Genomic DNA, 57,671 nt, shown 5'->3' with positions numbered 1-57,671 from the left:
GTACTCGCTCTGGTCGTACGCGCGCACCCGCCAGGTGTACGTGCCCGAGGGCAGCTGGGCGTCCGGTACCACCAGCGTCGACACCCGGTCGCGCAGACCGGGGATCCAGGAGTCGACGACCGTGGCGCCGTCCTTGTAGACCTGGAACTGGGCGGACAGATTGCCCGCGTTGGGGTCCGTGACGAAGGCGTACAGGCTGACGGTCGTGTTGCCGATCACGCCGCCGGTCGCGCAGTCCGTCCGCGGGTTGGTGCCGAGGCCGGTCGGGGTCTGCGGCGGGTTGTTGTAGACGGTCTCCAGGACCGCCGTCTTCGGGTCGAACTTCTTCCAGCCGAAGGTGTCGTGCTCGTTCGCCGCGTACAGGCCGAGGGTGATGCTGTTCTCGCCCGCGGCCGCGACGCGCTGCATCTTCCAGGTGAGGTCGAACTCCAGGTTGCCGCCGGGGCAGCTGGAGGACCAGCCCTTCGACTGGTTCACGTCGGCCAGCCAGTCGACCTTCGCGGGCTGGTTGTCCCAGGTGGTCTTGTCGCTGATCCCCTTGGTGTGCCACAGCTGTACGGGCCGGGCCTGGCAGGACCAGGACCACACGTTCTTGATGCGGAAGGTCGAGGAGGTGACCTTGGCGCCCCGCAGGTTCGAGGTGTCCATCTCGAAGAACGAACGCGACAGGCCGCCGGTCTCGTTCTCGTACCCGACGCGGGCCACCTCGTTGGCGTTCCAGTAGCTGTTGCGCGGGTACTTCTGGTAGACGCGGGTCCAGTTGTTGCGCCCGCCCCAGGCCCACGAGGGGTCGATGTAGACCGGGTAGGTCGTGTCGGGCGCCTTCAGCAGGGCCTGGTCGGGGGTGATCTGGAGGCTGTTGCCGCTGACCGTGGTCGGCATCACGGCCTCCTTCGCGCCGGCGGGCTGCTCGAAGGAGCTGTCCGGCTCGGCGGCCGAGGCCGCGGCGGCGGCCGGGGCCGGATCCGAGCTCGCCGCGAAGGCGGCCGTACGCGGGGGCGCGGCGGTCTTGGCGAGGCTGGCCGGAGCGGTGGCCGTGGTGGAGTCCCACATGACGGGCGACGGGCTGGTGAAGACGGTCTGGCCGGCCGGGTCGGTCGCCGTCACGGCCCCGGTCCCGGCGTCGGTGGAGACCGTCACGCCGACCGTGGACATCGTGTACTTCAGCGTGGCCAGCTGGGGGTTGGCCGCCGCCTGCGGCGTCTTCACGACGATCAGCTGGGAGAAGCCCTCGACCTCCGCCTTCAGCTGGAGGTCCACCCCGGGCAGGATCTCGGCGTAGGTCGCGACGTTGCCGTCGAGGGTGGGCTTGGGCAGGGCCGTGGGCCAGGACAGCGACAGCGTACGGCCGTCCTTGACCCCGGTGAGGATGGGGCCGGTGCCTCCGCCGGAGAACGAGACCAGGACCGAGGTGGCCCGGGGGCGCACCGATCCGTCGGCGGCGAACTCCAGGGTGGGGTCGGTGGCGACCCAGGCACCCGCGCGCAGGATCCGCACCGGGGTCCCGTACCGCTTCACGGAGAACGTTCCGTCCGGGTTCACCCAGGTGTCGGAGAGCTCGGTGCGGGCGGTGGTCAGCTCGACCGGCCGCCCCGTGGCCTTCGCGTCCCGCAGCGCCTTGTCCTCGGGACTGACCCGGCCGTCGTCGCCGGGGTCGGTGACCACGGACGGGACGGCGGACGCCACGGGTACGAGTGCTCCGGCGCAGCCGATGCCGAGGACTGCGGCGAGGACCGTGGTGCCACGGAGGACCCGTCTCCAACGGCTCTTGCTCGGTATGACGGACATGCTTCTCACTTCGTTCGGTTCACGGTGTTCGTTGGACAGGTGGACAGGTGGACAGGTGGAGAGAGGTGGGTGGAGGGAGGAGGGGAGGCGGTTCGCCGGGACCGGGCGACGGCCGGGATACTGCCTCCATGAGCAGATACACCGAGGTCATCGTCCTGGCGCGCCGTGCCGAGGAGGTGATGGAGCCGCTGACCCGGCCCGACGAGGGCCGGGAGTGGCACCAGAGCTTCACCCGGGTCGGCGACAACGTCTTCGCGGGCTCGGGCTCGCCGTCGGACGAGTGCTACGCCTGGGTCGTCCAGTTCATCCGGAGCAACTGGCGCGGCCTGTTCGCGCACCTGGAGTCCTTGCCGTGGCCGGACCCCTGGTCGGTGCAGGTCCTCCTGCGGGACGAGGACGACGACTGCTTCGGGCTGTGGATGCTGTTCGACGGACGCCTGGTGGAGGTGCCGCTGCCGCGCACACGGCGCGAGCCGTTCTCCGACACCGTCACCGGCGTCCTCTCCCGGACCGACCGGCCCGGGCGCTGACCGGACCGACCGGCCCGGGCGCTGACCGGACCGGCGGCGGTGCGCCCTCGCGGACGCACCGCCTGTACGGTGCCGGGTGCGGCGCCTCCTACGCGCAGTTCGGCCCCGAGGGGTCGCACATGGTGGACGGCGGTTCGGGGAAGAACGGATCCGGTTGGCTGTCCGTGAAGCCGAACGGGTCGACCGAGTCCTTGAACATCTCCCAGCCGCCGCGCGTCCAGCCGTAGTCCCGGATGTAGATGGGCGCCTGGATGCCGCTGATGATCGCCCCGATGCCGGGGAACTTCACCTTGACCTTGGGACCCTTGGGCCGCTTCATCGGGCCGGGCTTCGGCACCGTCTTCGGCGTCGGGGGCACGAGCCGCCGGGAGTCGAAGTCACCCGGCGGGTAGATCACCCGGACGTTCGGGTTGTTCTGGTAGTGGGCGGCGTACTCCTCCGCCTGGGCCATGTCCTTGGCGACGAACACGACCGTGCCGGTCTGGTTCTTGAGCTTCTTGTCGATCGTCCCGTGGTTGTCGGCGACGCCCCGGGTGGACTCGGTGGCGTCCGCGGTCTCGACGTCGACGATCTGCCCGTTCTTCCAGGTGACCTTCACGAAGTCGGCGGTCGTCTCGGCGTTGACGGCGTTGCCGTCGATGTCCTTGATCGGCGCGTCCTTCCGCACCGTGGTCTTGCCCGCCTGTGAGTCGTCCTGGAGCAGGTACTGCACGCCGTTGCCCGTCTTCGGGTCGTAGTACATCCCGGCCCGCTTCAGGTCGTCGTTCAGGGTGTCGAACGCCTTCGCGCCGGACGCGTCCGGCTTGTCGGTCATGTGGTGCGGGACGCCCTGCTTGTCGTAGACCGTGGTGATCTTGCCCTTGCCGTCCACGTCGGCGGTGAGCGGCCTGCTCTCGTCGACGTGCCTGAGCCGCCCGCCCTGGCACTCGCCGGGGTTCGCCTGGCAGTACGCCATCAGGTCCGGGTCGTAGAGCCCCGACGGGTCGCTGCGCGTGACCGGGTTGTTGTGGCTGTACCCGTAGCCGTCGAGCTGCAGCGGATCGTTCAGGTCCATGACCGGGTCGACCGAGACGAACCGGCCGATGGCCGGGTCGTACTCGCGCGCCCCGAGATGGGTGAGCCCGGTGTCCGCGTCCTTGGTACCGCCGACGAAACCACGGTCGCCGGTCCAGGCGGTGGGCTGCGCGCCGCGCGGTCCGCCGAAGATGCCCGTCTTGCGGCGCACGATCGTCTGCGTGGCGGCGTCGACCTGGGTCGTGCCGGTGCCGTGGTGGTCGGCGAGCAGGAAGGTCAGCTTCCCGCCCGTCCGCAGCGCGATCGTGGTGCCGCCGGCGGAGTAGTAGCGGGTGCCGGTGACGTTGCCGTCGCCGCCCGTCCTGAGCTCGTTGCCGCCGGGCAGGTAGAGGGTGGTGCCGGTGGAGTCGGTGCGGAACAGCCGGGAGCCGGCCGCGTCGTACCGGTAGCTCGTCACCACGGAGCCCTGGGTGGTCCTGGCCAGATGGCCCTCGACGTCCCACTCCAGCTTCTGCTCGGCGGCCGTGCCGGTCTTGCGGCTGACCGTGCGCCCGCCGGCGTCGTAGCCGTACGCCTCCGTGACGTTCCCGCCGGGCCCCGTCTGGCTGACGGACGGCAGACTGTGCTTGCCGGTGGGCGGCGCCCCGTAGGTCCGGGTGATGTCACCCGTCGGACCGGACGCCGTCGTGTGCTGGACCTCGCTCGTCCGGTTGCCCGTGACCCCGTAGGCGTACGTGGTCCAGTACGCGTCCGGTCCGCCCACCGTCGAGGCCGACGGGCCGGCGGTGCAGCCGCCCGGGGCGGTCGACGCCGCCGTCCACGCCTCGGTGATCTGGCGCAGCGCGTCGAGGGTGAAGCACTGGGTGTCCGTCACCTGCTGCGCGTCCTGGCCCGACACGGTGTTCACCGAGGTGATGTTGCCGGTCGGGTCGTAGGTGTAGCGGGTGTCGTCGATGCGCTGCGGCGCCAGCTCCCGGTCGGTGACCGCCCGGGTCAGGTCGCCGGTGTGCTCGTCGTACTCGAACGAGGACCACAGGTGCTTCGCGAACTCGCCGTACTCGGTCCGCGTCGCCCGGCCGTAGTGGTCGTACGTCATCGCGGAGATCAGCGGGTCGGTGCCCGCGCCGATGGTGTTCGGCAGGCCGCCGGCCGCGGTGTAGGTGTTGACCAGCTTCTCCGACGGGAGTCCGCCCATGGCGGGCTGCTGGACCCACATCACCTGGTTGGTGTTGATGTTGTAGCTGGTGGTCCACTTGTAGGTGCCGGCCAGCGCGCCGTTCTCCGTGGACGCCGGGACGGTGACCTGGGTGCCGACCGGGCTGTAGGCCCCGTTGTAGTTGACGACGGATTCCTCGTACGCCAGGCCGTCGATCCATCGGGTGGACTTGGCCGGCTTGCCCTTGCCGCCGGTGGCGGTGTCGTACGTCCACGTCGCCAGGGTGGTGGTGCCCCGCTTGAGCGCGGTCTGACGGCCCAGGTCGTCGAAGTCGCTGTGCAGCGTGACGCCGCCGGCCTTGGTGACGTCGGTGGCCCGGTCGCCCCGGTCGAAGGTGGTGTCGGTGATGCCCTTGTCCGGGTCGTCGACGTGGACCTGCCGGCCGCGGACGTCGTAGCCGTAGCTCCACGCGGCCCCCGAGGGGTCGGTGACCCGGGCGAGGAAGCCGCGCTTGTCGTAGGCGTACCGGGTGGTCCGGAACGCCGTCCGGGCCGCGTCGGTGTACGTCCGGATCTCGCTGGTGCGGCCCTTGGCGTCGGTCACCGTCGTCGCGGCGGTGCCGCCGCGCGGCGGCACCACCGTGGTGGTGTCACCGGTGTAGACGGTGCTGGTCCGCTTGGTCTCGTCGCCGAACCTGCGGGAGACGACGTCGGTGACCCGGCCCGCCCCGTCGTACAGGGTGTCGGTGGAGGACGGGTAGTTCAGCTCCTCGCCGGTGACCAGGACGGGTCCGGCCGTTCCGGTGGCGAAGTAGGTGCCGGAGTCGCGCCAGACCAGGCCGCGGGTGTCGTAGAAGCTCTCCTGGATCAGCCGCCCGGCTCCGTCGGGGGACGGGGTCTGGGTCTGCCGCGCACGCAGCAGGCCGTCGAAGAAGGAGTAGGCCGTGCGGTAGACCGAGTTGTGGTCGAGGGTGCTCGTCGCGACGACGTTGGGGCCGTCGTTGCGGACGGTGTAGCCGAAGGTGTACGTCGGCGACGTCGGGTAGGTGGCTGCCGGCCGGGTCGGGGTCCAGATCTTCACGACCCGACCGAAGGGGTCGTACGCCGTCGTGGTGACCCGGTTGTTGGCGTCGGTGACGGTGAGCGGCTGGGAGCGCAGCGGGTCGGAGACCGTGGTGATCTGGTGGCCCAGCGCGTTGGTGGCCACCGTGGTGGTGGGCACCTCGCCGACGGCCGGGGTGAAGACTGTCGTGCTCTTCTTGCCGTACACGTCCGTCGTGCTCAGCGGGCGGCCGTAGACGTCGAAGTCGCCCACCGGGGTGGTGCTGGTGACCTCGTACCCGGTGCCGCTGCCGTTGATGGACTCGAGGCGGGTGACATCGCCCTTGGTGGGGGCGGTGGCGGGATCGGTCGCGCCGTCGAAGTAGCTGCGGTTGTCGGAGATGACGTCGGCGGGCCGGCTGATCGCGCCGTCGCACGCCCCGGCGACCACCTCCGTGCGGTACACCCGGTCGACCATCCACGCGGCCGTGTTCCGGGCGTAGGACGCCGTCGTGCAGGACTCGTCGCCCGCCTTGTCCACGTCACCGAGGTCGGACGTCTGGTCGACCATGCCGTAGGAGTCGAAGTGGCGGGTCAGCGCGGTCTCGCGGGTGCCGCCGGAGACGGTCGTGCGCGACTCCTCCTTCTCGACACCCGTCCGGTACGCCTGGAGGTCCGGCAGACCGGTCCGGGCGCGGGTGGCCGTCGGCGCCGAGCGCCACGGGGTCGTGGCGGTCGCGGAGACCAGCTTGCTCGTGTCGTCGCCGTCGAACGAGGCGGACGCCCGCGGCATCCCCGCGAACTGCTCGCGGTCGGTGGCTGTCCGGCCGGCGTAGTCGGCGACCTGGGCCCCGTCGATCCCGCGGAAGTACCGGGTCTCGGTGAGGGTCTTCGGGTCGAAGGCCGCGCCGGTGCGGGTCTGCACCCGGCCGTAGCCGCGCGGGACGGAGTAGGTGCGGTCCTCCGCCTTGGTGAACTCGTCGGTGCTCTTCGCCCAGGCGGCGCCGTCCAGATAGGCGTACGAGGTCACCTTGTCCGGCGTCTCGACGAGGTTGTCGCCCTCCACGACCTGGGTGACCACATAGCTGTTGAACCAGTCCTGCTTCGCCGTCTCACCCTCGTACGCCCACTTCACCGGGAAGCAGCGCGTGGTGTTGGAGGCGTCCGCCGGGGGCAGGGAGCTCGCGGTGCAGTCCGGCTGCGAGTAGTACGCGCCGATGGTGCCGCCGGTCTCGGTGGTGATCTGGTACATCCGCAGCCGGACGAACGGCGCGAGACCGTCGCCCGTCCTGTCGACCCGGTTGGCGCGCTGCTCGCCCGCGAACGTCACCGGGGGCAGCGTGAGATCGGCGCCGACCTTGCCGGTGTGCGTGATGGACTTCAGCCACATCGGGGTGGAGATGCCGTCACCCGAGGGGGGGAAGTCCTGGTCCAGGGTCCAGACGTCGACGTCCTTGTGGACGCCGCCGGTGAGGACCTTGGTGGTGATCGTCGTCAGGCGCTTGCGGGACCAGTACGTCGGGGCGAACCGGTCCTTGCAGTCGTCCCCGTCCTTGCAGTACTGGTCGAACGGGGTGTCGGGCCAGTTCTTGGCGTTGGTCTCGTCGAAGGTGCCGCACCCGGTGAGGCAGCGCTCGGAGACGCCGAAGTCGACCCGGCCCATCGGCTTGCCGGTGTAGACGGCGTCGCCGCGCAGACCGTAGTCGATGTGGTCGAGCCAGCCGCCGCGCACGTACGGGGTCGGCGACCCCTTGCCCGTGGTCGAGTCGTAGGCGCGGGCGTAGTTGTTCTTCTCGGTGTTCCAGTAGTACGCCATCGCGTTGCCGTGGGGGTCCACGACGTAGTCGAGCTGCCAGCGCCAGGCCTGCTGGCACCAGCCCGCGGGGAAGCTGGCGTTGTAGCAGGGCTCACCCGGCTGGTTGCCGAAGACGGGCGTCGTCCAGGCGGAGTCGGTGACGGGGTCGTCCGCCGCCGCGCCGTGGTCGCTCCAGCCCGGGAGGCGGTTCAGACCGAAGAAGTACTGGGTGCCGTCGGGCGTCGTGACCTTCCAGTGCTCACCGTCGTTGTCGCCGTTCGCCGCCCCGGTCAGGCGCTCGACCTTCTCGCCCGAGTCCGCCTCCGGGTGCCAGCCCTTGCCGGACTCGTACACGAGCTCGGTGGACTTGCCGCCCAGCGTCAGAGTGGCGTTGTCGCCGAACCAGCACTCGTCGAAGCGCTTGGTGGTGTTGGTGCCGCCGGTCTTGTCGTCCTCGCAGCCGATGTAGCGGCGCTCGATGAAGCCGGGTTCGTAGGACCACCCGTCACCGAGCCAGCCGGGCTGGTTGTTGGAGGCCGCCGTACGCCCGTCCACCGACTGCGAGTTGTAGCCGAGCGCGATGCCCGGGACGAGACCGCCCGGCACGGACGGGACCTTGACCGGGTAGTTCCAGCTGAGGGCTCCGGTGGAACCGCCGGCGCTCCAGGCGCCCGACGCCTGCAGGGGGCTGGCCTTGTAGTCGCCGGAGGAGCCGCCCGCGCCCGCGGTCAGGGCGAGCACGGTCGCGCCGCCCGAGGAGAACGCGGCCGTGCGGGCCGACGCCGCTCCGGTGGGGGCGCCCGCGCCGGACGCGGCGGGGAGCTCGGCCGAGACCCGCAGCTTCTCCGTGTCGTTGCGGCCGGCGAGCGGCCGACGGCGCTGGCACTCCGCGCGTTCGGGCGTGGTCAGCGCACAGCCGGGCAGCTCGACGAGGCGCAGCCGCGCCGCCCAGTCGCCGCCGTAGGCGCCCTTGAACGCCGCGTAGTCGACGGAGACTTCTGACCGGCCGGAGGCGGCGGAGCCGGTGGTGCCCGCCGCGGGGCGCACCGAGAGCAGGACGCCGTCCACTCCGGCCCTGCGCGTGGCCGCCCGGTCGGCGACGGTCACGTCGACCCGGGTCGTTGCGGGCTTCGTCGCCCCGGGCTTCGCCGCGAGGGCGCTCCGGGACCGGGCGCCGGGCGCGGCGGCGGTGCTCGTCACCGTGACGGGCAGCGAACCCGCCTTGCCGGCGGCCGAGCGGCGCGCTCCGGCCGGGACGGCGCCGAGGTCGAGCGTGGTGCGTCCCGGGAGGGGCCAGGTGACGGGGCGCGCGCCCTTCCAGGGGTGCGCGGCGGCGTCGTCCTTGCGCTTGGTGCCTCCCGCTGTCATGGGGGCGACCGGAACGGGCTTCGGTTGGTGGAGTTCGGGCAGGGAGGGCCCGCCGGGTCTGTTCGCGTCGGCTATGGAGGACGCCGGGAGCATCCCCACGAGCACGATCGCGGTGAGCGAGGCTGCCAGCCCTCGCCCGATGGTTCGTCTCACCATGTACCTTTCAAAGATCTTGGAATGATCGGGGTACCGTAACAGGCGCCGTGGAACGGAGATTGACCGTTCACAGGGGGCGGGGGAGAGGGACCGTCAGGAGCCGGGAACGGCGGGTGAACGGCCTGGACCATCGCGCTGACCTGGGTAGAGTCCCGCCTCGGTAACGAACCGAGGAGCACGCATGCACCATCACGGATCCCGCCGGTCCCACCGGCACAGACGGGCGCTCGAACGGGCGTTGGCGCTCGTCCTCGCCGTCGGCGTGAGCGCCGGCGCCCTGACGGCGGTCACGGCTGCACCCGCCGCGGCCGCCTGGGTCGAGCCCGACCCCGTCGCCGACGGCTCGATGAGCGAGGAGGACTTCGCCCTGAAGCGGGCGAAGGAGACGGGCCAGCCGTACGAACTCGTCTCGGCCCGCACGGAGTCCTCGGACACCTGGGCCCAGCCGGCCGGCTCGTGGACGGTGAAGCGCTACGGCACGCCGGTCCGGGTGCTGCGCGACGGCCGCTGGGTGCCGACGGACCCGACCCTGGAGTTCACCGCGGACGGGGCGGTGGCCGCCAAGGCCACGACGGTCTCGGTGAGGTTCTCCGGCGGCGGCACCATGCCGCTGCTCAGCGGCGTCAAGGACGGGCGCACCCTGTCCCTGTCGTGGCCGGCCGCCCTGCCGCGCCCGGCCCTGGACGCCAACGTCGCCACGTACGCGGACGTACTGCCGGGCGTGGACCTCCAGTTGAAGGCGGAGGTGGAGGGCTTCTCCCAGCTCCTCGTCGTGAAGACCGCGGAGGCCGCGCGGAATCCGGCCCTCGCCACCCTGAAGTTCAAGCTGGACACGGTCGGCCTGACGGTGTCGGCGGACGCCGCGACCGGCGCCCTGACCGCCGTCAACCCGGCCGGCCAGACGGTGTTCACCAGCCCGTCGCCGCTGATGTGGGACTCGACGACCGTCTCCTCGGAGAGCGGGACCGGGGCGCTCGCCGCGCGGTCGCTCGCGTCCGGTCCGGCCGCCGGCTCCGCGTCCGGTCCGGCCGCCGGCTCCGCCTCCGCGGCGAGCTCCGAGGCCGAACCGGCGGCACCGGGTGACCTGTTCACCCCGCCGGCGGGCGCGCGGGACGCGCACATGGACACCACGGTCGCGGGCGGCTCGCTCCAGATCACGCCCGACCAGGAACTCCTGACCGGCGGCTCGACGCGCTACCCGGTGTTCATCGACCCGTCATGGGCGTGGGGCAACCGCCAGAACTGGACCCGGGCGTACAAGAAGTACCCCACCACCTCGTACTGGAACAGCAAGGACGACGTCCGGGTCGGGTACGAGGCCCAGACCAACGGCCTGTCCCGCTCGTTCTTCCAGATGGACACGTCCGACATCAGGGGCGCGCAGGTACAGAAGTCGACGTTCCGTATCCGCAACACCTGGTCCTGGTCCTGCCAGGACCGCCCGGTGGAGCTGTGGAGCACCGGCTCGATATCCTCCGCCACCACCTGGAACAACCAGCCCGCCCGCGGTTCCCGGCTCGACACGGTCAACGACTCCAAGGGCTGGAGCTCGACATGCGCGGCCGGCAATCTGGAGTTCGACGCGACCGCCCTCGCGCGCCAGGCGGCGGCGGGCAACTGGGCGAGCGTGAACCTGGGCCTGTACGCCTCCAACGAGAGCGACACCTTCGGCTGGAAGCGCTTCGACCCCAAGACGGCGACGCTGGAGACCGCGTACAACAATCCGCCTCGCACCCCCTCCGGCCTGGGCACGAACCCCGCCACCAGTTGCGCGAACGGCGGTCTGGTCGGCAACACCCGGGTCTCGGTGTACGCCCTGGTGGACGACCCCGACGCCGGCAACCTGAACGCCGAGTTCCAGGTGTTCCCGGCCGGTTCCGGCACTCCGTCCGCCACGACCACCATCTCCGCGAACCGCGGCCGGGTGGCGACCTGGTCCGTGCCCGACACCGCGCTGCCCACGGGCGACTACCGCTGGCGGGTCCGGGCCGTGGACGGCGACGGGCTGCCCTCCGGCTGGTCGGAGACCTGCGCGTTCTCCGTGGACCGCACCCGGCCCGACCGGCAGCCCGTGATCGACTCCACCACCTTCCCGAACGGCGACAAGGGCTGGCCCGCCGGCACGGGCCGGGCGCGCACGGCGGGCACCTTCACCTTCGGCGCCAACGGCGTGCCGGACGTCAAGGAGATCCGCTGGTCCACGGACTTCGATCCGCGCACCCGCTCGGTGGCTCCCGGCGGCGGGGTGTCGATCACCCCGCCCGGATACGGCCCCCACTACGTGTACGCGTACAGCGTCGACGCGGCGGGCAACCGCTCCGACCTCGCCACGTACCTCTACTACGCGACCCGTTCGCAGGACCGGGACGGCCCCGGTGACCTGAACGGGGACGGCAACCGGGACATCTGGAGCGCGGACGGCGAGGGCCGCCTCGTCACCTACGCCGGTCAGGGCGGCGGCACCTTCTCCCCGGCCGGCAACGGCGGCATGACCTTCGACGGCGCGCAGGTGACGGCGTCCGGGGACTGGGGACAGGACGGCTACAACGACCTCGTCTCCCTCCAGTACGTCGCCAACGACAAGCGCAAGAAGCTGTTCGTCTACCCGAACAACGGGCAGGGCACCGTCAGCGACAACAGTGTCGAGCTGACCGTCGCCTGCCCGGCGAAGGACCCCGACCTCGGCTGCGACTACGGCGACGACTGGAGCGGCGACGACCACTGGTCCGACGCCGAGCAGATCGTGGCCCCGGGGGACATGAACGGGGACGGCGTCCCCGACCTGCTGGTCAAGCAGGGCCGGCAGCTGTGGGCCTACTACGGCAACCGTGCCGCCAAGACGCTCGACAACGACGGCGGCCCGGTGCTGGTCGGCAACGGGGACTGGGACCGGTTCACCGTCATCGCCCCCGGCGACGTGAACGGCGACGGCGTCCCCGACCTGTGGCTGCGCGAGGACACCACCGGCGACCTCTACCGGAGCTACGGCAGCAAGGGCGGCAACGGGCGCCTCGACCCCGCGACCTGGGGCACCGCCGGCCGCGTCAGGATCGGCTACGGCATCACCCGGGCCGAGTACCCCACCGTCGGGTCGGTCGGCGACCTCACCGGCGACGGGCTGCCCGACCTCTGGGCGCGCAAGGCCGACAACACCGTCATCGGCTGGCCGGGCATCGCGCCCGGCGCGGACGGGCGCGCCTTCGGCGCCGACTTCGCCATCGACGGGAAGCGCGCGCGGACTCCCGTCGCGGCCAACGAGGTGGGCAACAGCGGCGACCGGGTGCGATGGGCCGACTTCGACGGCGACGGCAAGCTGGACTACCTCACCGTCGCGGACAACGGGAACGTCGCCGCCTGGCTCAACCACGGCGGCGACACCGGTGGCGGGTGGCAGTACCTCGGCCGCGTCGCGACCGGTCTGACCACCGACCGGTCCCGGGTCCGGTTCGCCGACTTCGACGGCGACGGCAAGGCCGACTACCTGATGATCAACCCCAACGGGTCGGTCGTGGTCTACCTGAACCACGGCGGTGACCCGGGCGGCGGCTGGCAGAACCTGGGACAGGTGGCCACGGGCATCACCAATGACCCGTCCAAGGTCCGGTTCGCGGACTTCGACGGGGACGGCCGCACCGACTACCTCAACTTTGATGACGGCGGGCAGGTCTTCGCCCACCTCAACCGCGGTGGGGACATCGGCGGCGGCTGGCAGTGGCTGGGCCGGATCGCGACCGGGGTGAGCGCGGACCGGTCCCGGGTCCGGTTCGCCGACTTCGACGGCGACGGCAAGGCCGACTACCAGATCGTCTGGCCCGACGGCCATGTCGACGCCCACCTCAACCGGGGCGGCGACCCCGGGCACGGCTGGGAGCCCCTCGGCCAGGTCGCCACCGGCGCGACGAACGACCACACGCGCGTCCAGCTCGGCGACTTCACCGGGGACGGTCACGCGGACTACATCCTGGCGGGCGCCGGGAACAGCGCCGAGGTCTACGCCTGGAACGGCGGCGACACGGCCAGCACCCATGGCTGGATCTGGCTCGGACGCGTGGCGACGGGCACCTGACCGTACGGGCGACGAAGCCCGGCACCGATGCCTAGACAGCGGTGCCTAGACAGCGGTGTCTCGGCACCGATGCCCGGCGGTTCGCCCGCCGAGGCATCGGTGCCGGGGCTCCCGCCCTGGGGTCTGCTCCTTCCGGTGGCCGGAAGGAGCGGACCCCAGGGCACGGGCAGCTCGCTCAGGGCGTCAGGAGCCGAGGATCTTGCTCTTCTGGGCCGCGAACTCCGCCTCGGTCAGCACGCCTTGTTCCTTCAACTCGCCGAGTTCCTTGAGCTGAGCGATCTTGCTGCTCATGTCGTCGGCCGGGGCGGTGGCCGCGGCCGACGGCGGTGGCGGCGGTGGTGCGTACTGTTGCGCCGGCGCCGGTTCCTGCTGGGCCCAGCGGCCCGCCTGGCGACGCGAGACCCTGTTGGAGACGGCGGTCGCCGTCCCGGCCACTACCGCGGTGCGCGCCACGCCGCGAAGAAGTCCTGGCATGTCGATCCTCCTTCGATTGTCGTCCGCCGGCGTCAGGCGGCGCTGCCGCCCGATTCCTCCAGGGCGTCCAGCGAGGCCAGCAGGGCCTGCACGGGGACACGCCCGCCGGCCACGAGCTGCGCGCCGCCGCGCCGCAGTTCCCGCGCGAGGGGCGCGGCCCAGAGATTCTCGTAGACGAGGATGCCGGCCGAGTTGCCCGCCTCCAGGGCCGTCCCCGCCTCGTCGAGGTCGTCCTGACCGAGGAGTCCTGATGCGGAGCCCTCGAACACGGTCAGGTCCAGTTCGCCGTCGGCGTCGATATCCCGTAGCTCCACGCCGACGACACTGCCGTCGGCGTCCTTCCGGACGAACGAGAGGTCGAGAATGCGGATGATTCCTCTGTCGACCAGATCGAGGAGAAGGGGCAGTCCCTTGCCCGTCATACGGTTGCCGGGAAACTCGATGACCAGGTAGTCCACCGGCCCCATGTCCTCGAATTCATCGCTCATGACCACTCCACACACAGTTGGGAAGGACGCGACGGACCCCACCCCGTCGGTGCCGCGTCTCGACGGACGAGCCGGACGCAGTCCTGTCCCCATTGCAGCATCGGCCGGTGCCCCCCGCACGTCCACGCCGAGCCCGTGGAGACGACGAGCCCGCCCTGGACGTGGTCGGAAGGCAGCGGCTAAAGGGGCCCGTCAGCCGGCCGGGGTCCGCCGCTGAAAGGGGTGGCGTGGGTGGCCGGCTGGAGGGCGGTTTCGGGGAGCAGGCCGAGTTGCTGGAGGACGGCGGCACGGTCGTACGCGTCGACGCCCCGGGTGATCCGGCCGTCCTCGGCGAATTCGAGCAGGGCCATCAGGTAGAGCGAGAACTCCCGTCCCCGGGCCGATTCCGGCAGGCAGAGGAACGGCTTCCGGATCGTCGCGGTGTACCGCACGTGGGCCACCGCGTGGGTGCGACCGACGAGCACGCCCGTGCAGACGGACCGAATGTTGGCGAAGAGCTCCATGGCATTGCTGAAGTACTGCCGTAGTTCGTGGTGGCCCCGGTATGTGTGACCGAACGCCTTGTCCACGATCTCGGCGTCCTCGGTGTAGTAGGCCATGGCGTCGTCGGCCGCCGTGGGCGACTCCCACATGCCGACCCAGCGCTCCACGAACTCCCTCCGTTCGTTCTCGTCGAACTCTGACACGAGGATCAGTCCTTTCGGCGGGCGGCGGTGGTCGAGCCGGGCCGCCAGTGCCGGAGCACGGCGGCGACGACGTGGGGGCGGGCCAGGCCGGCGGGTGAGCCGGTCAGGCTGACGGCGTTCCAGACGGCGGCGGCGACCCGGGCGTCGGTGGCGGCGGCGCGCATGGTGGCCTGGAAGGAGCGGGCGAGCAGACCGGCCAGCGTGGGGTGGGTGCCGGGGACCTGTGGCATGGACCGGTCGGCCATGGTGGAGAACAGCCAGGGCAGCCGGACGGCCCGGGCGGCCTCCCGATGGAAGCGCCGGGGCAGGCCGGCCGTGCCCTTGGCGAGGCACCTGCGCAGGGCCTTCGCCTCCAGGGCGGCGACCGTCATGCCGGCGCCGTAGATCGGGTTGAGGCTGCAGACCGCGTCACCGACCGAGACCAGCCCCTCGGGCGCGCTGCGCAGCCGGTGGAAGTCTCGGCGGAGGGCGGCGGGGTAGGCGAAGGAGGAGATGCCGGTGATCGGCTCGGCGCTCTGGAGCCCGCGCCAGGTGTCGGGGGCGAGCAGGTCCCTGGCGAAGGCGAGGAAGTCCTGCTGCTGGTGTGGCGGGTGGTGGCCCTTGCCGAAGCCGTAGAGGGAGAGCACCCAGGCGTCGTTCTCCTGCTGGGTGAGGACGGCGCCGCGTGGGCGGGTCTGGGTGGCGCCGATCAGGACGCCCTTGGCCGGCCCGAGGGCACCCGGGGCCACCTGGTAGCGGCAGCTGGCATAGGCGACGTCCACGTGCAGGCGCCGCACCCGGGGCTCCGGATAGCCCAGCGCCCGGTACCAGGCCGCGCCACGGCCGGCACGGCCCATCGCGTCCACCACCAGGTCGGCAGCCACCTCCTCGGCGGACCCGGGCTCGCCCGGGCGGGCCAGCCGGACGCCGCTCACCCCGGCGGAGCCGTCGGTGATCGGCTCGATGGCCTCCAGTCCGGACCGCACGGTGACGTCGGGCAGGGCGCCGACCCGCTCGCGCAGACGGTCTTCCAGGAAGGGCCGACTCACCTGAAGCACCCGGCCGAGCGGCACCTGCCGCAGACGGGAGCCGAAGAACACGATCTCCAGCTCGTCGAGCGCCCCGGCGAGCGTGCCGCCGTCGGCCGCCAGCTCCTCGACGAACCCGGGGAAGAGCTCCTCCAGGACCACTGCTCCCCCGGGCGTCAGCGAGTGCACGTGCGCCCCCTGCGGGACGCCACGCCGGACCGCGGGGGCCGCCGCGAAGGTGTCCCGCTCGACCAGGGTGACGTGATCGAAGACCCCGGAGAGCGCCCGGGCGGCGCACAGCCCGCTGATGCCCGCACCGACCACGACCGCATGGCCCATGCCCGGCCGGCTACGGCTTCGCTCTGCTACCACGGTCGGCTCCGATCGCCTGCGCCCCGCCGGACCGTCGGGACGGCGACGCCACCTTCCCACCCGCCCACGGGTCCGCATCACCCCCTGGGCCGAACGGTCACTCGTTCGAGTGGCCTGCCAGGACGGTTCTCACCCGCACGGCCCCAGCCACCGGCGTTCACCACCACAGCCGGCGCCCGTCCGATCGACCTCGGAGTCGACACCCGTCATACGGTCCGACACGTCCGCAGACGCCAGTGCCTGCCTTACGAGCTCGTGCGTGGTAGGCGGTGAGACGTCGATCCTTGGATGGTCGATCATGGTCGAGTGATGGGGAACGCGTCTCGTGCCGTGATCATCAGCAACCGCAGGATCACGGGCCTGTCGGCGGAGGTGATTTCTGAACTCGTCGCCGAGGTAGGCCCGTTGTGGCATGAACGTCATCAGGTCAGGCTTTCCGCTCGACCACGGAAGCGGTCCGTGGAGGCCGGTGCGAAGCACCGGCTGGTGTTCGTCGACCGGCTCCTGGCCACCCTCGTCCATCTCCGTCACGGGGCCACTCACGATGTGCTGGCCTGCTGGTTCGGTGTGGACCGCTCCACCATCACCCGGGCCATCGGCGAGGTGCGGCCCCTGCTTGCCGGGCGGGGGTGCACCGTCAGTCCTGGCGTGCGGTTGCGGACCCTGGCCGAGGTCGTCGAGCACCTTGGTGCCAGCGGGAAGACCGGCATCATCGACGGCGCTGAGGTCCGGGTCCGGCGGCCCGCCGCCGGACGCAAGGACCGGGACAAATTCACCTCCGGCAAGAACAAGCAGAACGCCGTCAAATCCATGGTGGTCACGGACGGCAAGGGCCGCGTGCTGTGGTGCAGCCCGACCGAGCCCGGTAGCTGCGCGGACATCACTCATGCCCGCCAGTTGGGGCTGCTCAAGCTCCTGGCGGATGGCCCACCGGTGGAGGTCCTTGCTGATGCCGGCTACCAGGGCCTCGGTGCCCAGAGCGGCGGCCAGGTGGTGACACCACCGCACCGCAGGTTCAAGAAGGACGCTCCCGCCTGGTACGAGGAGATGTACGAGCGACAGCGCAAGGCGCACTCCTCACGCCGCATCCGGGTCGAGCACGGGATCGCCCACCTGAAGAACTGGCGGTCCCTGGCCCGGCATCTCGGCCGCCGCGAGCACATCAGCGACACCGTCCAGGCTGTCGCCGGCCTGCTCTCCCATCAGCAAACCGCGGACCTTATCCCCGCACGGCAGAGGTGAACAGCGAGCCCCGCCGGGATCCTCGACGTCTCACCGCCTACCACGCACGAGCTCGTAAAGGCTGTCCCGTAACTGCTGAACAGGTCTGACTTGGGGGGATGGTCGGTGGCTATCCGCCCATTGCGAGTGCCTAGGGGATGTTGCAGACGACGCACATGCCTGGGTAGCGGGCAGGTGAGCCCGTGGCCCGGGTGAAGGTCGGGCCGGGGCCGTGTCACAGGGCCCCGGCCCGCGCTCGAGGTCAGGCGTCCGCGCCGACCCGTTTGCGCATCAGCAGCGACGACACCAGCACACACCCGGTGAGCACAGCCGCGACGGTGAAAGCGGTGGTGACGCCATCGGTCAGCACCTGGTGTGCAGTCCCCTGTGCGTCACGCGTGGCGGTGCCGAAGGCGGTGATGAGGATCGCCAGGCCGAGCGCGCCGCCGAGTTGCTGCATGACGTTGAGCAGACCGGAGGCCGCCCCGGCGTCCTCGGTGCGGACTCCCGTCATGAGCACGGTGGTGATGCCGACCAGCAGGACCCCCATGGCCGCACCGATGATGACCATCGGCCCGAGGAGCGCGAACACGTACGTTGAACCCGGCGTCAGCTGTGCGAGCCAGAGCAGGCAGACCGTCATCACCGCGCCCCCGGCCGCGATCAAGGGCTTGGGGCCCGTGCGCGGCACGAACCGGGCGGCCACGTGGGATGAGGCCAGGATCAGTGCGGTGAGCGGCAGGAAGGCGAGTCCGGCGGTGAGCGGGCGGTAGCCACGTACCTCCTGGAGGAACTGGGTGAGGAAGAAGAACATGCCGTTGCCCGCCGCCATCTGGAACAGGAGTGCCAGGTAGCCGACGGCGCGGTCGCGGTCGGCGAACAGCCGCAGCGGCGTGATCGGCTGGGCGCTGCGCGCTTCGATCACCAGGAACAGGACGAGCAGGACCACGCCCGCGCCCAGGACGGCCAGTGCGCGGGCGTCACTGAAGCCTTCTTCGGCGGCGCGGATGAGTCCGAACACCAGGGCGGTCATTCCGGCGGTCGAGGTCAGCGAGCCGGCGACGTCCAGTCGGACTGTACGCCGTTCCGCCCCGTCGACGTACATCACTGCCAGGACCAGCAGGGCGGCGCCGATCGGCACGTTGACGTACAGCACCCAGCGCCAGGACAGCCAGTCGGTCAGCACGCCGCCGGCGATCAGTCCGAGTGCGGCACCGGATCCGGACACGGCGGCGTAGGCGCCCAGCGCCCGGGCCCGCGCGGCCGGCTCCGGGAAGTGGGTGGTGATGAGGGCCAGTACCGTCGGCGCGGCGAGCGCCGCACCCACACCCTGCCCCGCCCTGGCCGCCAGCAGCAGCCCTCCCGAGGTGGCCAGGCCGCCGGCGAGTGAGGCGGCGGTGAACACCGCGACCCCGGTGATGAGTGCCCGCCGCGGCCCGAGCAGGTCGCCGGCCCGCCCGCCGAGCAGCAGCAGGCCGCCGAACGCGAGCAGGTAGGCGTTCAGGACCCAGGACAGTCCCGCGGCGGAAAACCCGAGGTCGCGCTGAATCGCGGGCAGGGCGATGTTCACGACGCTGGTGTCGAGGATGAACATCGTCTGGCACAGCAGCACGGTCAGCAGCACCATGCCGGGTCTGCGGTCCTTCTTTGCAGTTCCCTCTTCCTTCCGCACCTCTGACCTCGGCGCGTTCCGCAGAGTTCCGGCCATGACGTCCTCCCCGATCGACAGCAACCCGACAGCAGCTCGACAGCAAAACGAGGAAGCTCCTCGCTTTGTTGTCGGGTAACATACGAGGAGGTTCCTCGTTTCGCAAGTGAAGGGGTTCTCCCATGGCCGCCGGACCCGGGACACAACAACCGACAGGCCGCAAGGACGCGCGGCGGAATCGTGAGCGGCTGCTCACCGCCGCGGAGGCGGCGTTCGCCCGCGAGGGGGTCAGCGCGTCACTGAACGACATCGCGCGTACGGCCGGGGTGGGAAACGTGACCCTCTACCGGCACTTCCCCACCCGCCAGGCGCTCCTTGAAGCCCTGCTGGGGGAGAGTCTGCGCAGCCTGCGGGCGCAGTCCGATGAACTGCTGGCGGCGGGAGATCCGTGGGAGGGGCTGGAGCTGTGGCTACACAAAGCCGTCGACCACGCCGCGACCTACCGCGGACTGGTGGAGACCTTGATGGACGCCGTCACCGACCCGGCGTCGGATCTGTACGCCACCTGCCGGGACGTCAGGGACGGCGGAGCGCAGTTGCTCGCCCGTGCCCAGCAGGCGGGCGCCGCCGGGACCGGCGTCGACCCGACCACCCTGTACTCCCTGATCGCCGCCACCGCCTGGGCGATCGAGCGGACACCCGAGCGCCGGGAGCAGCTGCTGGCGGTGACGGTCAACGGGCTGCGGGCCCGGGGTGTCGGCGGACCGGGCCCCGCGTGATCGGTTTCGTCGGTTCAGCGACGAGCGACTGTCGGTGACTCCGGCGAGACCCGGCTGTTTCAATCGGTTGAGGTTGCGCCGGTCTCGTCGAGGCTGGGTGTAGTTCCTTCTGAGTGAGCACACCCATGAGGTGAAGGTTTTCCCGCAACTGCTGAACAGGTCTGACCTGCAGGGATCTTGGGTGGCTATCCGCTCATTGCGAGGTTGTGCATGTGTGCGATTCGCGCTGGCTGCCAGAACACACCGTCACCCTTGCGGCGGCAGTCGCGCAGGACCTTCGAGTTCTTCATCCGGGAAGGGACGTGCTCGACCCGGGCCCGGACCTTGCGGTGACTGCGGTTGTGGTCGGCTCTCCAGCCAGTCACCTCCGCCTGTCCGGGCTGCCGCCGGTGTGGGATCAGGCATCCGGTGCCCCGATAGGCCCCGTCGGCCAGGACGAAAGCGTTGCCGCACGCCCGGTCGATCCCCGACGCGGCGAACGCCGTGCAGTCGTTGCGGTGCCGTCCACGATCACCACCTCGTCCGCCCGCGGCCGGGCCCGCGGCAGATCCAGGGCCGGCAGCGGAATGTGACGGTCGACGATCCAGCACGTGACCGCCGCGACGGCGGACCACACGCACCAGCTTCCGGAACGGTCCAACGGTCAACCCCGTGAAGAAGGGCACCAGTTCGTCGTCGATCGCAGACACAACACCCATGTCCCGACCAGCGCCTTCACGCCATTCGAGTTACGGGACAACCTTTAGTCTCCTTACGTTGGTAAAGCCCGTTGCCTCCTGACGCCTGAAGCGGCCAGGGGGCAACGGGTTCGTCACGTCGGCCCACGGCGACGAGGACATGGCTCGCCCACAACGCCGCCGTCGCCGCCATGCACCGCTTCACCGACAAGCAAGTTCGGCTCCTTCTAGGGCTAGGCCGTGTTTTAAGTCGGGTTCCAGTTCGCTCCTCGCGCCGTAATGATCACGGTGTGGGGCGCGGGGATCTTTGTGATGAGCAGTGGTCGGTGCTGGAGTCGTTGCTGCCTGAGGCGGGTGTGAGTCGTAGGTCGCCGGGTCGGCGGCGGCTGGTGGACGGTGTGCGGTGGCGGGTGTGGACGGGGGTCCCGTGGCGTGATCTGCCGGATGAGTACGGGCCCTGGCAGACCGTGTACGGGCTGTTCCAGCGCTGGCAGCGGCAGGGTGTGTGGGCCCGGCTGCTGACGTTGTTGCAGGCGAGGGCGGACGCGGCCGGGTTGATCACCTGGGAGGTCAACGTCGACTCCACGGTCTGCCGGGGCTCACCAGCACGCAGCCGGTGCCCGCCGGGACGGCGCCGGGCAGAAGGAACCGCCTGGCGGGGTTGTCACCGAGCCGGACGACCATGGGCTGGGCAGGTCGCGGGGCGGGTTCACCACGAAGATCCATGTGGTGTGTGAGCAGGGCCAGAAGCCGTTGTCTTTGCTGGTCACCGCCGGGCAGCGGGGTGACAGCCCGCAGTTCGAGCCGGTCCTGAACGCGATCCGAGTGCCCAGGACTGGTCCGGGCCGGCCACGAAACCGACCGCTGAGGGTGCGGGGCGACAAGGCGTACTCCTCCCGCGCGAACCGTGCCTACCTGCGCAGACGCGGGATCAGGTGCACGATCCCCGAGCCGGCCGACCAGGTCCGCAACCGCGAGCGCCGTGGTGGGGCCGGTGGCCGCCCGCCCGCCTTCGACTCTCAGGACTACAAGGCCCGCCACGCGGTCGAGTGCGGGATCAGCCGCCTCAAGCAGCACCGGGCGGTCGCCACGAGGTACGACAAGCTCTCCGTGCGCTACGAGGCAACCGTGCTGATCGCGGCCATCAACGAGTGGCTGTGATCGTTACTGCTTGCGGGCCAGCAACTGCACCGCCTGCGACCGGTGGCCGTTCATCGTGGCGACCTCGATCCGGTGCTCGTCCACCAGGTCAAAGCCCGACAGCAGGGCGCGCAGCTCGGCGATGTCGTGATGACGACACACCGCACCGTCGTCAGTGGCGAAGACCCCGTACGGCGTGCCGAATTGCCGGGCGTAGGCGGCATAGCGGCTGTGGTTTCGTTCGTCGTCCTGGAGGGCCACGTCGCTGACGTAGAGCAGCCCGCCGGGCGCCAGAACGCGGTTCAACTCGTCGACCAGCGCCCGTTGAGCATTGCCGTCGGGGACGCACGTCAACACTGCGAACAGCAGGACCACGTCGAGGCTCCCCGACGCGTATGTCAGGTCCGGCGGAGAGTCCAGGACGGCGAAGCGCAGGTCGGGCCGCAACTGACGGCCCCGCTCGATCAGCGCGGGAGACAGGTCCACGCCGGAAACGTCACGGAAGCCGTGCTCGCTCAGCTCGGCCATGACACGGCCGTATCCACAGCCGTAGTCCAGGACCCGAGCATCCGGACCCACCCCCGCCAGCCAGCTGAGATTCACCGGATGGGTGAACGTCTTCGTTGCGCCGACGCTGTCCCAGTACGCGATCTGACTACCAAGATCCTTCATGCGAGTGCAGCATACGGCTCTCATCGGCTCCGGACGTCACCACTTGATCCACTTCTAAAACACGCCCTAGACGCCGTCGGCGGGCGTGATGAACGCGGAGCCCCTCGACTCGTTGAACCACTTCACCGGGTCTTTGAGCTTCGACATGCGTACTTCTTCGGTCGTGCTGACGAGTAGGTGGCCGGGGTCAGGGGAGGGTGGGGCCGGTGGTGCCGTCGAGGGCGGTGACGTCGCCGGTGAGGGTTCCGTTGTTGGCCAGGCCGGCGGCGCCGCCGGGGCGGCCGGGGCCGCCGTTGCCTCCCAGGAGGGTGCCGGCGGGGTGGGTGGGGCCGGTGACGACGAGCTGGTCGTTGTTGCCGTGGCCGCCGTTGCCGCCTTCCTCGCCCTGGTGACCGGCCCTGCCTCCCCTGCCGCCGCGGATGTCCACGGTTCCGGTGACCTGGGTGACCCCGTCGGTGCCGTGGCCGCCGTTGCCGCCTTCGCCGGCGGCGCTGCCGTTCCCGCCGGGCCCGCCGCTGATCACTGCCCGGTTGTCCGGGTTGCCGAGCAGGTAGATCTCGCTGTTGCTGCCGTCACCGCCCGCTCCGCCGTCGGCGTCCCAGTTGGCGGGCGACATCGCGCTGCCGCCGGGGCCGCCTCCGGCGATGACGGTGCCCTGGGCGGTGATGCTGCCGTCGTTGCCGATGCCGCCGGTGCCGCCGTCTCCCCTCTTGGTTCCTCCCTCGCCTCCGCTGCCGCCGATGACGGTGATGTGGTCGGTGCCGCCTCCGCCGAGGATGGTCCGGTTGTTGCCGTCCCCGCCGTTCCCGCCGCGATCGGTCACATATCCGCTGTCGGCGTCGCCGCCCCTGACGAAGATGGTGTCGTTGCCGGGGCCGCCGTCGATGGTCCCGTCGTTGCCGATCTGGCCGTTGCCGCTCGGGGTGCCCGACGAGGTCTCGCCCAGGACGATGATCGTGTCGTTCCCGGCCCCGGCTTCGACGGACGTACCGCGTACGACGCCTTCCCCGCAGCGGATCGTGTCGTCACCGCTGGTGCCGTGGATCGTCGTCCCCGACACCTCGACGAAGTTGACGGTGCAGGTGATTGACGGTGCGGCCGACGCCTGGCCGGGTATCGCTATGACCAGGCCGCATGCGCAAGCCAGGGCGGCGGTGGCGGAGAGCGCGGCTCTCCGCGACGCGGAGTAGACGAACGGACCGTGTACAGACATCGGATCTCCCCAAGACGGTGGCTCTGCGGGCAGGATCAACAGAGAACCGCCCGCGCGACCGGGTGCCCCCCATCGCGTGATCATCTCTCCCCTGCAAGCGTCCGCCCACTCCGGCGGCTGGGACTTTGGCTGAAGAAGATCGACTCACCGATCTCATGGCCCGGTGACGGACCAGGGCGAGTGCGGCGCTGACCGTCGAGATGGGTCGCGGTATCGGCCTTGGTGATCACAGCCAGAACCGACGCCATGGGCTCGAACGCCCGGTCAGAGTTGACGGTGAGGTTCCAGCTGGCGTCTAAGCCGTTTCCTTCGGATCGCCTCGCTGACCAGATGAAGATGGCGGCGAGGTGGAGTCCGGCGAGGTAGATGGTGGCGGTCTTGTCGTAGCGGGTGGCCAGGCCGCGGCATTGGCTTGTTGATGCAGCGCTCGACGGTGTTCCGCTGCTTGTAGGCCTCGCGGTCGAAGGCCGGTGGGCGGCCACCACGGCGGCCGAGCCGTTTGCGGTTGGCGGCCTGGTCGGCGGGTTGCGGGATCACCGCCCGGATCCCGCGCCGCCGCAGATACCGTCGGATCGCCCGCGACGATTAGGCCTTGTCGGCAAGAACCGCATCCGGGGTGATCCTGGGACGGCCGATCCGCCTGGGTACCCGTAGCCGGTCCATGACCTGCGTGAACGCTGGTGCGTCGCCGGCCTGGCCGGGCGTGATGACGAACGCCAGCGGTCGGCAACGGCTGTCTGCGGCGAGGTGGATCTTCGTGGTCAGTCCGCCGCGGGAGCGTCCAAAGGCAAGGTCCGGCAGGTCGATCTTCGGGAGCATCTTCTCGACCCGCTTGCGCAGCCAGGTCAGGGACTTCGACTCGCCGAGGGCGCCGAGCTTGTCGACGTGCAGCTTCACCCGCCCGTCGTCCTGCACCTCGCTGGAGAGCTTCGCCGCCGGTCCCGCCTCCTCCAGCCGCTTGACGAGCTGCTTCCACCCGGCGTCCAGTCCCCGCACCAGCTCCGCCAAGTGCTCCTTGAGGGGCATGTCCAGACTCGGGGCCGCCAGGACGTCCTCGCACACCGCGTCCCACTCGGGGCCCTCCAGCAGGCGGGCCCGGGGGTTGGACCAGCGGTGCGAGGGCGAGGCGAACACGTCACGGTTGTTCAGCGCGCGGTGCAGCGGCTCCAGCGGCGTGGCGCCGGGCCACCGGCTCGGGCCTGGTCCCGCCTGCCGACGCCGGACCCCGCCTGTGGTCCCGGGCGGTCGTCCTCGACCGTCGGCAGCAAGACCCGCGGCTACGACGCAGGGAAGAAAATCAACGGCCGCAAGAGACACATCGCCGTCGACACCCTCGGTCTGCCCGTGATCATCACGGTGACGCCCGCCAGCATGACCGACCGCGACGCAGCCCGCGAACTCCTCTGGGACCTGCGTCTCACCCAGCCGCAGATCACACAGGTCTGGGCCGACTCCGCCTACGCTGGCCAGCTCGTGAACTGGCCCGACGACCGTCCCCGCCGCCTCATCCGTAGAGGCCGTACCGGTCACTGGGCAAGGAAGCCACCAGCAGCCCGTTGACGGAGGGGTCTACCCAGCCGGTTCGGGTCGTAGCCGCAGCAGCCGTCCGCCGAGTAACACCGCGCAGGCCGCGACAGAAAGCAGGCCGCCGGCGAGGAAGGCGCCCCGCACCTCGGCAAGCGGCAGGATCAGTCCTCCGAGCGCGGCGCCGGCCGCGATGCCGGCGTTGTAGGCGCCGGAGTTCGCCGCGAGCGCGATATCCGTGCGACCTGGAGCACAATGCAGCATCGCGTTCTGGGTCGTCATGAACACCGGCCCGACGGCACCGCCCATCAGCACCAAGAACACCACCGCTGCCACCGGATCGGTGCCCGCCACGTACAGGCCGAGCAAGCCCACCGCCTGAGTGGCCACGGCAGCGGCCAGCGCGGCATGCGGAAACCGATCCAGCACGGCCCCGGTGACACTCACCCCGAACAGACACGCAACACCGAAAGCCATGAACAGGACGCTCACAGTGCTGGGAGGGAAGCCGCTCACGTCGCCCAGGAACCTCACGATGTAGGTGAATCCCGCGAACGCCCCGGCAGCGGACAAGGTTCCGGCCGCCAGCACGATCCCGAACCGCCGGACGTCGGGACTGACTCCGTAGGCGGCGTCCTCTTCTTCCGGCCGTGACGTCGGCAGCAGAACGGCGATCGTCAACAGAGAGACGATCCCCAGACCTGCAAGCACGGCGACTGGCACCCGCCAGTCACTGAGACGGCCCAACCAGGTCCCGGCGGGCACACCGATCACAAGTGCGAGCGAACCAGCGACGGACAGCGCCCCGACCACACGCCCACGCACCGCGGGCGCGAACAGCCCCACCGCGACCGGCCCCATCACGGCCCAGAACAGCGCTTGAGCGAGCGCGGTCAGTAGCCGTGCCATGAGAAGCAGCCAATAGGAAGTGGTCAGCGCGGCAGCCAGACTGGACACGACCAGCGCGGCCAGGAGTCCCGTGAGCACGTAGCGCCGGGGCACTGCCCGCATGACGTGGGCGAGCGGCAGAGAGGCAACGGCCACCGTCACGCCATAGCCGGTAACCAGAAGACCGACCGCTGACACCGATACCCGCAGGTTTTCGGAGATGACCTCCAGGAGGCCGATAGGCAGGTTCTCCGCAGTGTTGAAGGTGAAGGCGGCCAGCATCAGGGCGGCAAGCACCGCCGGCCCGTGCCATGAAGCCGGTCGTGGCGCGACCATGCCGCCTTTTCCCGACCCCGCCCGTTGCGCCTGCTCCGTGGCACCGTCCATGGAGGTACCTCACCGGGTTCACCGGACCACCGCAACCCCAATTCATATGCCCCACGAACGGAGGCGACCTTCGGGATCCTCCATTCGCCCTGGGTTCAGAACACCTACTCAGCAGCGCCCGGACGACTGGCTTCGTTGCGACAGGACAACAGCCGTGAACATCTGCTCTCAGTTCTGACCTGTGCAGCCAGGCACCCCGCCGACGGCACCCGCTGCACCGCTCCCACGTCCTGAACGCCCTCGCGTACAAGTTCCAGGTCATTCCTCGGTGCTCCCCTGCCCATCGCCGATGGCGACGCGCAGAGCGTGCACGCCCCGAACGGCGTCGACCATGGCTTCCGCCACGCCGCCCAGAGCCTTCCGGGTGCCCTGCACGCCGCCGTGATCGGCGTGCAGCTGAGCGGCGAGCGCAAAGGACGCCGCGATCACGGCGATCAAAGACGCGTCTCGCCCTGGACCCGGTTCGCCCTCGTCCGCCGCCGAGACCTGCGTCGCCGTGCGTTCCAGCCGGTTCGCCAGGACGTTCGCCGCAAGGCCGGAGTCTGGCCCCACCTGCTCGCCCCGGCCCGTCACGGCGTCGAAGACGTCCTCGATCTCCCCCGCCCCGGCCAACCGCGTCGACACGCCTTTGTCGACGGCGGTCGGCAGCCGTCAGGCCGTCGGCGTGGAGGCCACCGGGCCGAACACCTCGCCCTGGTCCCGCAGCGCGGCCAGATCCGCGATCGCCTCGCCGCCGTCAGCCACCATCACCGCGCGGTCGGCGGCGGTCCGGCCTGGGGCTTGACCGGTGCCGCGTCGCCGAAGCGGCCTCAGCGCGGTGGAGTACGCGCTGGTCAGCCCGGTGGCATCGGCGAGATCAGACAGCAGCCGTGCCCCACCAGCCCCGCACCGTCGGCAGAGACGCGGAGCTTGGGACGCGAACCGGTACCCTGCACGCAGAAAGCGCCTTCCGCCTGGACCGGCAGACCCCCTCGACAAGGGGCATCGTCCCAGCCCAGAAGGCACTTTCGCGTTCCCGCCCGTGATCCGGATGGACCCCAAGCGAAAGCCCGAGGGTAGGCGCCGTCCCACCCGGCGGGTGCGCCGCGGTCAGTGCCAGATCTGGTGCTGGCCGCCGTTGTAGTACCACACGGAGGCATGGGCGCCCGCACTCGTCGTGGCGCCGGGTATCTCCAGCACCAGACCGCCGGTGGCGTCGTTCACGTAGGTCTCGCCGTAGTTGTCGCCCATCGCGCGCCAGTGCTGGTTGCCGCCGCCGTTGCACGCCCACTGGACGAGCCGCGCGCCGGCGCCCTGGCCGCCGGGGATGTCCAAGCACTTGCCGCTTGCAGCGTTGACGAGCTGGCCGTCCCGGAGCAACCACTTCTGGTTGTTGCCGCCGTTGCACGCCCACTGGATGACGGACGCTCCATTGGCCCCACTGCCGCCACCGACGTCCAGGCACATGCCGCTCGTGTTGTTGATGACGTAGGTCGGGTAGGTGCCGTTCGCGGCGGAAGCAGAGCCGGCGCTCATCAGCAGGCTGGTGCCCGCCAGGGCCAGCGCGGCGGCGCCTGCCGCCACCGTACGGCCGATATTCCGGGTGCGGGTGGTGCTGTTCATCGTTCTCATCCCCCAAAGAATCGTACGGTTGTCCACTCTTGGGAGGGTGATCTTAGTGCTGTGACGGCATACGTTTGCCGGGTGGGTCAGGCATGGTCTACTGGTGCGGCCCGCCGGGCTTGCCGCCGTTCGTGCCGGCGACGTTCCCCCCCCCCGGTGATGGACCCACCGGTCGTGTTTCCGGCGGTGTTGCCGACGTGTTTCCTCCCGTGGTGTTCCTGGCGGTGTTGCCGGCGATGTTCCCCGAGGTGCCGCCGCCCACCAGGGGAGGCAGCTCCTCCGAGGGCAGCCAGCCCACGGACACGGCATCGACGAGGGCGTGGTGGTCGCGTTCGTTCCGCTCGGCGTAGGCGTTTCCGTGAACGTCGCGAGTGCTCGGTCGAACGAGTCGCCGCCGGCCAGGTACGCGGCGATCGCGATGCCGTCGCCGGACCGCGCGTGCCACGGGCCGGCGCGACCCCGCGCAGTTCGCCGAACGGCTGCATGCGTCTCGGATTCATCCTCCCTGACAGGGCGATGCCCTCCAGTCCCGCAGATGGCGAACGTGGAAGTCGCGCTTCCTGCCGTCGATCCCGTCCACCCGCTCCCAGCCGAGGAAGATGCCGCTGGTCGACTGCATCAACCGTTGGCCGGAGACGACGCGTTCCCCCTGAGGGTCCTGCCCGTGCTGCTGCACGGGTGGATCGCGTCTCCCCGTGGACGGCGGCCAGGCTGGAGTTCCCCTCCAGCCCTGGGGCATGGTCGCCGCAGGTGCTGCGACCGTGGAGCATGCCAAACGTGCCACTCGCGCGCGGCTTGTGGCTGGTGGGAATCAGCATCTGCCAGCTCGTGGGATGAGGTCACATTCCGCGTCGGCGATTTCCCGGAGCAGCCTTCCACGCGGGACGTCGAATGCTGAGCCTCGTACCACGACGGGGCTCAGCACGCCGGCGCCTTACGGTCAGTCGATGGAGAACCAGCCGCGGACCTGGGCCTCGTGGTCGACGAAGCGCTCGCCGGAGACGTCGACGACGACCTTGTCGATGGTGCCGCCGGTGAAGCGGAACGGCGCCTGGTAGTCGGCGGTGACGGGCGAGGCGTCGTCGCGTCCTACGCAGATCCCGTCATCCGACCAGGCAGAAGTAGCCAGGCTAGGTGACGATGTCACCGCTGCCCACCAGCTGGTCGTCGACGTAGAGGGTGAGAGTTCCCGCTGCACCCGGCATCGCCGGATCGGCGCTGCGTCCGTTCGCGGCGAACTCGGCCGTCAGTACGTGTCTGCCCTGTGCGATCTCCCGGTCGGCGACCACGATTTGCAGGTGCGTGCCCACCCAGTTGAAGGCTAGTGCAGGCGGTGGTTCTTGACGTAGAGGCTGTGGCCGCCGGCGATGTCACCATGGGCGTACAAGACGCCCTCGGCGTCGGCCGACTCGATGTCGACCTCGGCGGCGATGGTGTACGACCGGCCGCTGATCACGACTCCGGACTGCTCGGGCACCGAGGCGGTGTCGGGGTGGTAGATGATCGTTCGTCTCCTGGTGGTACATCAGCTGCACCCTTGTTGACCTGGGAAGACGGCGATCCGTAAGGCTCTTGGGCGGGGGCTGGTCCGGAAATAGTCCGGTGGGCGCTCGCTCAGGCGGTGTCTCGGCTCTAGGGGCAGTGATCGGGAGCGATTGGCATCGGACGGGTCAGATGGCGGCTGTCCAGCCGTCCACGGCGATTCGACGTCCGGCCGTGGATCCGTGGGTTGCTCCAAAGCCCGGGAGCCGGAACGGCCGGGGGTGGACGTCCAACGGGATGAAGCGGGTTCCGGCCGATGGTGTCCCGGCAGAGCCGGCCCCGGCCGCACCCGCCGGTCCGGTCAGGACCAGGAGACCGCGTCCGGCAGCTACTGCCGCGCGCTCGCCGCTCACCGGGCGATCGCCCGCCCCGCCTCAAGGACCCGGCTCCGGCCAGCTACAAGCAGCTCTGGGGCTGAAGATGAAGCGCATCTGGATCACCGCCGCCGCTGCCGCTGCCGCGCTCGGGGTGTCGGGCGCCGCGTACTACGGCTACAACGCCAGCGGCGAGGTCACCGTCTTCTCGCTGTGCGCGCCGCAGGCGAGCACGCCCGAGTACGTCGCCGCCTACGCGCCGACCGTCGTCATCGCCACGGTCACCGACCGCACCCGCTACATCCCCGACGCCTCCGACCCGCCCACCGGCGTCGCCGTCGCCACCCTGCGCGTCGAGAAGACCCTCAAGGGCACCGCCCCCACCGACCTGACGGTTGCCCAGTCCTTCGCCAAGGCGCCCGACGGCACGTACACCACCCACGAGCCGCTCTACCAGTCCCTCGACCCCGCCCGCCGGTACGCCGTCGCCGTCCTCGACCGCACTGAGCACGACGGCCGCTGGGTATGGGGCGCGGACGCAGCGGACAGCGCGGCCGCCGACGACCGGTGGGCCGCGGCGGTCGCTGCGCGCGCGATCATCCCGGAATCCACCTTCGACGACACCCAGACCACCACGCCCTGACACCGCATGGGCCGAACGTGGAGCGGACGGGACCTTGGAGGTGTCGTCGTGAGGGCCCTGACGATCCGCCAGCCGTACGCCGACGCGGTCATCCGGGGCGGATGAAGGACGGAGAACAGGACGCGCCGGTGAAGTTCTTCTGTCCCTTGAACGAGGCGAACGGCCGCATTGGCAATGCCAGCTCGAAGGGCTCTGCCCACCAGCACGCCAACGGACCGGAACACTCGACGCCATCGGTGCCGACGAACCCGACCTCGACGCCCGAGGAGTGCTCCCGGGCGGAAGCCACCACTGCGGACCCGTCCACGAACACCTCCGCCCTGCCGGGACCGTCCCCGTTACTGCGAGGGAGGAGCACCCTGCGGACCACCGTGGCCGAGAGTCGGATTTCGTCACGCGCTCTCGGGCCGCCGTCAGGGCCGCAGTTGCCGCGTCTGTGGGTCGAAGCAGTTGAGGCCCATCGACGAAGCAACCCCCGCCGCGTAGGCAGATGCCTCAACCGCCATGCTCCAGCGCATGGGGAAGTAGATCAGCGGGCCGCCGGCCTCCCTGATCAGCGGACCCGTCGACCAAGGCGTGATGTCGTCCTCGTCCTCGGTGAGATCCGGCCACCGGTCCAAGAGCGCCGCGACGAAGGCCGCTATTCGCTCCACCGGAGGAACCGCAGGCTACTCCGTGTCGATGTAGCGGTCGTACAGATCGGTGAAGCACAGGGCCGCAGCGGCGTCATCCGCCGGCCGCTCACCCACCCACACCGCAAGGTCATAACTCATGGGCACAGCCTGCCACCCCTCACCGACACTGTTCTTGATCAGAGGCCGCAGCAGTGGACGTGCTCAGGAAGGATTTCGCCGCTGACGATCCTGAAGCTGCCGACGGGCGGTCGACCAAACGATCTCGAACTCATCGGCCGACAACCACTGCGGGTCGTGCCCTTCCCACTCGGAGATGGGTAGTTCCGCAGTCAGACCGTAGACACTCTCGTAGCCAGCCAGCCGACCGGCGCTCTGGGCTTCTTGCCACTCCGCCAGCGACGCAGCGGCCAGAGCCTTGCTGCCGGGCTCCTGCAACTCGACTTGCCGGATCACGTGCCCATCGGTGTCCAGCTCGAAGTAGAAGCAGACGGCCTCCTCGTCCCAGAAGCAGCGAAGCCAGCGCGTCACTGGTTCACCGTGTCGAAGGGCTCGTCGTGCCAGCGCCAGCCGGCGGTGCCGTCGTCGTGGATGTTCAGCATGAACTCGGCGACGGGATTCCCGTCGGGAAACGTCAGGGTGAGCGCACTGCGGATCTGGAAGTAGCACTCGTCGATCTGTTCCCATGCCTCTTCGTCGACAGCCCGCTCCTGCTCCGCGAACAGCGGACGGAACTCTTCAAAGCCGGGAAGTGTCTCAACGTCGGCGTGCATCCAGGGCCAATCGGCGCCGGTCACCGCCAGCCGGGCAACCTCGTGGTCGCCGCGGTAGAGCCGCCAGACACTGCCGGTGGCCAGATTCGGGTTGCTCATCTAGCCATGATGACGATCACCACTGACATTGCGATCCCCATCGCGCCCCTCGATGACCGCCGGACCTCGACCCCGTCGTCGACCCGGGTCGCATCGAAGCCCGCCACCTGCAGCAGGGCCTCATCGGAAAGCGCACGCGTCCGGTGAGACCGGACAGACACCAGCACCAACGGACCAGACCATCTGAGACAACGAGCGAATCGGACCAGAGCATCTGAGACAGGGACCAGATTGCCTGAGACGGGACACACCGACCGGGGTGGTCGGCCTGGGGAGGTCTACGGCCTGGCGCACGGTGGTTGTCACCATCTGCTCGCGCTACCTGTCACCTTCGATAGCTGAGCGGCTTTCTTGTCACCTGCTGTTCGTTAAAGATCGGCTTCGGTAGTAGGTGACGGCTGGCTCGATGTCCTGCGTGTTCGAGCGAGCGGGTACTGAAGAGGCGCCGGGCGAGTTGTGGTCGGACCGGTGCCAGTGGGCAGAAATGTCCGCCGAGGTCGAGACGGCGGCCGGGCGTTCGGCCCTTGATCTCGGTGACGGCTGGGCACGTCGCTGGACGGTTACGTGGCGAACCGGAGCCGGCGAGGTGACGTGTGCGGTCCGGGATCCGGACGGTCTGATCGTCTCGGGGTTGCCGATGCGCCGGTTCTCGTGGCGGCGGGAAAGTCGCCGCCTACTGTCGACGAATCTCTGACTCAGATCACTAATTCAACCACCGATGGCGGCATCGGTCACCGGGGCGTCCTCGGCGGGCTAGGCGCCGAGGCCTTCCCAGTTCGACTCCTGCTCGGTGGGGCGCGGGGCGCAGGGGGTCCGGCCGCCCGGTTCTGCCGGGCCGACCTCGGTGAGGACTTCTCCGGCCCGGCCCGCACACGCACTCTGAGTTTGCGGCCCCCGGGGCGGTCTGTGTCCGGAGGTTCCGGTGCCGTTCCCGGGGCGGGGTGCTGTCGCAGGGGCTCAGAGTGCGTGGGTCACCGGGTGGCGGCGAGTCGCTCTCGGTGCGGGCTCTGGAGCCGGGTGGAGCCTCTGGTCAGCAGGACACCACGGCCGAGACGGTCGCGGTCGACGGGGGCCAGCCCCACTGGTTCACGGAGAAGTTGCCGGTGACCGTCGAACCGCACGGCGCGGTGGCGACGATGCTGCCGACCGAGGTCGTGCCCGCCTGCACGAGTACGGTCGGGTTGATGGGCGCGATCGGGGCGCTGCCGACGACCGTGCCGGAGACCGTGAAACCGACCTGCTGGGGCTGCCACTCGGAGTTGGTCGTGGCTGCGACCCCGTAGAAGCGGACCTGGTTGCCGGTCACCTCGACACAGGCCCTGGTCAGTAGGATCCCGGGCGCACCGGGGGTGCCGCAGGTGACGACGGCGCCGACCGGCCCGGTCGGCGCGGCGACGGCTTCCTGGCCGGTGGCCAGGGTAGCCAGGGTCGCAGCGGCGACCGCAACAGTGGCAAGACTCTTCATGGGGTCTCTCCCTCTTCCGTTGCCCTCATCTGAGAGCAATGTGAAATGTCACATACCTTGCGAGTGGATCATGGCAGTGCACCGAGGTGGGCAGCGCCGGATTCCGAAGGGAAAGGTGTTCTTCTACTGGTTCCGGCCACCGAATGGCCCGAATGCCGTGTCAGTGGCCACGCAAGAAGCTGCCGCGCCCTCGTCGGCGGGGCGGAGGTCTTCGGTGATGAGGGTGAGGCGGCGGATTGTGCCGGGGCGCGCTAGTTGTCACCCGAGGCATCAGCCGGGCTGGACGAACCCATGGAAGGGAGCAGGATGGTTGTCACCATCTGCGCGCGCCGCTTGTCACTATCGGGAGTTGATCGGCCTTCTCGTCACCTGGCGTTCGGCGGTGGTCACCATCGGGCGCGCAGTACACCGTCGCTGTCAGGCAGGGCGGCGCAATGCAGCGGTGGTGTTCGTCGAGGTACATGGGTAGGGCACAGGCCGCCCGCGCTTCGGCTACCAAGGCGGCGAGCTCTTGGTACTCGGTGTCATCGACGATCGTGTGGCTGATCGTCCCGTCCTGCGCCTCCCAGACGAATTCCACGGATCCCTCTTCCGGCAGCGAGGCGAGGACCGCGCCGACATCGGGAGTCAGGTCGGGCCAGACGGTCAGAAGGGCGCGCGGGCCTAGACCGGCGCGCACCACGTCGAGGTTCTCCGTCGTGAGGCGGTGCCAGCGTGTGGCGTTGCGAACGTAGGCCTCCTCCAGGAGCGCCGTCTGTCGCGAGTCCAGCGTTGTGCGCACGCGCTCCCAGAAAGCCTCGTCGGCGACCTTCGTCACTCCCGGTTCGTCGAACTGCGCTGCGTAGGGGGAGGCCGGCATAGGTTCTGGGAAGAGGCCGAGTTCGCGTGTACGGGTCACAGCGTCTGCGCAAGGCCAGTCGCTGCCTACGTACACGTACTGGTCCCACCCGACGTGCACGGTGAACACGTCGCCCGTCTCCAGGCGGCACCAGGCGCCGTGGTCGCGGAGCATGACCCGGACAAGCTCAAGAGCGACGGGAAGGGAGACCTCGGCCCCGTCGTGGAATCCGGTGAGGTCGGGCGGGAAGAGTTCGCCGAGGCCGTGCCCCTCGGCCGGTGGTTCCAGGTCGAAGTGGACGAAGCCGGTGACCTGGGGCTCGCGGATCTCCAACTGGTCGATGCCCGAGGCCTCCGCGAAGGCGGCGATCGCCGCCAGGTACGCCGCTTCGACCGGCCCGTGATCACTGACTGTGTCCTCAGTTCCGGTGTAGTGACCGTGCTCATCACGGTCGGCGGGGTCGTACTTGGTGATCCGGTGGACGAAGGACGGCGGCACGCTGCTCCCTGTGCAATTAGAAGAGCTGTCAGCGTAGATCCCGGCCCCCCAGTCGACTGGCGGTGTCAGATGCCGTGCTCAGGTGACAGCTGTCGCGCTCCGGCACAACCGTTCCCATGGTGACCGAGCGCGCTACCTGGCGGGACTCGCCAACTTCAGTGCTCACTTCGCAAATGCCCTGACCTATGCGTTTGGTGGCCTCGGGGAACATCGGTTCACGGCTGGCGCTGAGAACGATCATGGTCAGGGTGTGGGCGCGCTGACTCGGTTCTCGTACGGCTTCGGGGATCAATCAGGACGTGGTTAGCGGTAAGCCCCTGATGGTCAGGTCGCGGCCGTGATGCGGGTGGCGTAGACGTGGTGGGCCTTGCGCTCGGCGGAGCTGGCGGTGTCGGTTGTGAGGGCGGCGGCCTGCTGTAGCGCGGTGCGGTGGAGTTCGAGCGGTGCGGTGATCCGGAGGGAGTGGCCCTGGCTGCGGTGGATGGTCCGGCCGGAGGCGAGCGCGGTGCGGATGGTCTCGTCGCCACCGGCGAGGAGGTGGTCGGTGAGCAGGCCGGGCAGGTCGAGGGTGATCACCGGGTCCGGCTCCGGCTGCTGTTCGGGGTCGGTGGAGATGTCGAGCTGCTCGGGCAGTTCGCGGGCGCCGGCGGCGTCCAGGATGCGGCGGATCGTCTTCGGGTCGACCCGGTGCTGCCGGGCGAGGGCCTTGACAGCGGTGCCTTCGCCGAACGCCTCGACCACCTTCGCCGCCTGGTCCGGGTCGAGTGCGCCGGGGCGGCCGAGCGTCTTGCCGGAGGCTTCGGCGGCGACGCCTTCGCGGGTGTTCTCCGAGATCATGTCGCGCTGGAACTCCAGCACGGCTGCGAGCACGTTGACCATCAAGTGGGTGCCGGGGTCGTCGGAGGCGAGGCCGATGCTGGACAGCAGCCCGGACTCGACCCGCAGGTGCAGGCCGCGGCGGATCAGCACCGGCCGCAGGGCGAGGATGTCCGCCGTCGAGAGGAAGAGCTGGTCAGCCATGTGCTCTTCGCCTTCCCCGGGTGGGCCGGGCGGGGGCCGGGCGGTGTCCGCTGGCCACCCTGGCGGGGGCGGAGTGGGGAGGCGGAACGGTGGGCCGGATCCGATTGGATCGGCGGCCGGTTCCGGCACGAGGGCGTGGTCCTCATCTGGAGGCGTTCTTCGGTTGCATGTACTTCGCGGCCATGCGGTCGGCCGAGGTGATCCATCTCCGACTTGAACAGGGCCACTTGCCCGAGGCCGGCTGGGGCATGCTCAACCTGACGGGTGGCGTAGTTGCCGCAGGCAAGGACTGGACAGATGGCGGCGAGGCGTACGAAGTTCATCCGCTCAAGCGCCGTGCTGCGACGGCAAGCCGACCTGTACCCATTCCGCCGCACTTCGTTCGTGTCCTGCGTGCTCACATCGAGCGCTTCGGCGTGGCTCGGGACGGGCGGGTGTTTCAGAACCAGGCAGGAAACCACGTGGACACGTCGGCGTACGGGATCACATGGTCGAACGCGCGAGAGTGCGTCCTGACGCGCACGGAGCTCGCGGCGGGTCTGGCCAAGCGACCCTAGGACCTCAGGCATGCCGGCATCTCGTTCTGGCTGTACTCGGGGGTGGACCCTGCCGAGTGCGCGCGGCGAGCCGGGCACAGCATCCAAGTTCTGTTCAGGTAATACGCCAAGTTCCTCGATGGGGTTCAGGAGCAGGCCAACCGGCTCATCGAGCAGTCCATGGAGGAGTGGGACCGCGCCAGCAAGGGCGCGCCACCCGCCCGGTGAGCGGATTTTGGTCCGTGACTGGTCCGGAACAGCTGGTCAGGACTGGGAGCGGTGTGGGATGAACCGGGAGGAACGGAAAGAATCGGCGTCTGCGTCGAGCTGGTCTCACCAGCGGCGCCTGACGGGCAAAAGCCCAGGTCAGACGCCGCTGTTCGGGCTTCTAGAAGAAGCCGAGCAGCTTCGGCGAGTACGAAACGAGAAGATTTTTCGTCTGCTGGTGGTACAGCAGATGCATCCCTGCTGACCTGCGAGAATGGAGTTTCGTAAGGCTCTCGGGTGGGGGCTGGTCCGGAAATGGTCCGGATCTTGGTCTGGCTGGTGCCTGCCTGGCCCGTAGTTGCGCCCTAGGGGCTGTCCGCAATGTCAGTTGGGGAGCTATAGCCGCAGGCAGGCGATGGTGACCAGGGCTTTGTAGTGGCGGGCTCGTTTGTCGTAGCGGGTGGCGAGGGCCTTGTTCTGCTTGAGCCGGTTGAAGCAGCGTTCGACGACGTTGCGGCGCCGGTAGACCTCGCGGTCGAGACGGCACAGGCTCTCGCCCCGCCGGAGGCGTCCGTTGATCTGGTCGACGCGTTCGGGGATGGTGCAGGCGATGCCGCGTTTGCGCAGGTAGGAGCGGATCTTGCGGGACGAGTAGCCCTTGTCGCCGACCACCCGCAGTGGTCGGGTGCGGGGCCGGCCGGGCCCGTTTCGCTTGATGTGGATGCGGGCCATGACCGGCTCGAACTGCGTGCAGTCGTTGACGTTCCCGCCGGTGATCGTGAAGGCGAGCGGCCGGCCCTGACCGTCGCGGGCGAGGTGGATCTTCGTGCTCAGTCCGCCGCGCGACCGGCCGAGTGCTTCGCCGGTCCAGGGCCCCCTTTTCGGGCTCCGGCGGCGTGCTGATGGGCCCGCACACCTGTCGAATCGACGCAGACGATCGACCAGTCGACCTCGCCGATCGCGTCCGAGTGCTGCTGGACATGGGCCAGGAGACGGTCCCAGGTTCCGTCCGCTGACCAGCGGCGGAACCGTTCGTATACGGTCTTCCACGGCCCGTACCGCTCGGGCAGGTCCCGCCAGGCCGCACCCGTGGACAACTTCCACAGGATGCCATTGAGGACCTGCCGCCGGTCCCGCACCGGACGCCCCATCCGGGGCGGAGCCAGCAACGGCCCGATCACTTCCCAGGCATGATCAGTCAGTTCATGACGTCGCACCACGAACGGAGTAACGACCAATCGACATTGCGGACACGCCCTAGAGAGGTCCGCGCAAGTCTCACCGCTCTGGGCCTGGACAGTGAGTTGCCCGAGCACTTCGAGCATGGCCTGCGCTTCGAGGTACGCAAGTCACTGGCGATGGGTGTGCGTTCCTTCCTCGCCGTGATCGTGTCCGGTTTTTGGACGATCTACCTGACCTTCTGGGCAGCCATCTGGGTGTCCGCGCTGCTCCTGGAACCTCGGAAGAACCTTCCTCCGTGGTGGAGCGACTCGGCCAAGGCGATCACCAGGGCGCCCGCCAAGGAAGTCGGCATCGAGATCCTGAGTCGTGTGGGGGTGACGCTGATTTCGATGATTGTGCTGGTGGCGCTCATGCTTGGTGGGTATCTGACGTCACGGATGCTGCGAGGCACGAGCCTGCTTCTCGCAATGGGGGGGGACTGGTCGGGCCTACTCGCCCGTCCCGATGGCGTCTTGGGTTGTGAACGCCTGCGGCACAGCTGCGGCGGCGCCGGTTCGCGAGCGGGCAGAGCTGTTGATCTCAGTGTCGGCGAAGCTCGGGGGCTTCACAGGGCTGCTGCTACGGGCGCATGATCTTCGGGGCGGGGTGTCCGGGCGCTCGAATCGAGGACGGGCCGCGAAGGCGCACGCACGGCTCGTGGTGGCCAAGTTGCACGAGATGGAGCTTGAGCTCGATCGAGACGCTGACGCGGCGGTGCGGACGCTGGCTGTTACGACTCTGACCGTTGCTGACCGGTACGCGGAGGGTCGGGTCTCCGCGCTCATGGATGCCGCCGAGCTCACCAAGACGGAACCGGTTCCTGCTCGGTCGCGCTGGGTCCGTCCCGGCCTGGCGCTCGCCGTACTCCTGTTGTGTGTCGGCGGGATCGCGACCTTCGAGATCCCGCAGGCCGTCGAACAGTTCGCCATCGTGGGAGCGGGCACCCTCGTCTCGCTGCTGCTTTACGGTCCCGGGGAGTTCCTGCCGCCGCGGCGTCGGCGTCCTCGCTGACGGGTACGAGAGCCTGCAATCCGTGAGGTGCGATCCCAGATAAGAGGTTGCCGGCCGCCGTCGTCGTGAAGGCTTGCCCTCATGGACTTCCGAGACACACCGCGTACTGAGTGATTGCCCGTCTTCGAGTGCCGTCGGGCGAGCTGCTACGCGAGGTCGACGCGCATGCACGCGGCTGGATCACAGAGGCCGCCGAGGAGCCTGTGCCGATGATGGAGAAGCCGGTGATGGACGAGGCCGTGGCGAGCCTGAGGCAGGCCAGCGAGTACGTATGCGGCGGCACGATGCACGCCGACTGCTTCACGGACGCCTCCCGCGCGGTGGACCTCGCCAAGGTTGTGGTGGCCAGCAACGTGGTCCTGGTACCGCGGTCCACGGCCGCGCACCCTACTTTGCCGCGGCCGTCCTGGCGCTCCGTGACGGCCGCGGGTCGTGGCAGGTCGAGCCAGTCGGTAGCGGATTGGCCGGCCACGCCATGTAAGTGTGACGCCCCCCTCGGTCGGGGACCGAGGGGGGCGTGCTCGTAGGGAGTCGGCTACCTAAGGGCCTGCCGATCATCAAGGTGTTGCCTTCAGAGCTGGGGCTCGTTGGTGTCGTATGCGCATCCCGGACGAGACTTGTGATCAACTTGCCGTGAAGTTCGCGGTGTTGTTCCCACACCTGGACGAACGACAGCGGCGGCTGCTGATGCCCGCGGAGGCCCCAGGACTGGGCCATGGCGGCATTCAGGCCGTGGCCCGGGCGGCCGGGGTGAGCGGGACAACGGTTCGCAAGGGCATGTCCGACCTGGAGACAGGCCAGTTCCTGATCGGGCGGGTGCGGCGGCTGGGCGGCGGACGCAAACGCGTCGCGGACCTCGACCCTGGACCGACCCGGTGACCCTGACGGGTCAGCTCGGCCGCCAGCGTGCGGGTCGACTTCGTTGTCCACCGCAACGGCGACGGAACTCTTCCGCACGTGCGCACGGTTCGCCGATGGCGAGAGCGCGGAGAACGAGGATGAGCCGGTGATGCGGGCCACCCGCATCACCCTGCGTCTGCTCGCCCAGCGGATCGGGCAGCTCACCGAGTAGATCAACGCTCAGGAAGGGGAGGGTAAGAGCCGGCGTGAGGTTGTCCGATGCCTCGAACGTCACGCTGCCCGGGAGGTCTTCCACCGGGTCAGGAGCGCGTAGTCGTGGCCCCGGTCACAGGGGTGCGAGGGGTGCTCGGGTCTGGCTGGTGATCGGCGGTGACGCGCAGGAGGAGGGTGTCGTCGGCCGTGCTCCCTCCAGGCGTGAGCGGGGCGGGGGAGTGATCCGAGGAGTGCGCGTCGGTCGGGGGCCGGTGCGGAGAGACGTGGCGTCCGGTGTCAGGGTGGGTGTCGCCTTGGTGCCCGTCGAGGGGAAGCTCCGTAGGCGATGTGTCTGGAGCGGTGATTCCTTGGTGAGGAGACGGGATCGCGTCGTTGTCCTTCGCGTAGCGGGAAGAGTCGTCCTGGTGGCGGTGCATGGGAGCCTCGCTTTCGTGTTGTTCTCGTGAGGTGCCTGGTGGCCGGTGCCGCGCCGTGGTCGTTATCGCTGGGGGCGGTGGCGCTTCAGGCGTCGTACGGTCAGCAGTCCCGTCACCAGCAGGTGACCTGCGATGGCGGCGACCAGGACCATGCGACCGGGGCCTGTGGCCTCCGGCGGGATGCCGTCTGCGAGGGCATGGGCGCCGGAGGCGGCAAGGAGTGTGCGCATCGGTCCTCCGGGTGAATGAAGTCGGGCTCACCTCTGGGAGGCTCCGAAGTAGCCCTGGTTGAGTTGCGGTGCTCGGCCGCTTCCTGATGGGACCTTCGGCCCCGGTCCGCGACGTCCGAGGCCGAACTGCGGCTGCCCAGGGTGGCTCAGACGGCGCGCTGGGGTTCCCTCGGTGTGTCCTGGGCGGGCTGGGTGTCTGCGGGGTCAGCCGGTGTTGACCTCGGTGCCGATCGACGAGACGGTGGCCCCGACGAGGGGCGAGCAGGTGCCGATCGACGTCTGACCGTTGCCGACCCAGGGCCCGTACCGGACGTGGCGGACCATGTTCTGGCGGCACGTCACCTTCGCGCGGAAGTTCCCGACCCTGCCGATCCCGGCACACCTGGCCGCGCCGCCACCCCGGACCTGCCAGGTGTTGCACGTGTACCGAGGCTGGGGACGGTCGTCCGAGGCCGGATTGGGTGCCGCCGATGCCCCTGGGGTGCCCAGAGCGACGGCTACGGCGACGGCGCTCAGGAACACTGATGCGCGGCGGCGGAACAGGCCGGCAAGCCATCTCATGAGGCTCCATGTGCTTGGACCCGGTTGACGGGCTCTTCGACGTGGGTCTGGCTCACGTGTGGTTCACCTCGTACCCGACCGAAGTGACGGTCGCTCCGACGAGGGGCGAGCATGTGCCCGTGGACGTCCGTCCGTTGCCGACCCAGGGCCCGTACCGGACGTGGATGACCATGTTCTGGCGGCGCGTCACTTTCACCCTGAAGTTCCCGATGGCGCCGAGACTCGTGCACTTGGCGGATCCGCCGCCGTTGACCTTCCAGGCATTGCACGAGGCCCTGGGGTGGGCAGGCGGTCGGCTCGGTTCAACGGCCGACGCGGTGGCCGCGTGGGAGCCGGCAAGCACGCAAACTGTAGCGGCGCTCACCGCTAATTTCATGGAACGCAAGGGAAATCCTCACTGGTCACGATCATCGAAGGGGCGGTCCTCATTCCCTCTCCCGCGCTTCGGCCAGTGTTGTCGGGCAGCGGCCGCGGGCAGAGGGAGGGATGCGGCGTTCCGGTCCCGTCCAGTCAGAAAGGCCCGGTTCGACGCGTTCTGTGTCCCCATCAGCCTCAACCGGGGCGTTCCACCATGAGTAGGCCATCCAGACCTTTCGCCTCAGAAGCCCAACTTATGACTCGGTCCGCGTGCAGTTCGTCGGCAGTCGCTGGCTGGGACCCGCTCGGGGCGTTGTGGCGCGGCGGACCAGTTCACCCGCGCGCGTGAGCATCTCCTGCCGGCACCCTCGGGTGACGGAGGCTCGGGGGCGGCCACCCCGTCCACACGGAGATCGCTCGCCCGCATCGGCCGCTACGCCGGCCTGCTTTGACATCCATCCGCATCGGGTGGCCGCTTCGCCCGCTGCCTCGGCTTCCCCTCTCCCTTGACCTGGGGCGACGCCCGGGCATCACTGCTGGGCAGGCGGACCCGGGTAGCTCTCCGGGATTCATGCGGGGGTGTCGCCGACGTCTGGCACGGTCGGCCATAAGCCCGTTCTATGACCCCATAGGTGTTTAGGCGCTACCCGTCCGTTTGTTGTATGGGGGAGGTTTGTGGCAGTAAATCCGAGAGAGATTGAGGAATTGTGCGTTTGAGGAGAGTCGTGCTCGCTGCTACGGCCGGGGTGCTGGCGCCGGCGTCATCCCTGGCCGCGCCAGTCGCCGCGGCGGAGTCTGCCGTCCTTGCCCCGGACCCGGTGCCGGAACTGGACGGGGCGGCCGATGAGGAACGCCCAACCCCCGGCGCGGTCCCGGCGGGTACGGACAGGTCAGTGGCGACGGGGCGGTCTGCCCGGCTGCGGCTGCCGCAGACAGCGTCTGCTGCGGAAGCCGCTGAGCAGCGGGAGGCCACCGCCCCGCAGGAGACGCCTGCCGGGTCCGTGGAGCCTGCACCGCAGTCCGCAGAGGAGACGGACGGTCAGCCTGCGGCGAAGGCCCGTTGGCCGAGGCCGGCGGAGTTCGCTTGGCGGGACGGCCCGAAGAACCTGGAGGCCGGAGGCGACTGGGCGCAGGCCCACCTGATCCTGGACAACTCCAACGGCGCGCTGAACGAGGGCGACCCCTACAAGCTGAGCTTGAGGATCTTCCCCGTCGCGCCGAAGCCAGAGGACGCCCGGGTGCAGGTATTCCTCGACGGGGCATGGTGTGACACCGAGCCCCCCACCCCGGATGCGGGGTCCTCGGTGACCACGTTGATGGAGGGGATCGGATTCCCGGCGGAGCGAGTCGTGATACCCATCCGTGTTCAGGTCAGCGCCAACGTTCCCCCGGCTGATAGCGCCAGTATCGTAGCCCGGCTGAACGGCCCGCACTGGCAGGGATCCACTCCGCACTCCATCAAGATCACGGCCCCCGATCCGGGGAGCGAGGAGCCGGGCAGCGGTGAGGCCCCGGGCAACGGCGAACACTCCTCCGATTCGACATCAGATCCTCTTCCGCGGCCTGAACCTGAGCAGGGTGCGGTGATCCCCGCCGACGACACCGCTGCTCCTGTCGAAGGCCGTCCCGAGCAGATCGGCACCGCTGGCGCTCTAGCTGACACCGGCGCGGGCGAAGGCGCTGCGTGGGTGCTCGGGATAGGAGGGACGGTAGCCATGATTGGGGGAGCTGTTGTTGCCGGTTCAGGGAGGCACCGCCGCCCGCAGCGATCCCGCTAGCGTCTAGTTCACCGCCACCGCTACTTTGCCCCGGTCGGCTGAACCGTGGTCCACGCGGCCTGGATGATGATCTGCACGAGGGTGTCGGCGAGCACATCCTCAGTAGACAGGCGTGCCCGTGGCCTGGGCGAACGCAGCATGGTCGGCCATCTCGTTGCCCTGGTCCCAGGTCAGGGATCGCATGGTGTCGGTCAGCGCGCGCTGGAACTGTTCGGCCCCGTGCCCGTCGACTGCTTCGCGTGTGCGTCGTCTGGCTGTGAGGGGCGGGCATCGGGTCCTCCGACGCCCACCTGTGCTGGCAGACGTGGGTCCGGGCCCTCCGGAATCGCGTGGAGCCGGCCCGCCCGCGAGTGCCCGGCCTCACCCACATGCCGGTGAGCCGTCCGTAGTGTTCCGGTGGGGCCGGCGCACAGGTAGGCGACGACCATGCGCTGTGTCGCCCGTGCGGCTCCGCCCCCGCGGGGCGCGCGTCAGCCCATGGGCGGGGTGCCGAGGCCAAGGACTCTCGGTCCGCGAACCATCGACATCATCACCGACACCATCGGCCAACCCACCGCTCCGTTCGTCACCGAACGTCGCGCCGGCGACCCCGCGAAGGTCGTCGACCGACGCCCGGCCGATCGAGCACACCCTGAATGGGAAAGCCCAGTACGACGTCCACGACATGGTCACCTCCGCCTGGGACGGCTGGTGCCTGCGCCACCCCGAAGCCCGCCTCCCACGCTGACCGTCACATTCCGAAGATTCCCCGCCCCAGCAGCAACTCTGGAGAGAATCATGCCCGTTGTCATTGCCACGATCCTGACCAAGCCCGGCCACCGCGACGACGTCCTGAACGTCTTCACCAAGCACATCCCCGACGTGCACGCCGAGCCCGGCTGCCAGATGTACGCCGCCCACGCCGGAGTGGACCGGGTCGTAGTCGTGGAGAAGTGGGCCGACCAGACCAGCCTGGACGCCCACAGCCAGGGCCCGGTCCTCGCCGCCATCGCCGACGAGATCACCGACCACCTCGACGCACCCCTCGACATCGCCATCACCGAACCCGTCCCCGCCGGCACTCCCACCAAGGGACAGCTGTAGCCGCGGCACGTATCAACCCGGCCCAGAACGCTGTTTGCCGTAAAGGAAATTCACGGACAGCCAAGGGACGGGATGCTCCCTTCCGTACGGCACCTTGTCATCTTTCCCACGGGGCCGTGGGCCATGACCGCATGCTCTCGGCACACCCTCGAGGTACGGCCGAGCGGACCTGCTCACCCGGGTGCCCGTCCGGGGACCGAGAGAAACCGCATGCTCAGGTCACCCGCTGTCGTACTTCTGGCTTCCGCTTTCACACCTCATAGATAGAGATCATGATGACCAGCACTCCCGTGAATGTCACCGTCACCGGCGCGGCCGGCCAGATCGGCTACGCGCTGCTCTTCCGCATCGCCTCCGGCCACCTCCTCGGCCCGGACGTGCCGGTCAGCCTGCGTCTCCTGGAGACCACACCGGCCCTGAAGGCCGCCGAAGGCACTGCCATGGAGCTCAACGACTGCGCCTTCCCGCTACTGCGAGGCATCGCCATCACCGATGACCCGAACGCCGCCTTCGACCGCGCCAACGTCGGCCTGCTCGTCGGTTCGCGCCCGCGTACCAAGGGCATGGAGCGCGGCGATCTTCTGGAAGCCAATGGCGGCATCTTCAAGCCGCAGGGCAAAGCGATCAACGACCACGCCGCGGACGACATCAAGGTCCTCGTCGTCGGCAACCCGGCCAACACCAACGCGCTCATCGCACAGGCCGCCGCCCCGGACGTACCGCGTGACCGCTTCACGTCCATGATGCGCCTCGATCACAACCGTGCGGTCTCGCAGCTGGCGAAGCACACGGGGAAGCGGGTCGAGGACATCACAAGGGTGACGGTCTGGGGAAACCACTCCGCGACCCAGTACCCGGACATCTTCCACGCACACATCGCCGGCAGGCCTGCGGTCGAGGTCGTCGAACACGGGAAGTGGCTCGTGGACGAGTTCATCCCGACCGTCGCCAAGCGCGGCGCCGCGATCATCGACGCCCGTGGCGCCTCCTCGGCCGCCTCGGCCGCCAACGCCGCCATCGACCACGTCCACACCTGGGTCAACGGCACCGCCGAGGGCAACTGGACCTCCATGGGAGTCCCGTCGGACGGCTCCTACGGCGTCCCGGAGGGCCTCATCTCCTCCTTCCCCGTCACCTGCAAGGACGGCGCGTACGAGATCGTCCAGGGCCTGGACATCAACGACTTCTCCCGCACCCGCATCGACGCCTCCGTCAAGGAACTCTCCGAGGAGCGCGACGCCGTCCGCGCCCTCGGACTCATCTGAGCCACATCACCCTGGCATAGGGCTTGGGCCTACGCGTTCGCCATCCTCGCCATCCTTTCTCTCGTGTCCGGCCGAGTCCGCACGGCAGAGGAGGAGTCGGACGCCTGTGCGTGGGTGGGTTGGTCGAGCGCGGTTTCCTGCAGTTTGCCTGCGGGGTGCATTCGTCTGTCGCGGCTTCCGGAAGTCGCTGGATTTTCTCATCGTGGTGCGTTGGGGCACCGCCATCGCATGGTGCTAACGGATCTGAGGCTCTGCCATGAACACACTCCGCTCGCTTGCCCGCTACTGCGGACTAGCTGTAGCCACTGCTGCAGCAGCGCTCGCCACGGCGCTGGCCCTGACTGGGTCGCCCTGGTGGTGGGTGCTCGCGGTGCCGGTACTGGGGCTGACCGCACTGGGCGTGTGGGACGTCCTTCAGCGCCAGCACGCGATCCTGCGCAACTACCCCCTGCTCGGCCACGCCCGCTTCATGATGGAGAGCATCCGGCCGGAGCTGCAGCAGTACTTCGTGGAGCGCAACTTCGACGGCCGGCCCTTCGACCGGGACGTACGGGATGTGGTCTATCAGCGAGCCAAGGGGGCAGAAGCGAAGCAGGCGTTCGGAACCGAGCGGGATGTCTACGCGGTAGGGCACGAGTTCCTGACCTCGTCGATGGCACCTCGCCCTATGCCCGAGCATCCGCCGGCCGTCCGGGTCGGCGGACCGGCTTGCACACAGCCGTATGCGATGGCATTGCTCAACGTCTCCGCAATGAGCTTCGGCGCTCTGTCGGCGCATGCCGTCCTCGCTCTCAACAAGGGAGCCGCCATGGGCAGGTTCGCCCACGACACCGGAGAGGGCGGCATCTCCGAATACCATCTGCGCCACAGCGGTGACCTCATCTGGCAGATCGGGACCGGATACTTCGGCTGCCGCACACCGGGCGGAACCTTCGACCCCGACGCCTTCGCAGCCATGGCTGCTCACCCCAACGTCAAATGCGTGCTGTTGAAACTCTCCCAAGGGGCGAAGCCCGGCATCGGGGGCGTGCTCCCAGGGGCGAAGGTGGATGCGGAGATTGCCGGCATCCGTGGTGTCCCTCAGGGTCGCACGGTCGTGTCGCCGCCGCACCATCGTGTCTTCTCGACCCCGCGAGAACTGATCCGCTTCGTTGCCCGCATGCGGGACCTGGCCGGCGGAAAGCCCGTCGGGTTCAAACTCTGTGTGGGGGACCGCGTTCAGGTGCTGGCCGTGTGCAAGGCGATGCTCGCAGAGGGAGTGACACCTGATTTCATCGTCATCGACGGAGCAGAGGGCGGCACCGGAGCAGCCCCGCTGGAGTTCGCCGACCAGGTCGGGATGCCGCTCACCGAGGGACTGATGACCGTCCACAATGCCCTGGTCGGCACAGGACTGCGCGACCGGATACGCATCGGCGCGAGCGGCAAGATCGCCACTGGGGCGGATATCGTCAAACGGCTCGCCCAGGGAGCAGACTTCACCAACGCAGCCCGCTCGATGATGTTCGCCATCGGGTGCATCCAGGCACAGGCATGCCACACCAACGCCTGCCCGGTCGGCGTCGCCACGCAGGACCCGCGCAGGGCCCGCGCGCTGGACGTGGCCGACAAATCCGAGCGCGTACGCCGCTACCAACAGGCCACGGTCCGCAGCGCACAGCAGATCATCGCATCCATGGGCCTGGACGACCCCTCGCAGTTGCACCCACGGATGGTGCGGCGCCGTGTCAGCGTCGACGGAGCGATCCGCTCGTACGCCGAGCTGCATGAATGGCTCGAAGACAAGCAACTGCTGAACGGGCCGCCGTCATCGTGGCAAGCGGACTGGGCCGCGGCCGACCCAGACCGCTTCAACCCCTGAGCCGGCTTCGACGCGGATGAAACGGGACCTGCCCATCTCATCGAACTCATCCTTGGGCGAAGTGAAGAATCCCGTGATCTCGGCCGCTTGATCACTACTCCGCGAGGGCGTGCTGGTACCGCTGTCTGGTCTCAGCTGGTGTGAGGCAGCCGAAGACCTTGTGTCTGCGCAGGCGACCGTATGCCGGTGACCTTGCCGCGGGCGACGCTACGGATGATGCCGCCGCGCTCGTAGCCGGGCGGCGCAGTCACATCCCCAGCGGAGTCGCTCCGATCGCCCGTCCCAGATCACCACTCGCAACGAAGTTGGGAGGCGGAGACAAGGCATACCCGCATTTCGATACCGGTCGTACAACGGAGGGAACGGGGAGGGTTCGTGTTGGATCGTCAAGAGTTGGAAACCAAGCACGGGAGAACGTGGTCGGGACGGAGCCTGAAAGGCGTCTCCGGCGGCCTTGCGCTGCTTCTGGCTGTCACTATGGTGGCGGGCGCCCCGGCGTCCGCCGCGGAGCCCACTGCGAAGGCCGACACGAAAGCCCCGGTCACCGAGGCTGCCGACCTTGCGTCGGCGAGAGTGGCCGCAAAACTTTCGGGGAAGAGGGTCGAAGCTCTTTCAGAGCGCACGGAGACGTCGACCACGTGGGCGAACCCGGATGGCAGCCTTACCTCAGACCTGTCGGCTGGTCCCATCCGTTTCGAACGTGACGGGACTTGGACCGACGTCGATGTCAGCCTTCACAAGGCGGCAGACGGCACGATCGAGCCCCTCTCGCATCCCAACGGCCTGGAACTGTCGGGAGGGGGCGGTGCAAAGGCCCGTTCCTTGAAGGTCGCTGGCAATGCTCCAGCCCGCGACCTGGTGACGCTCGGGGAGGGCGATGAGCAGATCGCCCTGCAATGGAAGGGCGGTCTGCCGGCCCCGAAGCTGAACGGCACCCGCGCCACCTACCCGGAAGCGGTGCCGGGCGCGGATGTGATCGTGGAGGCGACCCGGACCGGGTTCGAGCAGTTCGTCGAGATCAAGCAGAGGCCGACGACGGACGGCTACTCCTACACTCTGCCGCTGAAGACCAAGGGCTTGGACGTCAAGGAGCAGGCGGACGGGAGCCTGCTGTTCCTGGACGAGGAGAAGAACAAGCAGGCGGTGATGCCGGCGCCGGTGATGTGGGATGCCACCACCGATGAGATCTCCGGTGAGCACACGAACCGGGCGCCGGTGGCGATGAAGGTCGTCAAGACCAGCGACGGCGTGGACCTGATCCTCACCCCCGACGCCAAGTTCCTGGCTGATCCGGCGACGAAATTCCCGGTCACCGTGGACCCCTCGACCGGCAACCTCGGCAACGTCTTCGACACCTATGTCCAGCAGGGCGAGACCCGCGACTGGTCCACGGACACCGAACTCGACCTCGGCAACCCCGGCACCAAGAACCGCAACGGCACGCCGCGTACGGCGCGTTCCTTCATCACGTGGAACACCGCGCCGATCGCCGACTCGCTGGTCTCTTCGGCGACGCTGTCGCTGTGGAACTTCCACTCCGCCAATACGGACTGCAAGCCGTACCCATGGGAGGTGTGGGCGACCGGGAAGGCGTCGACGTCGTCGCGGTGGACGGCGCAGCCGGCATGGACGGCGAAGAAGGCCACCTCCACCCAGACCAGGGGCAACCCTGGCTGCTCCTCGCAACCGGATGGCTGGATCACCGCGGACGTCAAGACGCTGGTGCAGGAGTGGGCCTCGGCGAAGAACACCACCTCCGGCATGGGCCTGCGCGCCGCCTCGGAGAGCGTGGTGGCGCAATGGAAGCGGCTCAACTCCGCGAACGCCGCGAAGAATCCGCCGAAGCTGACCGTCACCTACAACTACCGCCCCGGGGTGGGCAGCAAGCAGGAGGCCGGGCCGCCGTACTTCTCCTACTCCGGCGCCTACGTGGTCAATACACTGCGGCCGGTGCTGAGGGACACCATCACCGACAGGAACGGTGACAAGGTCAACGCCACCTTCCAGATCTTCGACACCGCGACCAACCGGCAGGTCGGCAACCTCCTGGTCTCCCCCTACGTGGCCTCCGGCCAACCGGCATCGGTGACCGTCCCGGCCGGGGTGCTGGCCGAGGGCAGGAACTACAAGTTCCGCACCAACTCCTACGACGGTACGCACTACAACAACGCGTGGTCGGCGTGGAAGAGCTTCACCATCGACACCCGCGCCCCGTCCGCCCCCACCAGGATCACCTCCACGGACTATCCCGGCGACACGTGGGTGGGCGGTGCGGGCAAGTCAGGCACGTTCACTGTCACTCCGGCTTCGGCGGACATCAACTGGCTGGAGTGGTCGCTGGACGGCGCCACTTGGACCAAGGTCGGTCACACCAGCGCTGCTGCGAAGAACATCTCCGTCACCCCGGCCACCGACGGAACGCATACCCTGCAGGTGCGGGCCGTGGACAAGGCCGACAACCGTTCCGAGGCAGCCTCGTACACCTTCCGTGCCGGGCCCGGCGGGTTCATCCAGCCAACCGAAGGCGAGCGCACCGCCCGGCGTCTGCCACTCGTCGCCGAGGGCGACGCCGGAAGGTTCGACAAGGTGTCCTTCTCCTGGCGTCGCTCCGAGGCCGATGCATGGCACCAGATACCCGCGCGCGACGTCACCAGCATTGAGCGCACCGGCGTGACCTGGCCGGTGGCGATGTCCGGCGGGAAGAACAAGAAGCTGTCGTGGGACGCGGCCAAGACCGTCAACCCCGATGGCACCGTCCAGATCAAGGCCGACTTCACCGGCCCGAACAACGCCACTGGATCCACCACCGCGCGCACGGTGGTCGTCGATCGCAACGCTACGGGCGCCAACACCGAGGACGTCGGCCCCGGCAGCGTGAATCTCCTGACCGGTGACTACAGCCTGTCCGTGACCGATGCGTCCGCATTCGACCTGTCTGTCAACCGCTCCGCGTCGTCCCGCCATCCTGACGCGGGGGCGAAGCAGGAGGGGCAGGCGCCGATCTTCGGAAAGGAGTGGGTGGCCGGCACCACGGCCGAGATCACCGACTCCGATTACGCATACCTGCGCCGCATCTCGGACACCGCGGTGGACGTCGTCGATTCCGAGGGCGACCCGATCCACTTCACCGCCAACAAGGCGAAGAACGGCTGGGTCTCCGAGCCGGGCGCCGAGGATCTCGCCCTCAAGGGCAGCGTGACCGGCACGTTCACGCTGTCGGATCCCGAGGGAACGGTCACCACCTTCACCAAGCCCGACACCGCCTCACCTACCTGGCAGGTGTCTTCAACGCTCCTGGACGGTCTGGCGAACTCGGCCACCACCGTGGTCTCCGAGACCGTCACGGTGGACGGCAAGAAGCTGGCGCGTCCCAAGCGGGTCATCGCGCCCACCTCTGCTGCGACGGCCGCGGCCTGCACCTCGGCGCCGTCGACCAAGGGCTGCCGGGCCCTGGAATATGTGTACGCCTCCTCTACTACGGCCACGGGCAGCACGCTGGGTGACTTCAAGGATCAGGTGAAGGAACTCAAGCTCTGGTCCACCGAACCGGGCGCCACGGCAGCGAGCGCCAAGCCGATTCAGACCTACCGCTACGACGACAAGGGCCGCCTGCGCGAAGCCTGGAACCCGCTCGTCACCCCGGCGCTCAAGACCGCCTACACCTACGACGCCGCGGGCCGGGTCACCGGCCAGACCCCGGCCGGTGAGCTGCCCTGGACGTTCACCTACGGCAAGGCCGGACACGCCGACACCGCCGGCGAGGGCATGCTGCTGAAGGCATCGCGCCCCAAGCTCAAGCCGGGCAGTGCCGACCAGACGGATGACACTGCCAGCACCAGCATCGTGTACGACGTGCCGCTGGCCGGAGTGAAGGCCCCGCACCAGATGGGTCTGCACGACATCGCCCTCTGGGGGCAGCAGTACGCGCCCACCGACGCAACAGCCGTACTCCCGGCTGATGCCGTACCGTCCTCCCACTCCGGAGGGGACCTCGACAACGCCGCCTTCACGCGCGCCACCCTCCACTACCTGGATGTGTCGGGCCGCGAGGTCAACACCGCAAAGCCGGGCGGACACATATCCGCCACCGACTACGACGAGAACGGCAACGCGGTACGCGAACTGACCGCAGCCAACCGCGCACTCGCCCTCGGCGTCAGCGACGGAGACAAGGCGCAGCTGGCCGAGCTCGGCATCACCGCCCTCGACAGCTCGGAACGCGCGGAGCTGCTGGCAACACGCTCGATCTACAACGAGGCCGGTACCCGGGAGCTGCAGGAGCTCGGGCCGTTGCACCGCGTCGACCTCACCGCGGACGTGAAGTCCGGCTCCAGCACCGACATCCCGGCCGGCACCCCGGTCGCCGCACGCGGCTGGACGGTCAACGAATACGACGCGGGCCGTCCCACCGACGGCACCGCCAAGGTCCGGGACCAGGTCACCAAGAGCACCACCGGTGCGCAGGTCCGCACCCATCCCGACACGTTGGCCGACGCCCGGGTCACCCAGACCGTGTACGACTGGGTCAAGGGCTTGCCCACCAAGTCGATCCAGGACCCCGGCGGCCTCGCCCTGACCACCACCACCGAGTACGACGCGCAGGGCCGCAAGACAAAGGAGATCCCGCCCGGCTCGACCGGCAGCGACGCCGCGGCCCGCGTCACCACCTACTGGTCCGCCACCGGCAGCGGCGCCTGCGCGAGCCGGCCCGAATGGGCCGACCAGCTCTGCTCGGTAGGACCGGCCGGCGCCGTCACCGGCGGCGGATCCAACCCGACCCAGATGCCGACAACCACCACCGAGTACAACTGGTGGGGCCAGCCAGCCAAGGTCACCGAAAGCGCCAACGGCACCACCCGCACCACCACAACCACATTCGACGGCGCGGGACGCCCGGTGACCAGCAAGGTCGCCGGCGGCGTCGGCCAGGCCGTGCCCGAGTCCACCACGGTCTACGACCCTGCCACCGGCCATGAGATCAAAACGACCTCGCCCACCGGCGGCACCATCACCAAGGCGTACGACAAGCTCGGCCGGCAGATCTCCTACACCGACGCCGACGGCGCCACCACCACGACCGAATACGACCAGCTCGACCGCCCGACCAAGGTCACCGACTCGGTTCCCTCCACCGTCACCTACACCTACGACACCTCCATCGAGCCGCGCGGACTGGCCACCTCCACCACCGACTCGGTAGCCGGCACCTTCACCACCCGCTACGACGCCGACGGCAGCGTGACCAGCGAGAGGCTGCCCGGCGGCTACACCCTCAGCCAGGAAGAGGACCCCACCGGCGCACCCAGCACGCGGACCTACACCCGCGACAGCGACAAACTCCAGATCGTCGCCGACACCGTCAGCGAATCCATCCACGGACAAGTCACCAGGCATGCCGGCTGGTCCCAGCAGAACTACCGCTACGACAAGACTGGCCGGATGACCCGCGTCGAGGACACCGTGGAATCGGTGTGCACCACGCGCAGCTACGGCTTCGACAAGTCCACCAACCGCACCTCGCTGACCACCGCCTCCGCCGCCCAGGGCGGCGACTGCGCCACCGGCAACGGAAGCACGCGGAACTCGAGCTATGACAGCGCGAACCGCATCACCAACACCGGTTACGCCTACGACGCGTTCGGCCGTACCACGTCGCTCCCCGACCACGGCACGATCGGCTACTACACCAACGACCTCGCCTACCAGCAGACCGCCGACGGCAAGCGGCAGACCTGGCAGCTCGATGCCGCACACCGCTTCCGCTCCTTCACCGTGGAGACGGGCAGCGGCAGCACCTGGAGCCGTGAGCAATCCAAGCTCAACCACTACGACTCCGACAGCGACAACCCCCGCTGGATCGTCGAGGACACCACCTCCGGCGCACTCACCCGCAACGTCGATTCCGCCTCTGGGGACCTCGCCGCGACCACCAGCAAGGGTGGCGACACCGTCCTGCAGTTCACCAACATCCACGGCGACGTCGCACTCCAACTTCCGCTGGACTCCGCCATCGCCCCCGTCGCCGTGGACAACGACGAGTACGGCCAGCCGCGTCCAGGTCAGGAGGCGACCCGCTACAACTGGCTCGGTGGTAAACAACGTTCCGCGGAGACCCTCACTGGCCTGACTCTCATGGGCATCCGCCTCTACAACCCCGCCACCGGACGGTTCTTGTCCACTGACCCCGTCTACGGCGGAAACGCGAACGCGTACGACTACGTCAACGCCGACCCGGTCAGTATGTTCGACCTCGACGGCAAGTGGGGCCTGCCCAAGTGGGCCAAACGCGCAGGGCGCTTCGTGAAACGCAACATCGGCACCATCGCCACCGTCGCATCCGTCGCATCCATGTTCGTCCCCGGCCTCGGAGTCGTCGCCCTCGGACTCAACGTGTACGCCGCGAAGCGGGCCTGGTCATCTGGCGATCGCTGGGGTGTGGCCATGGCGCTTCCCGGCATCGGAATTGCCGGTAAGTCGCTGCGCATGGCTTCCAAGGCCAAGCGTGCGAAGCAAGCCTATGGAGCAGCCAGGAAGGCGCGCGTAAGGAAGACGAGCTCCACGAAACGCAGAGTCGCCCGTGCGGGCAGCCGCTACAGGTCTGCGGCGGGCAAGGCGACTCGCTGGGGCCGCTATGACGCCCGCTACACGACCTTCGGCGCCCACTACGCCACCGGCCAGAGCCTGTGGAACAACCGACGACGCCGATAAGTAGCTCACAACAGTAGGTGGTGGAGGGGAGCCATTCTGGATCCTCTCCACCACCGGATTCGAGAAACAACAGCCGTGGACCTCAGCTTCTATTTCGTAGGCAAGATCCTCTTCCTTGGGCGCCTCATCGGACACAACCCCACCGCTGAGGAGCGGCGTGAAGAACGTGAGCTATGTCAGCGCCTTGCGCGTCGTGAACGCCTGAGTCGCGATGAGCTGGATATCTGCGTTCCCGCAGCTGCCTGGGCATGGATTGGCGCCCTGATGACGTTCGTCGCCACAGCGGCGTTGAGCATGTTCGTCCTCGAAGACGTTCTGGACTTGAGCGGCTACCCACGGAAGATCTTCAGCTTTGGATTCCTATGTAGCTGGGGCGTGAGCCTCGTACTCGGTGCCCTGTACTACTACCGCGACGACATGCTGGTCCGCTCGGATGATGAGAGCGACTCCGCTCCATGGGTCAGGCGTATCGCGGCAAAGCTGTACTACCCGCGTGCCTATGACTTCTGGATCGCTTTGGCTGCTTCCATCTGGCCCGCGCTGTGGGGAGCCAATCTGGTTCCGTAGCGGGCGCCGCATCATAAACTGCTGCGCCTGTCAGGTGAGTAGCGCATCCCATCCGCTGGCACCCACCGAGCCACCCCTCCCTGAAGATCGTGAATGGGTGAACGGTAGCGGCGGGGACTGACAACGCTGCGGCCTGGCGTCGGGCTCTGCTCGACATCCCCGGTTGAGGTCTCCAGGCGGTCGACCGCATCACGGAGATCGACCGGACAGGCCCTAGGCTGGCAGGGCGGTCATGACCGTGGCTGGGGCATCCAGCCACGCCGTGGTCGCGCCGTCGGGTGTCACGGTCAGGCCGTACCGGTCGACAGCGGGCCGCCCGAGGCGCTCCCACTGCCTGTACGCGGCGGTGATCTCGTCCCACAGGGGGTGGGCTCCGGCTTGTGTGACGGTGAACTCCGCGCTGGTGCGGCCGTCGTAGTCGATGGCCGCCCAGGAGCCGCTGGTGTCGTCGAAGAGTTCCAGCCGGGTGTGCGCGTGGTCGCCGCTGGTGTCCCAGGCGAAGTGCGCGCCGGGGACGGTCAGGCCGATGTGGAACTCGGCGTCCAGGTCACCGCCGGCGACCTCCCAGGGTGACAGCGTCGTCGAAGAGCGGCGTCCGGCGCCGCCCAGGTCCGGTACCGGTGCGGCGCCGCGGGTGCCCGTGGTGGGGGTGGTCATCGGCATGAACGAGGCAAAGAAGTGGAACCGGCCTTCGCCGCCGCCGCCGCCGTCCTGGCCAGTGGTCAGGGCGAGTGTTCAGTACCGGCACCAGGCGGACGTCCACGGCGTCACGATCCGCCCGCCGGGCCGGACCTGCGCCGGCCACGCGGGCGGGATGTGGTCGACGGAGAACGTGGCCAGGATTCGGTAGCATGGGCCGCTGCCGGCTGCGCCGTCCGCTGCGTCCTCGCGGACCACGAGCGGGGCGTACCCGGCCGTTTTCAGGTTCTCCTCGGCCTGCCCGGCCAGCACCGGGTCCACCTCGATCGTGGTGACCGACCCCTCGCCCAGGAGAGCGCACAGCAGGCCCGCGTTGAACCCGGTCCCCGCCCCCAGCTTCGGCACCCGCTCCCCGTCCGCCTCGGCCGCACCGGCGGGTTCTGACAGCGGTGTGAGGCCGGTCAGGAGCAGCGTCCGCGCGACCATCGACGGCATCGATGCCGACGACGAGGGCAGCCCGTCGGTGAACTGGGTGACGAGCGGCTCGTCGGCGTAGGCCGTGGCCAGCCACCGCTCCGGCTCCGCGGACTGGTCGCAGGGCGCGTAGCCGCCGGCCCCGTCCCGCAGCCAGACCCGATCCGGCAGGAACAGGTGCCGCGGGACCCGGTGGAACGCCGCACGCAGCTGGTCTGGCAGCGGCGTGCCGAGCTGCTCGGTGACGGCGGCGAGGGGACCCTCGACGAGCGCAACGCCCGCGGGCACGGCCGGGCCAGGAGCGCGGGCGGGGGGAGGGGCGGCGGTCACGGGCTACTTCTTCTTGCCGGGGTCGGAGGGCGGCGGAGGCGGCGGGGGAGGAGGCGGCAACGGCCAGTTCGGCTGGTGCCCGTCGTCCCCGATCGGCGACCGGTGCTTGCCCTCCACGTCTACGAGTGGCTGGAGGAGGCGCAGTTGGTGAATGAGCCTCCGCAGTGGTGGCAGGCCGACTGGGACGCGGCCGACCCGGACCGGTTTCACCTAGCGGAGCGGCGGTCAGTTGCTGTGGACCGTTGCTTCCTGCTCGACCAGGGCGGTCAGCCGCTGGGGTGTGAGAGTTTCCGGGTCCTTCATGAGGTCACGCCCCTTGAAGAACAGTGCCGGTGTGCCCTGAATCTCGGTCTGCTGGTCGAAGGCCTTTTGGACCTTGGCGACCCAGGTGTCGTGGGTTCCCTCCTGGACCGCAGCGGTGAACCTCTCGCCGCTGAGTCCCTTCACGTTCTTCGCCAGCTTGAGGAGCAGGCGCTTGTCGCCGAAGGAGTCGACGTCCTCGGCCTCGGGAGGGTTGGCGTACAGCGTGTCGTGGTAGTCGCGGAACCTTCCCGCGTCCTGGGCCGCGGCCAGGGCGTTGGCCGCGTACCTGGAGCCCTTGCCCGGGACTATTCGGTCGACGAAGGACAGGATGTGGTAGTCGACACGTAGTTTGCCCGCGTCCTCCAGGGCGTTGATCGTCTCGTGGAGCTTGCCTTCGATCTGCGCGCATCCCGGGCAGCGAAGGTCCTCGTAGACCGTCAGGACAGCGGGGGCGTCGGACTGGCCTACGGTGATGACCAGGCCGCCCTCGTCGCTGATTCCCGCGGGGGTGACGACGGGCCGGTCGTCGGCCGTGCGGTTCGCCTGCACCATGACGGTGAGCGCAACCGCGCCGGTGAGCACCATGGCGATCCCGCCAGTGGTGGCTGCGCGTCGAATGCGGCGGTTGCGGAGTTCTTTGCGGCGGCGTTCGTATCTCAGACGCTCACGTGCGTCGCGCGGCTGGAGGGGTGCGGGGCGGACGGGCATGGGGACCTCTCGCGTACGGCTTTGCTTGGGGAAGGGCACGGAACGCTCTGCGTGTCCGCGGTGTACGGGCCCTGGTCAGGTGATCACGTTGTCGAGCGCGTACCGGCTCCGTGGCCGGCACAGCAGCCAGACGCCCGGGCAGATCAGGCCGAGATCCCGGAGGATCTCCTTGGCGTAGTGGGTGTCGGCGGGGTCGACTTCGCCGCCGCCACCGAAGCATCCGCAGTCGATGGCCAAGCCACGCTGCATCGCCTGGGCGATGGCGCCGACGAACGTCACCAGGAGGGCGGTGGACAGCAGGGCGGCGAGACGGACTCGTACGCCCAGGAGCAGAAGAACCGCGATACCGAGCTCCAGCACCGGCAGCCCGTGACCGACCGGTGCCACCCAGGACTCGGGCAGTATCCGGTACGCGCGAACCGCCTGGACGGACTGCTCCGGCTGCTGGAGCTTGGCCCAGCCGGCCCAGCACCACGCGGCGGCCAGCACAAGCCGGGCTGCGCCTGTCAACAGGCGCTCCCGTGTGCCTTCGCTCGTACTGTTCGGGCCCGGCAGGCGCCTGGTGCTCGATGTTCTCATCGCTCGTCACTCTCTTTTCGGCTGGACGGATCCCCTGCGGTCCCGGAAAGCGGGACCGTCGCGAGCCCAACTGCTGACAGGTCCCTGCGCCACCTACGCGGTGATCGACGTCTGCCTCGGTGCCCTCGGGCTCGAGTGGCTGTGTGCCGTGCACTAGGCCGTTTCCTTCGGATCATCTCGCCGACCAGACGAAGATGGCGGCGACGTGGAGTCCGGCCAGGTAGATGGTGGCGGTCTTGTCGTATCGG

At 69.2% G+C, this 57,671-nt stretch carries 44 protein-coding genes and 8 pseudogenes (1 of these 52 running past the window's edge); 18 read left to right on the top strand and 34 right to left on the bottom strand.

Annotated elements, in window-relative coordinates:
• Nucleotides 1–1,788, bottom strand: partial view of an FG-GAP-like repeat-containing protein gene (locus AB0Q96_RS20340; RefSeq protein WP_365327283.1) — the 5' end (the start) only. The gene continues 2,331 nt to the left of window position 1, outside the view; 1,788 of the gene's 4,119 nt are visible here — the first part of the coding sequence; the start codon lies at nt 1,786–1,788; its stop codon lies beyond the left edge, outside the window.
• A gap of 128 nt (nt 1,789–1,916) precedes the next feature.
• Between AB0Q96_RS20340 and AB0Q96_RS20335 the strand changes: the two genes are divergently transcribed.
• Nucleotides 1,917–2,318, top strand: coding sequence for a hypothetical protein (locus AB0Q96_RS20335; protein WP_365327281.1), 402 nt, complete (start codon nt 1,917–1,919; stop codon nt 2,316–2,318).
• A gap of 88 nt (nt 2,319–2,406) precedes the next feature.
• On the opposite strand, the gene AB0Q96_RS20330 is transcribed toward AB0Q96_RS20335, so the two are convergent.
• Nucleotides 2,407–8,691, bottom strand: coding sequence for an RHS repeat-associated core domain-containing protein (locus AB0Q96_RS20330; RefSeq protein ID WP_365327279.1), 6,285 nt, complete (start codon nt 8,689–8,691; stop codon nt 2,407–2,409).
• A gap of 337 nt (nt 8,692–9,028) precedes the next feature.
• On the opposite strand from AB0Q96_RS20330, the gene AB0Q96_RS20325 reads away from it, so the two are divergent.
• Nucleotides 9,029–12,913: an FG-GAP-like repeat-containing protein gene (locus AB0Q96_RS20325; protein ID WP_365327277.1), complete on the top strand. Its 3,885-nt coding sequence runs from the start codon at nt 9,029–9,031 to the stop codon at nt 12,911–12,913.
• Between the two features lie 183 nt (nt 12,914–13,096).
• Here the strand turns inward: AB0Q96_RS20325 and AB0Q96_RS20320 are convergent, their stop codons facing one another.
• From AB0Q96_RS20320 to AB0Q96_RS20305, 4 genes are all read right to left on the bottom strand, one after another.
• Nucleotides 13,097–13,387 (bottom strand): SHOCT domain-containing protein, encoded by a 291-nt coding sequence (locus tag AB0Q96_RS20320; RefSeq protein ID WP_365327275.1) that lies wholly within the window; start codon nt 13,385–13,387, stop codon nt 13,097–13,099.
• 32 nt (nt 13,388–13,419) lie between these two features.
• Nucleotides 13,420–13,875, bottom strand: coding sequence for a DUF6325 family protein (locus tag AB0Q96_RS20315; RefSeq protein WP_365327273.1), 456 nt, complete (start codon nt 13,873–13,875; stop codon nt 13,420–13,422).
• Nucleotides 13,876–14,054: 179 nt separating this feature from the next.
• On the bottom strand, nt 14,055–14,561 hold the full coding sequence (locus AB0Q96_RS20310; RefSeq protein ID WP_365327271.1) for a nuclear transport factor 2 family protein: 507 nt from the start codon (nt 14,559–14,561) through the stop codon (nt 14,055–14,057).
• 5 nt (nt 14,562–14,566) lie between these two features.
• Entirely contained in the window at nt 14,567–15,907 is a 1,341-nt protein-coding gene (locus AB0Q96_RS20305) for a hypothetical protein (RefSeq protein WP_365327269.1), read from the bottom strand.
• Nucleotides 15,908–16,270: 363 nt separating this feature from the next.
• Here AB0Q96_RS20305 and AB0Q96_RS20300 point away from each other — a divergent pair, with 363 nt between their 5' ends.
• Nucleotides 16,271–17,182, top strand: coding sequence for a transposase family protein (locus AB0Q96_RS20300; protein WP_365327267.1), 912 nt, complete (start codon nt 16,271–16,273; stop codon nt 17,180–17,182).
• Nucleotides 17,183–17,423: 241 nt separating this feature from the next.
• On the opposite strand, the gene AB0Q96_RS20295 is transcribed toward AB0Q96_RS20300, so the two are convergent.
• Entirely contained in the window at nt 17,424–18,869 is a 1,446-nt protein-coding gene (locus AB0Q96_RS20295; protein WP_365327265.1) for an MFS transporter, read from the bottom strand.
• Nucleotides 18,870–18,991: 122 nt separating this feature from the next.
• On the opposite strand from AB0Q96_RS20295, the gene AB0Q96_RS20290 reads away from it, so the two are divergent.
• The gene (locus AB0Q96_RS20290) at nt 18,992–19,588 is read left to right on the top strand and encodes a TetR/AcrR family transcriptional regulator (RefSeq protein WP_365327263.1); all 597 of its coding nucleotides are present in this window, start codon (nt 18,992–18,994) and stop codon (nt 19,586–19,588) included.
• 185 nt (nt 19,589–19,773) lie between these two features.
• Here AB0Q96_RS20290 and AB0Q96_RS20285 read toward each other — a convergent pair.
• Nucleotides 19,774–20,088, bottom strand: a pseudogene (locus AB0Q96_RS20285) (transposase); the annotation flags it as partial.
• 467 nt (nt 20,089–20,555) lie between these two features.
• Here AB0Q96_RS20285 and AB0Q96_RS20280 point away from each other — a divergent pair.
• Nucleotides 20,556–21,426 (top strand): IS5 family transposase gene (locus AB0Q96_RS20280; RefSeq protein ID WP_365327261.1). Its coding sequence is split into 2 segments (ribosomal slippage): nt 20,556–20,861 and nt 20,863–21,426, totalling 870 coding nucleotides; the frame shifts between segments, so codons are not numbered across the junction.
• Nucleotides 21,427–21,429: 3 nt separating this feature from the next.
• On the opposite strand, the gene AB0Q96_RS20275 is transcribed toward AB0Q96_RS20280, so the two are convergent.
• The 4 genes and pseudogenes from AB0Q96_RS20275 to AB0Q96_RS20260 form a co-directional block, all read right to left on the bottom strand.
• A complete protein-coding gene (locus AB0Q96_RS20275; protein WP_365327259.1) occupies nt 21,430–22,077 on the bottom strand; it encodes a methyltransferase domain-containing protein in 648 nt (215 codons plus the stop codon).
• A gap of 187 nt (nt 22,078–22,264) precedes the next feature.
• Complete coding sequence (locus tag AB0Q96_RS20270) at nt 22,265–23,290, bottom strand: hypothetical protein (RefSeq protein ID WP_365327258.1); 1,026 nt, start codon at nt 23,288–23,290, stop codon at nt 22,265–22,267.
• A 326-nt stretch (nt 23,291–23,616) separates the two neighbouring features.
• Nucleotides 23,617–24,073 (bottom strand): annotated as a pseudogene (locus AB0Q96_RS20265) (IS5 family transposase); the annotation flags it as partial.
• 6 nt (nt 24,074–24,079) lie between these two features.
• Nucleotides 24,080–24,460: pseudogene (locus tag AB0Q96_RS20260) on the bottom strand (Tn3 family transposase); the annotation flags it as partial.
• A gap of 39 nt (nt 24,461–24,499) precedes the next feature.
• Here AB0Q96_RS20260 and AB0Q96_RS20255 point away from each other — a divergent pair.
• Nucleotides 24,500–24,772 (top strand): annotated as a pseudogene (locus tag AB0Q96_RS20255) (transposase); the annotation flags it as partial.
• Between the two features lie 87 nt (nt 24,773–24,859).
• Here AB0Q96_RS20255 and AB0Q96_RS20250 read toward each other — a convergent pair.
• From AB0Q96_RS20250 to AB0Q96_RS20215, 8 genes and pseudogenes are all read right to left on the bottom strand, one after another.
• Entirely contained in the window at nt 24,860–26,038 is a 1,179-nt protein-coding gene (locus AB0Q96_RS20250; RefSeq protein WP_365327693.1) for an MFS transporter, read from the bottom strand.
• A gap of 309 nt (nt 26,039–26,347) precedes the next feature.
• Nucleotides 26,348–26,713, bottom strand: coding sequence for a hypothetical protein (locus AB0Q96_RS20245; RefSeq protein WP_365327256.1), 366 nt, complete (start codon nt 26,711–26,713; stop codon nt 26,348–26,350).
• A 30-nt stretch (nt 26,714–26,743) separates the two neighbouring features.
• Nucleotides 26,744–27,024 (bottom strand): annotated as a pseudogene (locus tag AB0Q96_RS20240) (IS1380 family transposase); the annotation flags it as partial.
• Nucleotides 27,025–27,178: 154 nt separating this feature from the next.
• The gene (locus AB0Q96_RS20235; RefSeq protein WP_365327254.1) at nt 27,179–27,691 is read right to left on the bottom strand and encodes an RICIN domain-containing protein; all 513 of its coding nucleotides are present in this window, start codon (nt 27,689–27,691) and stop codon (nt 27,179–27,181) included.
• Nucleotides 27,692–27,968: 277 nt separating this feature from the next.
• A pseudogene (locus AB0Q96_RS20230) lies at nt 27,969–28,430 on the bottom strand (DUF2252 family protein); the annotation flags it as partial.
• A gap of 201 nt (nt 28,431–28,631) precedes the next feature.
• Nucleotides 28,632–28,838 (bottom strand): hypothetical protein, encoded by a 207-nt coding sequence (locus tag AB0Q96_RS20225; protein WP_365327252.1) that lies wholly within the window; start codon nt 28,836–28,838, stop codon nt 28,632–28,634.
• Nucleotides 28,822–29,001 carry a hypothetical protein gene (locus AB0Q96_RS20220; RefSeq protein ID WP_365327251.1) on the bottom strand — a complete coding sequence of 60 codons (180 nt, stop codon included), beginning with the start codon at nt 28,999–29,001 and terminating at the stop codon, nt 28,822–28,824. The genes AB0Q96_RS20225 and AB0Q96_RS20220 overlap by 17 nt, the downstream gene beginning before the upstream one ends.
• Nucleotides 29,002–29,012: 11 nt before the next feature.
• Nucleotides 29,013–29,168: a hypothetical protein gene (locus AB0Q96_RS20215; protein WP_365327249.1), complete on the bottom strand. Its 156-nt coding sequence runs from the start codon at nt 29,166–29,168 to the stop codon at nt 29,013–29,015.
• Nucleotides 29,169–29,653: 485 nt separating this feature from the next.
• On the opposite strand from AB0Q96_RS20215, the gene AB0Q96_RS20210 reads away from it, so the two are divergent.
• Nucleotides 29,654–30,190 carry a hypothetical protein gene (locus AB0Q96_RS20210; protein ID WP_365327247.1) on the top strand — a complete coding sequence of 179 codons (537 nt, stop codon included), beginning with the start codon at nt 29,654–29,656 and terminating at the stop codon, nt 30,188–30,190.
• A gap of 88 nt (nt 30,191–30,278) precedes the next feature.
• Here the strand turns inward: AB0Q96_RS20210 and AB0Q96_RS20205 are convergent, their stop codons facing one another.
• The 7 genes from AB0Q96_RS20205 to AB0Q96_RS20175 all read right to left on the bottom strand — a co-directional run bounded on the left by AB0Q96_RS20205 (nt 30,279) and on the right by AB0Q96_RS20175 (nt 35,515).
• Nucleotides 30,279–30,497, bottom strand: a complete 219-nt coding sequence (locus AB0Q96_RS20205) for a hypothetical protein (RefSeq protein WP_365327245.1) — start codon at nt 30,495–30,497, stop codon at nt 30,279–30,281.
• Between the two features lie 106 nt (nt 30,498–30,603).
• Complete coding sequence (locus AB0Q96_RS20200) at nt 30,604–30,843, bottom strand: hypothetical protein (protein ID WP_365327243.1); 240 nt, start codon at nt 30,841–30,843, stop codon at nt 30,604–30,606.
• 183 nt (nt 30,844–31,026) lie between these two features.
• Complete coding sequence (locus AB0Q96_RS20195) at nt 31,027–31,353, bottom strand: hypothetical protein (protein ID WP_365327241.1); 327 nt, start codon at nt 31,351–31,353, stop codon at nt 31,027–31,029.
• Nucleotides 31,350–31,694 carry a hypothetical protein gene (locus AB0Q96_RS20190; protein WP_365327239.1) on the bottom strand — a complete coding sequence of 115 codons (345 nt, stop codon included), beginning with the start codon at nt 31,692–31,694 and terminating at the stop codon, nt 31,350–31,352. The genes AB0Q96_RS20195 and AB0Q96_RS20190 overlap by 4 nt, the downstream gene beginning before the upstream one ends.
• Nucleotides 31,695–32,724: 1,030 nt before the next feature.
• Nucleotides 32,725–33,159, bottom strand: coding sequence for a hypothetical protein (locus AB0Q96_RS20185; RefSeq protein ID WP_365327238.1), 435 nt, complete (start codon nt 33,157–33,159; stop codon nt 32,725–32,727).
• A gap of 313 nt (nt 33,160–33,472) precedes the next feature.
• The gene (locus AB0Q96_RS20180; protein WP_365327236.1) at nt 33,473–34,495 is read right to left on the bottom strand and encodes an RNA-binding protein; all 1,023 of its coding nucleotides are present in this window, start codon (nt 34,493–34,495) and stop codon (nt 33,473–33,475) included.
• A 324-nt stretch (nt 34,496–34,819) separates the two neighbouring features.
• A complete protein-coding gene (locus AB0Q96_RS20175; RefSeq protein WP_365327234.1) occupies nt 34,820–35,515 on the bottom strand; it encodes a recombinase family protein in 696 nt (231 codons plus the stop codon).
• 167 nt (nt 35,516–35,682) lie between these two features.
• Here AB0Q96_RS20175 and AB0Q96_RS20170 point away from each other — a divergent pair, with 167 nt between their 5' ends.
• Nucleotides 35,683–36,072, top strand: a complete 390-nt coding sequence (locus AB0Q96_RS20170; protein ID WP_365327232.1) for a hypothetical protein — start codon at nt 35,683–35,685, stop codon at nt 36,070–36,072.
• A gap of 582 nt (nt 36,073–36,654) precedes the next feature.
• On the opposite strand, the pseudogene AB0Q96_RS20165 reads toward AB0Q96_RS20170, so the two are convergent.
• Nucleotides 36,655–37,409: pseudogene (locus AB0Q96_RS20165) on the bottom strand (IS5 family transposase).
• Between the two features lie 39 nt (nt 37,410–37,448).
• Between AB0Q96_RS20165 and AB0Q96_RS20160 the strand changes: the two are divergent.
• The 4 genes and pseudogenes from AB0Q96_RS20160 to AB0Q96_RS20145 all read left to right on the top strand — a co-directional run bounded on the left by AB0Q96_RS20160 (nt 37,449) and on the right by AB0Q96_RS20145 (nt 39,562).
• Nucleotides 37,449–38,072: a hypothetical protein gene (locus AB0Q96_RS20160; RefSeq protein ID WP_365327230.1), complete on the top strand. Its 624-nt coding sequence runs from the start codon at nt 37,449–37,451 to the stop codon at nt 38,070–38,072.
• 64 nt (nt 38,073–38,136) lie between these two features.
• Nucleotides 38,137–38,490: a hypothetical protein gene (locus AB0Q96_RS20155; protein ID WP_365327228.1), complete on the top strand. Its 354-nt coding sequence runs from the start codon at nt 38,137–38,139 to the stop codon at nt 38,488–38,490.
• Nucleotides 38,491–39,087: 597 nt separating this feature from the next.
• Nucleotides 39,088–39,354: pseudogene (locus AB0Q96_RS20150) on the top strand (ISAzo13 family transposase); the annotation flags it as partial.
• 58 nt (nt 39,355–39,412) lie between these two features.
• Nucleotides 39,413–39,562 (top strand): hypothetical protein, encoded by a 150-nt coding sequence (locus tag AB0Q96_RS20145; RefSeq protein ID WP_365327226.1) that lies wholly within the window; start codon nt 39,413–39,415, stop codon nt 39,560–39,562.
• A gap of 480 nt (nt 39,563–40,042) precedes the next feature.
• Here the strand turns inward: AB0Q96_RS20145 and AB0Q96_RS20140 are convergent, their stop codons facing one another.
• Both AB0Q96_RS20140 and AB0Q96_RS20135 read right to left on the bottom strand, forming a co-directional pair.
• On the bottom strand, nt 40,043–40,210 hold the full coding sequence (locus AB0Q96_RS20140) for a hypothetical protein (RefSeq protein ID WP_365327225.1): 168 nt from the start codon (nt 40,208–40,210) through the stop codon (nt 40,043–40,045).
• A gap of 204 nt (nt 40,211–40,414) precedes the next feature.
• On the bottom strand, nt 40,415–40,552 hold the full coding sequence (locus AB0Q96_RS20135; protein WP_365327223.1) for a hypothetical protein: 138 nt from the start codon (nt 40,550–40,552) through the stop codon (nt 40,415–40,417).
• 1,301 nt (nt 40,553–41,853) lie between these two features.
• Here AB0Q96_RS20135 and AB0Q96_RS20130 point away from each other — a divergent pair.
• The 6 genes from AB0Q96_RS20130 (at nt 41,854) to AB0Q96_RS20105 (ending at nt 54,390) form a co-directional block, all read left to right on the top strand.
• Nucleotides 41,854–42,906: a hypothetical protein gene (locus tag AB0Q96_RS20130; RefSeq protein ID WP_365327221.1), complete on the top strand. Its 1,053-nt coding sequence runs from the start codon at nt 41,854–41,856 to the stop codon at nt 42,904–42,906.
• A 777-nt stretch (nt 42,907–43,683) separates the two neighbouring features.
• A complete protein-coding gene (locus tag AB0Q96_RS20125; RefSeq protein ID WP_365327219.1) occupies nt 43,684–43,989 on the top strand; it encodes a putative quinol monooxygenase in 306 nt (101 codons plus the stop codon).
• A 275-nt stretch (nt 43,990–44,264) separates the two neighbouring features.
• Nucleotides 44,265–45,254, top strand: coding sequence for a malate dehydrogenase (locus tag AB0Q96_RS20120; RefSeq protein ID WP_365327691.1), 990 nt, complete (start codon nt 44,265–44,267; stop codon nt 45,252–45,254).
• A gap of 256 nt (nt 45,255–45,510) precedes the next feature.
• Nucleotides 45,511–47,115 (top strand): FMN-binding glutamate synthase family protein, encoded by a 1,605-nt coding sequence (locus AB0Q96_RS20115; protein ID WP_365327217.1) that lies wholly within the window; start codon nt 45,511–45,513, stop codon nt 47,113–47,115.
• 477 nt (nt 47,116–47,592) lie between these two features.
• The gene (locus tag AB0Q96_RS20110) at nt 47,593–53,823 is read left to right on the top strand and encodes a DNRLRE domain-containing protein (RefSeq protein ID WP_365327689.1); all 6,231 of its coding nucleotides are present in this window, start codon (nt 47,593–47,595) and stop codon (nt 53,821–53,823) included.
• A gap of 75 nt (nt 53,824–53,898) precedes the next feature.
• Nucleotides 53,899–54,390, top strand: a complete 492-nt coding sequence (locus tag AB0Q96_RS20105; RefSeq protein WP_365327216.1) for a hypothetical protein — start codon at nt 53,899–53,901, stop codon at nt 54,388–54,390.
• A 213-nt stretch (nt 54,391–54,603) separates the two neighbouring features.
• On the opposite strand, the gene AB0Q96_RS20100 is transcribed toward AB0Q96_RS20105, so the two are convergent.
• From AB0Q96_RS20100 to AB0Q96_RS20085, 4 genes are all read right to left on the bottom strand, one after another.
• The gene (locus AB0Q96_RS20100; protein ID WP_365327214.1) at nt 54,604–55,047 is read right to left on the bottom strand and encodes a hypothetical protein; all 444 of its coding nucleotides are present in this window, start codon (nt 55,045–55,047) and stop codon (nt 54,604–54,606) included.
• A gap of 78 nt (nt 55,048–55,125) precedes the next feature.
• On the bottom strand, nt 55,126–55,833 hold the full coding sequence (locus AB0Q96_RS20095) for a hypothetical protein (RefSeq protein WP_365327213.1): 708 nt from the start codon (nt 55,831–55,833) through the stop codon (nt 55,126–55,128).
• 225 nt (nt 55,834–56,058) lie between these two features.
• Nucleotides 56,059–56,688 (bottom strand): thioredoxin domain-containing protein, encoded by a 630-nt coding sequence (locus AB0Q96_RS20090; RefSeq protein WP_365327211.1) that lies wholly within the window; start codon nt 56,686–56,688, stop codon nt 56,059–56,061.
• A 231-nt stretch (nt 56,689–56,919) separates the two neighbouring features.
• Nucleotides 56,920–57,354 carry a MauE/DoxX family redox-associated membrane protein gene (locus AB0Q96_RS20085; protein WP_365327209.1) on the bottom strand — a complete coding sequence of 145 codons (435 nt, stop codon included), beginning with the start codon at nt 57,352–57,354 and terminating at the stop codon, nt 56,920–56,922.
• Between the last annotated feature and the right edge of the window lie 317 nt (nt 57,355–57,671).

It is taken from the genome of Streptomyces sp. NPDC093111 (assembly GCF_040683955.1).
Lineage (GTDB): Bacteria > Actinomycetota > Actinomycetes > Streptomycetales > Streptomycetaceae > Streptomyces.
The sequence above is the reverse complement of the archived record's forward strand: the minus strand, read 5'-3'. Positions and strand labels throughout refer to the sequence as shown.

Coding starts and splice junctions, on each gene's coding strand:
- AB0Q96_RS20335 (WP_365327281.1), top strand. CDS start 1,917: ATGAGCAGATACACCGAGGTCATCGTCCTGGCGCGCCGTGCCGAGGAG.
- AB0Q96_RS20330 (WP_365327279.1), bottom strand. CDS start 8,691: ATGACAGCGGGAGGCACCAAGCGCAAGGACGACGCCGCCGCGCACCCC.
- AB0Q96_RS20325 (WP_365327277.1), top strand. CDS start 9,029: ATGCACCATCACGGATCCCGCCGGTCCCACCGGCACAGACGGGCGCTC.
- AB0Q96_RS20320 (WP_365327275.1), bottom strand. CDS start 13,387: ATGCCAGGACTTCTTCGCGGCGTGGCGCGCACCGCGGTAGTGGCCGGG.
- AB0Q96_RS20315 (WP_365327273.1), bottom strand. CDS start 13,875: ATGAGCGATGAATTCGAGGACATGGGGCCGGTGGACTACCTGGTCATC.
- AB0Q96_RS20305 (WP_365327269.1), bottom strand. CDS start 15,907: ATGGGCCATGCGGTCGTGGTCGGTGCGGGCATCAGCGGGCTGTGCGCC.
- AB0Q96_RS20295 (WP_365327265.1), bottom strand. CDS start 18,869: ATGGCCGGAACTCTGCGGAACGCGCCGAGGTCAGAGGTGCGGAAGGAA.
- AB0Q96_RS20290 (WP_365327263.1), top strand. CDS start 18,992: ATGGCCGCCGGACCCGGGACACAACAACCGACAGGCCGCAAGGACGCG.
- AB0Q96_RS20275 (WP_365327259.1), bottom strand. CDS start 22,077: ATGAAGGATCTTGGTAGTCAGATCGCGTACTGGGACAGCGTCGGCGCA.
- AB0Q96_RS20270 (WP_365327258.1), bottom strand. CDS start 23,290: ATGTCTGTACACGGTCCGTTCGTCTACTCCGCGTCGCGGAGAGCCGCG.
- AB0Q96_RS20250 (WP_365327693.1), bottom strand. CDS start 26,038: ATGGTCGCGCCACGACCGGCTTCATGGCACGGGCCGGCGGTGCTTGCC.
- AB0Q96_RS20235 (WP_365327254.1), bottom strand. CDS start 27,691: ATGAACAGCACCACCCGCACCCGGAATATCGGCCGTACGGTGGCGGCA.
- AB0Q96_RS20210 (WP_365327247.1), top strand. CDS start 29,654: ATGAAGCGCATCTGGATCACCGCCGCCGCTGCCGCTGCCGCGCTCGGG.
- AB0Q96_RS20190 (WP_365327239.1), bottom strand. CDS start 31,694: ATGAGCAACCCGAATCTGGCCACCGGCAGTGTCTGGCGGCTCTACCGC.
- AB0Q96_RS20185 (WP_365327238.1), bottom strand. CDS start 33,159: ATGAAGAGTCTTGCCACTGTTGCGGTCGCCGCTGCGACCCTGGCTACC.
- AB0Q96_RS20175 (WP_365327234.1), bottom strand. CDS start 35,515: ATGGCTGACCAGCTCTTCCTCTCGACGGCGGACATCCTCGCCCTGCGG.
- AB0Q96_RS20170 (WP_365327232.1), top strand. CDS start 35,683: ATGTACTTCGCGGCCATGCGGTCGGCCGAGGTGATCCATCTCCGACTT.
- AB0Q96_RS20160 (WP_365327230.1), top strand. CDS start 37,449: ATGATCAGTCAGTTCATGACGTCGCACCACGAACGGAGTAACGACCAA.
- AB0Q96_RS20140 (WP_365327225.1), bottom strand. CDS start 40,210: ATGCGCACACTCCTTGCCGCCTCCGGCGCCCATGCCCTCGCAGACGGC.
- AB0Q96_RS20125 (WP_365327219.1), top strand. CDS start 43,684: ATGCCCGTTGTCATTGCCACGATCCTGACCAAGCCCGGCCACCGCGAC.
- AB0Q96_RS20120 (WP_365327691.1), top strand. CDS start 44,265: ATGACCAGCACTCCCGTGAATGTCACCGTCACCGGCGCGGCCGGCCAG.
- AB0Q96_RS20115 (WP_365327217.1), top strand. CDS start 45,511: ATGAACACACTCCGCTCGCTTGCCCGCTACTGCGGACTAGCTGTAGCC.
- AB0Q96_RS20110 (WP_365327689.1), top strand. CDS start 47,593: ATGGTGGCGGGCGCCCCGGCGTCCGCCGCGGAGCCCACTGCGAAGGCC.
- AB0Q96_RS20100 (WP_365327214.1), bottom strand. CDS start 55,047: ATGACCACCCCCACCACGGGCACCCGCGGCGCCGCACCGGTACCGGAC.
- AB0Q96_RS20090 (WP_365327211.1), bottom strand. CDS start 56,688: ATGGTGCAGGCGAACCGCACGGCCGACGACCGGCCCGTCGTCACCCCC.